This is a genomic window from Paenibacillus sp. J22R232, from assembly GCF_056269165.1.
In genome coordinates, this window is the sequence record NZ_JBWDNK010000001.1 from 401,580 (window position 1) to 459,250 (window position 57,671).

At 49.9% G+C, this 57,671-nt stretch carries 51 protein-coding genes and 1 other annotated feature (2 of these 52 cut by a window edge); of the genes, 41 read left to right on the forward strand and 10 right to left on the reverse strand.

Translation table 11 applies throughout. The annotated features are described in order from the left end of the window. A protein-coding gene (locus AC0YN3_RS01945; RefSeq protein WP_475773465.1) for a 5'-methylthioadenosine/adenosylhomocysteine nucleosidase crosses the window boundary here: on the forward strand, positions 1-541 show its 3' portion. 158 nt of this gene lie to the left of the window's left edge; 541 of the gene's 699 nt are visible here — the last part of the coding sequence; its start codon lies off the left edge, out of view; the stop codon is at positions 539-541. A gap of 79 nt (positions 542-620) precedes the next feature. Here the strand turns inward: AC0YN3_RS01945 and AC0YN3_RS01950 are convergent, their stop codons facing one another. Beyond that, positions 621-1,799, reverse strand: a complete 1,179-nt coding sequence (locus AC0YN3_RS01950) for an acetoin utilization protein AcuC (RefSeq protein ID WP_475773466.1) — start codon at positions 1,797-1,799, stop codon at positions 621-623. Between the two features lie 127 nt (positions 1,800-1,926). Beyond that, the gene (locus AC0YN3_RS01955; RefSeq protein ID WP_475773467.1) at positions 1,927-2,562 is read right to left on the reverse strand and encodes a GNAT family N-acetyltransferase; all 636 of its coding nucleotides are present in this window, start codon (positions 2,560-2,562) and stop codon (positions 1,927-1,929) included. Between the two features lie 241 nt (positions 2,563-2,803). Between AC0YN3_RS01955 and acsA the strand changes: the two genes are divergently transcribed. Further along, complete coding sequence (acsA, locus tag AC0YN3_RS01960) at positions 2,804-4,528, forward strand: acetate--CoA ligase (protein ID WP_475773468.1); 1,725 nt, start codon at positions 2,804-2,806, stop codon at positions 4,526-4,528. A gap of 191 nt (positions 4,529-4,719) precedes the next feature. On the opposite strand, the gene AC0YN3_RS01965 is transcribed toward acsA, so the two are convergent. After that, on the reverse strand, positions 4,720-5,103 hold the full coding sequence (locus AC0YN3_RS01965; protein WP_475773469.1) for a VOC family protein: 384 nt from the start codon (positions 5,101-5,103) through the stop codon (positions 4,720-4,722). Between the two features lie 222 nt (positions 5,104-5,325). Here AC0YN3_RS01965 and AC0YN3_RS01970 point away from each other — a divergent pair, with 222 nt between their 5' ends. Next, entirely contained in the window at positions 5,326-6,285 is a 960-nt protein-coding gene (locus AC0YN3_RS01970; RefSeq protein WP_475773470.1) for an aldo/keto reductase, read from the forward strand. 54 nt (positions 6,286-6,339) lie between these two features. Here AC0YN3_RS01970 and AC0YN3_RS01975 read toward each other — a convergent pair whose 3' ends face one another. Next, on the reverse strand, positions 6,340-9,411 hold the full coding sequence (locus tag AC0YN3_RS01975) for a transglycosylase domain-containing protein (protein ID WP_475773471.1): 3,072 nt from the start codon (positions 9,409-9,411) through the stop codon (positions 6,340-6,342). Positions 9,412-9,533: 122 nt separating this feature from the next. Then, positions 9,534-9,827: a binding site (T-box leader), on the forward strand. Positions 9,828-9,884: 57 nt separating this feature from the next. Between AC0YN3_RS01975 and tyrS the strand changes: the two genes are divergently transcribed. From tyrS to AC0YN3_RS01990, 3 genes are all read left to right on the forward strand, one after another. Further along, complete coding sequence (gene tyrS / locus AC0YN3_RS01980; protein WP_475774263.1) at positions 9,885-11,138, forward strand: tyrosine--tRNA ligase; 1,254 nt, start codon at positions 9,885-9,887, stop codon at positions 11,136-11,138. Between the two features lie 131 nt (positions 11,139-11,269). After that, a complete protein-coding gene (locus AC0YN3_RS01985; RefSeq protein ID WP_475773472.1) occupies positions 11,270-11,800 on the forward strand; it encodes an NfeD family membrane protein in 531 nt (176 codons plus the stop codon). A 24-nt stretch (positions 11,801-11,824) separates the two neighbouring features. Further along, positions 11,825-13,354 (forward strand): flotillin family protein, encoded by a 1,530-nt coding sequence (locus AC0YN3_RS01990; RefSeq protein ID WP_475773473.1) that lies wholly within the window; start codon positions 11,825-11,827, stop codon positions 13,352-13,354. A 42-nt stretch (positions 13,355-13,396) separates the two neighbouring features. Here the strand turns inward: AC0YN3_RS01990 and rpsD are convergent, their stop codons facing one another. Continuing rightward, a complete protein-coding gene (gene rpsD / locus AC0YN3_RS01995; RefSeq protein ID WP_308994735.1) occupies positions 13,397-13,999 on the reverse strand; it encodes a 30S ribosomal protein S4 in 603 nt (200 codons plus the stop codon). Between the two features lie 362 nt (positions 14,000-14,361). On the opposite strand from rpsD, the gene AC0YN3_RS02000 reads away from it, so the two are divergent. The 5 genes from AC0YN3_RS02000 to AC0YN3_RS02020 all read left to right on the forward strand — a co-directional run bounded on the left by AC0YN3_RS02000 (position 14,362) and on the right by AC0YN3_RS02020 (position 19,173). Then, entirely contained in the window at positions 14,362-16,305 is a 1,944-nt protein-coding gene (locus AC0YN3_RS02000; RefSeq protein ID WP_475773474.1) for a sensor domain-containing diguanylate cyclase, read from the forward strand. Positions 16,306-16,467: 162 nt separating this feature from the next. After that, positions 16,468-17,202: a hypothetical protein gene (locus AC0YN3_RS02005; RefSeq protein WP_475773475.1), complete on the forward strand. Its 735-nt coding sequence runs from the start codon at positions 16,468-16,470 to the stop codon at positions 17,200-17,202. Positions 17,203-17,250: 48 nt separating this feature from the next. Continuing rightward, complete coding sequence (locus tag AC0YN3_RS02010) at positions 17,251-18,366, forward strand: aminopeptidase (RefSeq protein WP_475773476.1); 1,116 nt, start codon at positions 17,251-17,253, stop codon at positions 18,364-18,366. Between the two features lie 138 nt (positions 18,367-18,504). Then, positions 18,505-18,747, forward strand: coding sequence for an HPr family phosphocarrier protein (locus AC0YN3_RS02015; protein ID WP_183561958.1), 243 nt, complete (start codon positions 18,505-18,507; stop codon positions 18,745-18,747). Between the two features lie 138 nt (positions 18,748-18,885). Continuing rightward, positions 18,886-19,173 (forward strand): Fpa/YlaN family protein, encoded by a 288-nt coding sequence (locus AC0YN3_RS02020; RefSeq protein ID WP_475773477.1) that lies wholly within the window; start codon positions 18,886-18,888, stop codon positions 19,171-19,173. Positions 19,174-19,223: 50 nt separating this feature from the next. Here the strand turns inward: AC0YN3_RS02020 and cax are convergent, their stop codons facing one another. Beyond that, the gene (gene cax, locus AC0YN3_RS02025; protein WP_475773478.1) at positions 19,224-20,282 is read right to left on the reverse strand and encodes a calcium/proton exchanger; all 1,059 of its coding nucleotides are present in this window, start codon (positions 20,280-20,282) and stop codon (positions 19,224-19,226) included. 205 nt (positions 20,283-20,487) lie between these two features. On the opposite strand from cax, the gene AC0YN3_RS02030 reads away from it, so the two are divergent. Then, positions 20,488-20,871 (forward strand): Asp23/Gls24 family envelope stress response protein, encoded by a 384-nt coding sequence (locus AC0YN3_RS02030; RefSeq protein ID WP_475773479.1) that lies wholly within the window; start codon positions 20,488-20,490, stop codon positions 20,869-20,871. A gap of 36 nt (positions 20,872-20,907) precedes the next feature. On the opposite strand, the gene ftsW is transcribed toward AC0YN3_RS02030, so the two are convergent. Together ftsW and AC0YN3_RS02040 are read right to left on the reverse strand one after the other, a co-directional pair. Then, positions 20,908-22,107 carry a putative lipid II flippase FtsW gene (gene ftsW / locus AC0YN3_RS02035; protein ID WP_475773480.1) on the reverse strand — a complete coding sequence of 400 codons (1,200 nt, stop codon included), beginning with the start codon at positions 22,105-22,107 and terminating at the stop codon, positions 20,908-20,910. Between the two features lie 10 nt (positions 22,108-22,117). After that, a complete protein-coding gene (locus AC0YN3_RS02040) occupies positions 22,118-22,462 on the reverse strand; it encodes a YugN family protein (RefSeq protein WP_183561949.1) in 345 nt (114 codons plus the stop codon). A 341-nt stretch (positions 22,463-22,803) separates the two neighbouring features. Here AC0YN3_RS02040 and AC0YN3_RS02045 point away from each other — a divergent pair, with 341 nt between their 5' ends. Beyond that, a complete protein-coding gene (locus AC0YN3_RS02045; protein WP_475773481.1) occupies positions 22,804-24,000 on the forward strand; it encodes a M20 family metallopeptidase in 1,197 nt (398 codons plus the stop codon). Between the two features lie 172 nt (positions 24,001-24,172). Here the strand turns inward: AC0YN3_RS02045 and AC0YN3_RS02050 are convergent, their stop codons facing one another. Further along, positions 24,173-25,021, reverse strand: coding sequence for a thermonuclease family protein (locus AC0YN3_RS02050; protein WP_475773482.1), 849 nt, complete (start codon positions 25,019-25,021; stop codon positions 24,173-24,175). 168 nt (positions 25,022-25,189) lie between these two features. Here AC0YN3_RS02050 and AC0YN3_RS02055 point away from each other — a divergent pair, with 168 nt between their 5' ends. From AC0YN3_RS02055 to AC0YN3_RS02090, 8 genes are all read left to right on the forward strand, one after another. Further along, the gene (locus tag AC0YN3_RS02055) at positions 25,190-26,893 is read left to right on the forward strand and encodes a DNA repair helicase XPB (RefSeq protein ID WP_475773483.1); all 1,704 of its coding nucleotides are present in this window, start codon (positions 25,190-25,192) and stop codon (positions 26,891-26,893) included. Beyond that, positions 26,890-28,905, forward strand: a complete 2,016-nt coding sequence (locus AC0YN3_RS02060) for a helicase-associated domain-containing protein (RefSeq protein WP_475773484.1) — start codon at positions 26,890-26,892, stop codon at positions 28,903-28,905. Before AC0YN3_RS02055 ends, AC0YN3_RS02060 begins: the two co-directional genes overlap by 4 nt. Before the next feature lie 70 nt (positions 28,906-28,975). Beyond that, on the forward strand, positions 28,976-29,467 hold the full coding sequence (locus AC0YN3_RS02065; RefSeq protein ID WP_475773485.1) for a YlbF/YmcA family competence regulator: 492 nt from the start codon (positions 28,976-28,978) through the stop codon (positions 29,465-29,467). Between the two features lie 76 nt (positions 29,468-29,543). Continuing rightward, on the forward strand, positions 29,544-29,807 hold the full coding sequence (locus AC0YN3_RS02070) for a YlbG family protein (protein WP_138751699.1): 264 nt from the start codon (positions 29,544-29,546) through the stop codon (positions 29,805-29,807). Positions 29,808-30,069: 262 nt separating this feature from the next. Continuing rightward, positions 30,070-30,495, forward strand: coding sequence for a hypothetical protein (locus AC0YN3_RS02075; protein WP_475774264.1), 426 nt, complete (start codon positions 30,070-30,072; stop codon positions 30,493-30,495). A gap of 126 nt (positions 30,496-30,621) precedes the next feature. Continuing rightward, positions 30,622-31,533 carry a selenium metabolism-associated LysR family transcriptional regulator gene (locus tag AC0YN3_RS02080; RefSeq protein WP_183561933.1) on the forward strand — a complete coding sequence of 304 codons (912 nt, stop codon included), beginning with the start codon at positions 30,622-30,624 and terminating at the stop codon, positions 31,531-31,533. Beyond that, positions 31,524-32,411: a PHP domain-containing protein gene (locus tag AC0YN3_RS02085; protein WP_475773486.1), complete on the forward strand. Its 888-nt coding sequence runs from the start codon at positions 31,524-31,526 to the stop codon at positions 32,409-32,411. Before AC0YN3_RS02080 ends, AC0YN3_RS02085 begins: the two co-directional genes overlap by 10 nt. Further along, a complete protein-coding gene (locus AC0YN3_RS02090; RefSeq protein ID WP_475773487.1) occupies positions 32,401-33,372 on the forward strand; it encodes a MerR family transcriptional regulator in 972 nt (323 codons plus the stop codon). Before AC0YN3_RS02085 ends, AC0YN3_RS02090 begins: the two co-directional genes overlap by 11 nt. A gap of 47 nt (positions 33,373-33,419) precedes the next feature. Here AC0YN3_RS02090 and AC0YN3_RS02095 read toward each other — a convergent pair whose 3' ends face one another. Next, positions 33,420-35,171 (reverse strand): Rqc2 family fibronectin-binding protein, encoded by a 1,752-nt coding sequence (locus AC0YN3_RS02095; protein ID WP_475773488.1) that lies wholly within the window; start codon positions 35,169-35,171, stop codon positions 33,420-33,422. A 173-nt stretch (positions 35,172-35,344) separates the two neighbouring features. Between AC0YN3_RS02095 and AC0YN3_RS02100 the strand changes: the two genes are divergently transcribed. From AC0YN3_RS02100 to pknB, 20 genes are all read left to right on the forward strand, one after another. After that, complete coding sequence (locus AC0YN3_RS02100; RefSeq protein WP_475773489.1) at positions 35,345-38,128, forward strand: calcium-translocating P-type ATPase, SERCA-type; 2,784 nt, start codon at positions 35,345-35,347, stop codon at positions 38,126-38,128. Between the two features lie 121 nt (positions 38,129-38,249). Beyond that, complete coding sequence (gene dapF / locus AC0YN3_RS02105) at positions 38,250-39,080, forward strand: diaminopimelate epimerase (protein WP_475773490.1); 831 nt, start codon at positions 38,250-38,252, stop codon at positions 39,078-39,080. Positions 39,081-39,109: 29 nt separating this feature from the next. Further along, a complete protein-coding gene (locus tag AC0YN3_RS02110) occupies positions 39,110-40,984 on the forward strand; it encodes a bifunctional homocysteine S-methyltransferase/methylenetetrahydrofolate reductase (RefSeq protein ID WP_475773491.1) in 1,875 nt (624 codons plus the stop codon). Between the two features lie 341 nt (positions 40,985-41,325). Then, entirely contained in the window at positions 41,326-41,586 is a 261-nt protein-coding gene (remA, locus tag AC0YN3_RS02115; RefSeq protein WP_005548256.1) for an extracellular matrix/biofilm regulator RemA, read from the forward strand. Between the two features lie 13 nt (positions 41,587-41,599). After that, positions 41,600-42,217, forward strand: coding sequence for a guanylate kinase (gene gmk, locus AC0YN3_RS02120; protein ID WP_183561921.1), 618 nt, complete (start codon positions 41,600-41,602; stop codon positions 42,215-42,217). A 16-nt stretch (positions 42,218-42,233) separates the two neighbouring features. Next, entirely contained in the window at positions 42,234-42,443 is a 210-nt protein-coding gene (gene rpoZ, locus AC0YN3_RS02125; protein WP_053375625.1) for a DNA-directed RNA polymerase subunit omega, read from the forward strand. 169 nt (positions 42,444-42,612) lie between these two features. Continuing rightward, complete coding sequence (locus AC0YN3_RS02130; RefSeq protein WP_475773492.1) at positions 42,613-42,795, forward strand: hypothetical protein; 183 nt, start codon at positions 42,613-42,615, stop codon at positions 42,793-42,795. A gap of 37 nt (positions 42,796-42,832) precedes the next feature. Then, entirely contained in the window at positions 42,833-43,018 is a 186-nt protein-coding gene (locus AC0YN3_RS02135) for a hypothetical protein (RefSeq protein WP_475773493.1), read from the forward strand. 178 nt (positions 43,019-43,196) lie between these two features. Beyond that, positions 43,197-44,585: an AraC family transcriptional regulator gene (locus AC0YN3_RS02140; protein WP_475773494.1), complete on the forward strand. Its 1,389-nt coding sequence runs from the start codon at positions 43,197-43,199 to the stop codon at positions 44,583-44,585. Positions 44,586-44,701: 116 nt separating this feature from the next. Further along, a complete protein-coding gene (locus tag AC0YN3_RS02145) occupies positions 44,702-45,709 on the forward strand; it encodes an iron-hydroxamate ABC transporter substrate-binding protein (RefSeq protein ID WP_475773495.1) in 1,008 nt (335 codons plus the stop codon). Positions 45,710-45,891: 182 nt separating this feature from the next. Continuing rightward, positions 45,892-46,425: an NUDIX hydrolase gene (locus AC0YN3_RS02150; protein ID WP_475773496.1), complete on the forward strand. Its 534-nt coding sequence runs from the start codon at positions 45,892-45,894 to the stop codon at positions 46,423-46,425. Between the two features lie 143 nt (positions 46,426-46,568). Then, on the forward strand, positions 46,569-47,093 hold the full coding sequence (locus AC0YN3_RS02155) for a YfiT family bacillithiol transferase (RefSeq protein ID WP_475773497.1): 525 nt from the start codon (positions 46,569-46,571) through the stop codon (positions 47,091-47,093). Between the two features lie 145 nt (positions 47,094-47,238). Further along, positions 47,239-48,453, forward strand: coding sequence for a bifunctional phosphopantothenoylcysteine decarboxylase/phosphopantothenate--cysteine ligase CoaBC (gene coaBC, locus AC0YN3_RS02160; protein WP_475773498.1), 1,215 nt, complete (start codon positions 47,239-47,241; stop codon positions 48,451-48,453). Continuing rightward, positions 48,450-50,936: a primosomal protein N' gene (gene priA / locus AC0YN3_RS02165; protein WP_475773499.1), complete on the forward strand. Its 2,487-nt coding sequence runs from the start codon at positions 48,450-48,452 to the stop codon at positions 50,934-50,936. The genes coaBC and priA overlap by 4 nt, the downstream gene beginning before the upstream one ends. 42 nt (positions 50,937-50,978) lie before the next feature. Beyond that, positions 50,979-51,464: a peptide deformylase gene (gene def, locus AC0YN3_RS02170; protein ID WP_475773500.1), complete on the forward strand. Its 486-nt coding sequence runs from the start codon at positions 50,979-50,981 to the stop codon at positions 51,462-51,464. A 4-nt stretch (positions 51,465-51,468) separates the two neighbouring features. Then, complete coding sequence (gene fmt / locus AC0YN3_RS02175; protein ID WP_475773501.1) at positions 51,469-52,428, forward strand: methionyl-tRNA formyltransferase; 960 nt, start codon at positions 51,469-51,471, stop codon at positions 52,426-52,428. Next, positions 52,418-53,941, forward strand: coding sequence for a 16S rRNA (cytosine(967)-C(5))-methyltransferase RsmB (gene rsmB / locus AC0YN3_RS02180; protein WP_475773502.1), 1,524 nt, complete (start codon positions 52,418-52,420; stop codon positions 53,939-53,941). Before fmt ends, rsmB begins: the two co-directional genes overlap by 11 nt. 99 nt (positions 53,942-54,040) lie before the next feature. Further along, positions 54,041-55,087 carry a dual-specificity RNA methyltransferase RlmN gene (gene rlmN, locus AC0YN3_RS02185; RefSeq protein WP_475773503.1) on the forward strand — a complete coding sequence of 349 codons (1,047 nt, stop codon included), beginning with the start codon at positions 54,041-54,043 and terminating at the stop codon, positions 55,085-55,087. Positions 55,088-55,094: 7 nt separating this feature from the next. Next, a complete protein-coding gene (locus AC0YN3_RS02190; protein ID WP_475773504.1) occupies positions 55,095-55,856 on the forward strand; it encodes a Stp1/IreP family PP2C-type Ser/Thr phosphatase in 762 nt (253 codons plus the stop codon). 5 nt (positions 55,857-55,861) lie between these two features. Beyond that, a protein-coding gene (gene pknB / locus AC0YN3_RS02195) for a Stk1 family PASTA domain-containing Ser/Thr kinase (RefSeq protein ID WP_475773505.1) crosses the window boundary here: on the forward strand, positions 55,862-57,671 show its 5' portion. It continues 317 nt past the right edge of the window; 1,810 of the gene's 2,127 nt are visible here — the first part of the coding sequence; its start codon is at positions 55,862-55,864; its stop codon lies beyond the right edge, outside the window.

Genomic DNA, 57,671 nt, shown 5'->3' on the forward strand with positions numbered 1-57,671 from the left:
TGGAAAAGTTAACGCTGCGGTTTGCACGCAAATTTTGTTGGATCTTGGCGCGGATTGCGTATTGTTCACAGGTGTCGCTGGCGCGGTTGACCCACAATTGAACATCGGCGATATTGTGGTTTCTACCAGCTGTATTCAACATGATATGGATTGCTCGCCGCTAGGTTTTGCCCGCGGAACGATTCCATTCCACCCGAGGTCGGAATTTATCGCGGATGATCGCTTGGTTGAGCTTGCTTCTTCTGCGAGCAATCGCTTATTTTCGGGTCGCAGCCTTCAAGGCGTCGTACTCTCCGGCGACCAGTTCATAGCTAGCCGCGAGACGGTCAAGCTGCTCCATGAGACGCTTCATGGCGCTTGTGCCGAGATGGAAGGCGCTTCAGTCGCACAGGTTTGTGATATGAATGAAACGCCGTTTGTCATCATTCGTTCGATGTCAGACAAAGCAGATGGTTCAGCCCACGTGAATTTCTCGGAGTTTACGGTAACTGCATCGAATCATTCTTATCAGATCATCGACGATATCGTAAAGCATATTTAATAATTACCGTTAACTAATGAAAAGCCGCGACGGCCAGCATCGCGGCTTTTCATTTTTTATATGTACCAAAACGAGCAGGTTAGAGATCCTGTATGACGATGCTTTGAACCGTTCTATTCTTCTCGGCTATTTCCTGGCGTCTAGGCATGGCTTCAATATCGGACAAATGATCCATCCAGTAGGGAGGGAGCTTATGCGGACTCAATAACGACCACCGTTCAAGCCAGCTGTCCGGAAGCTCAACAATTTCACCAGCGGCAATTCGCTGCGCGATCGGATGCTCAATCATCGTAAGCCATACGAGCGCCCAAGCTCTCGGAACGACCCTGAAAATGTCATAACCGCCACCGCCCAGCGCGATCCAACGGCCATCTGTATACGCATGCGCCAATTCATGAATGATAGCGGGAATTTCACTGTAGATACGCATGCTGCAATGAATGTGAGACAGCGGATCATACGCATGAGCATCGCAGCCATGTTGGCTAATTATTACATCCGGCTTGAATGTCTCGATTACCTTTCTCAAAGTGACGTTAAAGCTCTCAAGCCACGATTCATCCTCGGTATATGGCTCCAAAGGCACATTAAAGCAAGCACCGAAACCATGATCTGTGCCTTTTTCATGCACAAAACCCGTTCCAGGGAATAGAAACTTTCCCGTCTCATGAATGGAATAGGTACAAACATCGGGGTCATCATAAAAAACCCATTGCACGCCATCCCCATGATGAACATCCGTATCGATATATAACACGCGTGCGCCAAATGATTGCCGCATATATTTGATCGCAACAGCGGCGTCGTTATATACGCAGAAGCCTGATGCGCGGTCCGGGAACGCGTGATGCAGCCCGCCGGCAAGATGGAAGGCATGTTTCACCCGGCCTGTCATGACGGCCTCTGCAGCAGCCAAAGAGCCTCTAACAATGGTCATAGCCGCTTTATGCATGCCGGGGAAAACTGGAGTATCCTCGGTGTGCAGACCGAACTGCTGAGCGAGGATGCCGCTATCATCCGTTAGCGCGTCTTCGCTCAGCTTTTTGACGGCAGCCAAATAGTCCGTTCGATGTACGAGCGACAAGAGCTCGTCATCGGAATAGGGCGGAGGAGCAGTCAACTGATCCTCCGTCAAGGCTTTCACATCCTTGAGCAGGTCTATCGTGAGCGTTAACCGCAGCGGATCAAAAGGATGATCTTCATCAAATTTATATCCGCTGGAATCCGAATGATGTATGAAAACAGCATCAGCAGCCATTCTAATCCTCCTAAAAGGTTTGCGAAGCAAACCTACTTCGTAAGCATGAGCTAAGGTTTGCTTCGCAAACCTACTTCGTAAGCATGGGCTAAGGTTTGCTTCGCAAACCTACTTCGTAAGCAAATGGTCAATACATGAAGCGCTGCCGGAAACGGACTCGGTCAAAATGCTCGACGGAGCCCAGCGGCACTTCCTTTCCGATACGAACCATTAGGCAGTTCGCGGGATGCGAGCAAATTTCCGGATCATCGGTAGCAAACCAGACCATGCCAACGGACTGCATGAGCTTTTCCATCATTTTTCGATAATCCCATACGTTAAGCTTGGTCCCTTCAAGGTCCCAATGCCAATAATATTCCGTCGTAAAAACGATCATATTTTCCAATTGGTCCTCTGCAAAAGCAAGCTCGATCATTCTTTTGCCCAGGCCGCAGCCACGATAGTCATCCGCGACTTCAATTGCTCCGAGCTCGATTAGATCCGTCATGCCGCCTTCTGACCATCGTTCAAGCTCATCGGCATAGTGAAAGGTTACATAACCGACAATTTTGCTGCCTTCGCGTGCCAATAGGATTCTTCCTTCATCCAGACCAGCGATTTCGATTAATGCCTTATGCTGCTCATTTGGTCTTCGGAATGCATCCAATGCTTCATGCATCGCCATTTCAGCAAGCCGGTTCGGGGGTACGGGTCCTTCCAATATAAGCTCACGGCCTTCGTCTAGAGCGACAGTTTCTCGCTGCAACCGCTTTCGATGCTCCAAGGCATATCCTCCTTTGCTGTGAAAAACGTGCCTTTCCGACATTCTCTATTACTCTTTATAACAAAGATTTAAGCAAATGAAAAGCGTAGTCGAATAGAAAAAAGATATGCTATAATAAGTTTGGCGGTTCAGTTCATAGGAAGCTATAGCAGAGGTCTGCTTGTTTGCCTCAAGCATTGACTCAATCTTGTAAGCGTATTCTTATGTTACAGACTCATAGATTTGATGGGAGAGTGATAGAATGATCAACTTACATCAAGAACGAATTCCAGCAACGGCAACAAATCCGAATCTACAAAACTACGAAGATGCAGTGAGCTCATTTGATTGGAACCAAATTGAAAGTCAGTTCAGCTGGTATGAGACCGGGAAGGTCAATATGGCTTATGAAGCCATTGACCGTCATGTTGAACAAGGCAAAGGGGATAAAGTAGCCCTTTTCTATAGTGACAGTGAACGTGACGAATCGTATACCTTTGAACAGCTGAGCAAGCAATCGAACCGCTTTGCGAATGTATTGAGAAAGCTCGGCATTTCAAAGGGGGAGCGCGTCTTTATCTTCATGCCTAGAACGCCGGAGCTTTATTTCAGCGCGTTAGGGGCTTTGAAAGTAGGAGCCGTGGTAGGACCGCTTTTTGAAGCTTTTATGGAAACGGCAGTGAAGGATAGGCTTCTGGATAGTGAAGCCGTTGCGATTGTAACGACTCCGGCGCTATTGAAGAGAATCAAGAGAGAGGAGCTTCCTGGCCTCAAGCATATTATCGTATTCGGTAAGGATGTGCCACAGGAAGAGGGCATCATTGATTTCTCGGAAGAAATGGCCGCGGTATCCGATGAAGCCGAGATTGAGTGGCTAGAACGCGAGGATGGCCTTATTCTGCACTATACATCAGGTTCGACTGGCAAGCCTAAAGGCGTCTATCATGTTCAAAATGCGATGATTCAACATTTATATACGGGTCAAATCGTACTCGATTTGAAAGAGAATGATATTTATTGGTGCACGGCAGACCCGGGTTGGGTAACAGGCACCTCCTACGGTATTTTTGCTCCATGGCTTAATGGGGCTACAAACGTTATCCGAGGCGGTCGCTTTAGTCCAAGCGATTGGTATAGCGTAATCCAGAAATATGGCGTGACGGTATGGTACAGTGCCCCTACGGCGTTCCGAATGCTAATGGGTGCCGGCGATGATATTTCGAATAGCTTTGATCTAACCAGCTTAAGGCATGTGCTAAGTGTAGGTGAACCTTTGAACCCTGAGGTTGTCCGCTGGGGACTGAAGGTATATGGTCAAAGAATTCATGACACTTGGTGGATGACGGAAACCGGCGGACAGCTTATCTGCAATTATCCAAGCATGGATATTAAACCGGGCTCAATGGGAAAACCTTTGCCAGGCGTCAAAGCAGCGATTATCGATGATAGCGGCAATGAAGTGCCTCCTTACCGAATGGGTAATTTGGCCATTCAGACCGCTTGGCCGTCGATGATGCGCAAGGTTTGGAATAATCCATCCAAATACGAAGAGTATTTCTATCTAAAGGGCTGGTATATTTCCGGGGATTCTGCTTATCGCGATGAGGATGGTTATTTTTGGTTCCAGGGACGTATTGATGACGTAATCAATACAGCGGGAGAGCGCGTAGGTCCGTTCGAGGTTGAGAGCAAGCTCGTTGAGCATCCGGCCGTTGCGGAAGCAGGTGTTATTGGCAAGCCAGATCCTATGCGCGGAGAAATTATCAAAGCCTTTATCGCGCTGCGCGAAGGGTTTGAAGCATCTGATGAGCTGAAACAGGAGATTTCGCAGTTTGTAAAAGTCGGTTTGTCAGCCCATGCTGCGCCAAGGGAAATTGAATTCAAAGATAAGCTTCCCAAAACAAGGAGCGGCAAAATTATGCGCCGAGTGTTAAAGGCTTGGGAGCTAAACCTTCCTACTGGCGATTTATCGACCATTGAAGATTAATAACCAGTGACATAAATAAACAGAAAAGCGGATGCCTGCTCATTGAGCGGGCATCCGCTTTTTTGAAATATAAGACTTTATATGTTTTACGCGATAAAGTATTCTTCTATTTCTACGAGAAACGGATACCAGCCTCTTATAGAGGACGGCGAAGCCGTTTCTTCTTGACGTTTTTTCGATATCGCTAAGTGTTAACGCTGAAAGAGCTCGACCCATTCACCCTCTGGACCGCTAATGAAAAAATATTGATATCCATTAGGCAAGGTTGTAATTTGATTATCAATGAAGTTTACTTCTAGCTGTTTCAATCGGCTGAATTCCGCATGAACATCCTCAACCGCAACGGCAAAATGATGAACCTTGCCTTCTATTGGCAGCTTGTCATTATAGCCTGCTATCAGTTCCAGTTCGGTTTCTTCGGAATGGCCAAAACCTAAAAATGCAAGTTCAATAACGCCGTTCGAATGCGGTACTCGTCCTTTGAGCTCGAATCCGATGATTTCAGTATAAAAACGTATCGCACTCTCCATGTCTTTCACCATAACGCCAATATGGTCGATTCTTTTTTTCGTCATAAGCATGGGTCCCCCTCAAGTGTATTTAGTTAGGAAATCGTTTCAATAATCAAACTAAATCTTAAGGAGCGAGCCAACTATTGTCAAGTAGACTTTATCGGGGACGTGAAACCGTCCAGGAATGAATTTGTAAAAAATGGGTTGACTTTCGGGGGAAGGGAATTATAATTATGATAGTTCCGAGTAAACGGGTAGGAATAATTGTATAAAGGAGGTTGCTTGGTGCAAACGAGAAATTTGGGCAACAGTGATCTAAATCCGTCCATCGTGGGCTTTGGTGCTTGGGCTGCGGGAAGAACAGGCTGGGGTGATGTTGATGATAACGAGACGGAGGCTGCGATCCGACAAGCGTTTGATTTGGGCATAACCTTTTATGATACAGCCCCTGTATACGGTCACGGACACTCGGAAGAGTTGCTTGGTAGAGTGCTTAAACCGATACGGCAGCATATCATTCTAGCAACCAAAACGGGGCTCGTATGGAATGAGCAGGGACAATGGAGCGTTAATGTAACAAAGGCGAATATCATTCGTGAAGCCGAGGAAAGTCTGAAGCGGCTGAACACGGATTATATTGATCTTTATCAGGTTAATTGGCCCGACCCATCTGGTAAAACACCGGTAGAGGAGACCTTTGAAGCTTTGAATCAATTGGTTGCAGACGGGAAAATCAGATACATCGGTGTGTCGAATTTCAGTGTACAGCAGCTTGTAGCCGCACAAACCGTAAGTCCGATTGTGTCGCTGCAGCAGCCTTATAATTTGTTTCAACGGGATGTAGAGCATGCATCGCTGCCTTATGCGAAGCAGCAAAACATTGGCTTTATACCTTACAGCCCGCTCGCGCAAGGGCTATTGGCCGGGAAGTTCAATTATTTAACGAGATTGCCAAAAACGGATGTTCGCGCACAGTTGAATCCCTTATACTCAGAAAAACAATTTATTAAAAACCTCGTGATTATTGAGACTTTTACTGGAATTGCCCGTTCGCTAGGAAAGCCAATAAACGAAGTTGCGATCAACTGGCTATTGTACCGTAAAGAAATATCAAGCGTAATAACAGGTGCGAGAACTCCTAAGCAAATAAAAGAAAATGCCGCTGCAGCGAGATGGTCCTTATCTCGAGAAGACTATGAGCAAATCAGCAGGCTGTTCGATACTGACTCATCTTACGTTATCTAAGTTCACAGTGCCAAATAGATAGAAAAACAGCAGCCAACAAGTGGCTGCTGTTTTCTATTTCACATTTTGATAGCTTGATGGTCCGGACTCGCCTTTTGCGTTCTCTGCAGTGACGAAGAAGGAACCAGTAACTAGCGGTGCGACGTACTCAAAGCTTGTTTCTGACGTAGAGCCGATTCTTGTATACTTACTGTCGCTATTTGGACTATAGTACACATGGTATTGCGTTATTTGATCCGAAACACTGTTAGCTGCCCAGCTTAAGCTGACGCTTAGGTCGGATTTCACAGCCTGGAGTCCCGTCGGAACCGATGGAGCCGCAATGGCATCCGGATCGTTCACGGGAGGCGTTTCCCCGCCAGTGTCTCCGCCAACGGGAGGTGGGGTTACGACTGTGGTGCCATAATTAACTAGCGGACTAGGTGCTGATTCCTTGCCTGCCACGTCAACGGAAGTGACATAGAAGGTATAGCTTTGCGAGCTTGAAGCGTAAAGCTTCATACGCTTCTCGGAGCCTGCAATAATTGAGCTACCTTCCTTCTGGTAAGCACCTTGGTTAACCGATTTGTAAACGCGGTAGCCAACGACATCCTTCGAGCTGCTTTCGCTGAATGTCAGGATAAGTGCTCCATCTGACGATTGCAGCTTGACACTAGAAGGCGGAGATGGAGCCGCACCGTCATCGACCCGTGGATCTGGCTTAGAAGGCGCGTTATTCTCTGCATCAGCAGGTAAATAGACTTCCATCGGCCTTCGGCTCTTTGCAGGCAATTTGGCTTGTGCGGCTCTGATTTCATCCATCAGGGCATCAAGCGGTTTTTTACGTTTAATTACGATTTGTTCTTTCACAAACTCGCTTGGCGTGGCTGGATTAGGTACATAATTAACGCCTTCGTACGTAATATATGCCATTTTCACCAATGCATCATCGGTTTTCTTCGGTATATCCTTCTTATTGAACCAATCGGTTACCAGCATCCCGGCTTCCTTGGTCAATTGGCTAGGGAGCAAGCCGCTTGCACTCGATACCGTTGCTTTGACGATACCTGTCGGACGCTCGAACTTGTCAGTTACGAAAACCTCTGGCTTTTTTTCTGCCATTTCATTCATGATTAACGCCCAAATGGAGCGGGCACGAGCCTTTCCATTCTCGGTCAGAGAGTTGACTTGCTCCTCGTAGCCGGCCCACACCCCTAAAGTGATGTCAGGAGAGAAGCCCATGAACCATACGTCTCCGTAGCTTTGCGTCGATCCGGTTTTACCCGCGATTGGAATTTCGCCATACTTCTTGAACTGCGATTTCAATTTGTTAGCGGAGCCGCTTTTGCTTGAAATAACGGTCGAGAGCATGTCGGTCATCAAAAACGCGCTTTGCTCCGAGAATACACGTTTCGGCTCTTGTTTATGTTCGTATACGATTTTGCCGTTGGCATCCGTAATTCGAGAAATCATATAAGAATCGTTGAATACGCCTTTGTTGGGAATAGAACCGTAAGCGTTCGTAAGTTCTTCGACGGATACCCCGATGCTTAGCCCTCCAATTACGCCTGTCTGTGCGTAGGAATCCTCTGGCTGCAAAGTGGTGATTCCGAGTTTTTTGACAAATGCCCATGCATTTTCGATTTTAACTTCCTCGTTGAAAATCTTCAGCGCCGGCAAATTCAATGAACGGTTCAGCGCGTCGCGCGCAGTGACGAGACCGGCGAACTTGCGGTTAACGTTCATAGGAATATGGAAGCCTTTCTGACCATCCTTAAGGACCAATGGCGCATCGTCAATGATGCTTGCTGGCTGGATGATTCCCATCTCGATGGCTGGCAGGTATGCAGCCAACGTTTTCATGGTAGATCCAGGCTGTCTGGTCATTTGAGTCGCGTAATTCAACTGCTCCTCGTAGAAGTCACGGCCTTCGAGCATGCCGACTATCGCGCCGGTTTTATGGTCCAGCATGACAGCAGCGATCTGCTCCAATCCTTTCTCTTCGCTATAAGGCGTGAAGTTCTCGTCATTCGTGCCTATTTCGCGCATGAGCTGATAAATCTCTTTGTCAATCGTTGTATAGACATGGTACCCGCCGCGCAGCAGATGATCGCGCGCTTCCTCGATGAGCGGTGCGTTTTCTTTTTTGCGCAAGTCCGCTTTCGTTAAAGTAGGATCTTGCTGCATGAGCATCGTTTCGGCAGCTTGCCGCTCAGCTTCGAGCATAAGGTAAGGGTAAGTCGTATAAGCCTTCTCTGACGGCTCGGCTAGCGTTTTCTTAATGTCGAACTTAAGCGCTTCGTCGTATTCCTGCTGGGTAATGCGACCGGTTTCGAACATACGCATCAAAACCGTCTTTTGCCGTCCCAAGGCAAGTTCAAAGCCACCTTGATTGAATTGGCCTTTCCCTGTAAAAGCAGTATAAGCAGAAGGCCTTTGCGGTAGGCCGGCCAAGTAAGCAGATTGCGCGATATTCAATTTGTTTAAATCCGAAATATTGAATATGCCTTTGGCGGCAGCTTTTATCCCGAATAGGTTGTAACCAGTCGAACCGTTGCCGAACGGCACCTTGTTGAGGTAAGCCGCCAATATTTCTTTCTTCGTCAAGTAACGCTCCATGCGCAATGCCAAAAAGATTTCTTTGATTTTGCGGCTGTCCGTTTTGTCCAGGCTTAGGAATACGCGGCGTGCAAGCTGCTGGGTTAGCGTGCTCCCGCCTGTCTGCGTATCCTCGTTGAGGAGCTTCTGTTTCACTGCGCGTCCAAGTCCGTTGATGTCTACGCCTTTGTGCTTCTCGAAATTATTGTCTTCAATACCGAGTACGGCATTGATTACCTGCGGCGGCAAATCATCGTATGTAATAATCATCCGGTCCTCAGACGTTCTTAATTGTCCGACAAGTGATTCATCATTGAAGTAGACGAATCCGGTAATTGCGTTTTCACTCACCTTTTCTTCAATAACAGTACGAGGGCGTACTTCTTCATTTTTCACGAGTGCTGCAACATACCCGGTCAATGCGCCTCCCGCGAGCAAACCAATGAATATTCCGAAATATACGATCCATTTGACTGTTATAAAAGTTACGATTCCGAAAGTACGCCATCCGCTTCTTTTGGTTGGCGTTTGTTGACGATCCTCTTGCATTCTTTTGACTCCTCCTCCAAATAGCACACCTATTATAACATAAATCGCCAAAGTAACGCATTTTTTAACAACATTGACTTCCCGATGTTGCTGTGGTATAAATTCTAATAAAGTTTGATACCAACAAAGCTTTGAAGGGCATGAGTAGACAGCGAACCGTATTTGCAGAGAGCCGGTGGGTGGTGTAAACCGGTATGCGCCGCATGTTGAATTACCGCCTGGAGCAAAGCGAAGGAACCGGAACCGGTGACAAGCAGCGTATAGATCTCCTAGGGATCTTAAACGCAATTGCCCGGCCGCAGTAGTTCGCTTCGGAGACCGTCTCCGTTATCAACAACGAAGTGAGAGTACATCGTTATGAATAATTTGTACTCTAACGAGGGTGGTACCGCGAGCTAATCCTTCTCGTCCCTTGGGGCTGGAAGGATTTTTTATGTCTATATAGACGCATACGAGGGAGGAAAAGTTGTATGGTGAAGTGGGAAAATTTATCGCAGGACCAGCAAGAAGAGGTGGAACGACAGCTTGCCGTAATTGGTCGCGGGGTCGTCGAGATCGTACCGGTAGACGAGTTGAGGAATAAAATAGCGAATGCAGTCGCTACAGGGACGCCTTTGAAAGTGAAGCTGGGCCTTGATCCTTCCGCGCCGGATATTCATATCGGACATACGGTTGTGCTTCACAAGCTGCGGCAGTTTCAGGAATTCGGACATCAGATCCAGCTGTTGATCGGAGATTTCACAGGAAGAATCGGAGACCCAACCGGCAAGTCTGAGACACGGAAGCAGCTTAGCGAGGAGGATGTTAAGCGCAACGCGGAAACGTACCAAAAGCAAATCTACAAAATTTTGGATCCGGAAAAAACGAAGCTTTATTACAATTCGGAATGGCTCTCGCCTTTAAACTTTGCAGATGTGGTGAATTTGGCTGCGAAAGTAACGGTTGCTCGTGTGATGGAACGCGATGATTTCACGAAACGTTACACGACCGGGCAACCGATCAGCATCCATGAATTTTTTTACCCGCTTATGCAGGGCTACGATTCGGTTGCGCTTGAATCCGATGTGGAGCTGGGAGGAACGGATCAGACCTTTAATCTGTTGATGGGCAGAACACTGCAGAAGGAATACAACAAACCGACGCAGGTTGTGATTACGACTCCATTGATAGAGGGGCTAGACGGCGTTAACAAAATGAGCAAAAGCTTAGGCAACTACATCGGTATCGACGAGGAGCCTAATCAAATCTACGGGAAATCGATGTCTATTCCGGATGAGCTCATGTTTAAATACTATGAGCTTGCTACTGATTTATCGAATGGCGATATTGAGTCATTAAAGAATGGCTTGGCTGACGGGACTTTGCATCCTCGCGATTTGAAAATGCGGCTTGCTGCAACCTTTGTAAGCATGTATCACGGTGAGGCAGCCGCGAAAGCAGCAGAAAACCACTTTATTACGGTCTTTCAGCAGCGAGCTCTGCCTGAAGAGATTGAAGAAGCATCACTTTCGAGAGACGAGCTGACTAACGGTCAAATTCGTATCATAAAGCTGTTAACTGTACTTGGGCTGCAGCCTACAAGCAGTGAAGCAAGGCGAAGCGTACAGCAAGGAGCCGTCCGGATAAACGAAGAAAAAGTGACGGATATCTTAACGGATGTAACGCCGAAGGATGGAGATGTGCTCCAAGTAGGAAAGCGTAAATTCATGAAAATTATGTTGTTATAATCGTTCTAATAAAGCTCATTGAATTGATAAAATTCAACAAGCTTTATTTTTTTGGAAACATTTTGGTATTTTTCGCGTAATAAATAACGGAAGCATTAACAGGTTTTGGATGATGGGGGAGGGGGGGGAAGTTGGAGACGCTATTTTTGTCCTGTCTTATCGGAGGAATTCTTTATGCACTCGTGAGCGTTGTATTTGGGGATTGGCTCGGTCAGGCTTTTGACGGTGCGCTCGATTTCTTGTCGCTGGACGGTCATTCATGGCTGTCGCCAACTGCGCTTGTTGGGAGCATTACGGTTTTCGGCGGTGCCGGCCTTATGCTTCAGCGGTATACCGGACTTGGCTCGGCAGCAATCGTAACGGTTGCCATACTTATTGCAATTATCGTAGGAATGGGGATGTTTTTTCTTTACATTAAGCCGATGGAACAAAGTGAAAATTCGATTGCGTTTTCACGAGCTGGAATGTCTGGCATGCTTGGGGAAGTATTGGTTCCGATTCCTGCGAACGGCTACGGAGAGGTTCTCGTCAAGGTAGGCGCAGGCTTCACGAATCAAACCGCTGCGAGTTTTGATGGCGTAGATATTGCAGGCGGTTCCAGGATTGTTGTTGTGGAAGTAAAGGACAGCACTCTTTTTGTATCCGAAATTCATTTGCCATAATTCAAAAAGCAAAGGGGAGATTCTATGCCGGAAGTTTACATTATACCTGTTATTGTAGTTGGAGTACTTGTTGTCTTAGGTCTTGCGTTCTGGGCTCGGTACAAGACGGTAAGCCCGGATGAGGCCATGCTCGTAACCGGTTCGTTTCTTGGGTCGCGCAATGCGAGCACGGATGAGTCGGGCCGGAAAGTGAAAATCATCCGTGGCGGCGGCGCCTTCATACTGCCCATATTTCAAAAGGCTGAATTTTTGTCTCTTTTGTCTCATAAGCTTGACGTATCGACTCCAGAGGTTTACACGGAGCAAGGCGTACCGGTAATGGCTGACGGCGTAGCCATTATAAAAATCGGCGGTGCGGTCGAAGATGTCGCAACTGCGGCGGAGCAGTTCCTTGGTAAACCGACCGAAGCTCTCAAAGGCGAGGCGCAGGAGGTTCTAGAAGGACATTTGCGTGCCATTCTAGGTTCGATGACAGTTGAAGAGGTTTATCGCAACCGCGATAAGTTCGCGCAAGAAGTACAAGGCGTTGCAGCTAAGGATTTAAAGAAAATGGGACTGCAAATCGTCTCCTTCACGATTAAAGATTTGCGGGATAAGCATGGGTACTTAGATGCGTTAGGCAAACCGAGAATTGCTGCAGTCAAGCGTGATGCCGAAATTGCGGAAGCCGAAGCGGTCAGGGATGCAAGAATTCAGAAAGCACTCGCTGCCGAAGCCGGACAGAAGGCTGAACTCGTGCGCGATACCAATATTGCGGAAGCAGAAAAAGAGAAAGAGATGAAGGTCGCTTCCTTTAAAAGGGATCAGGACACTGCGAAGGCTGAGGCGGATCAGGCATATGCGATCCAAGAAGCCCGCGCAAAGCAAAGCGTCGTAGAGGAGCAAATGAAAGTAGAGCTCGTTCGAAAAGAACGGGAGATCGACTTGGAAGGCAAAGAAATTTTACGCCGCGAGAAACAGTACGATGCTGAGGTTAAGAAAAAAGCGGATGCAGACAGATACGCAGTAGAGCAAGCAGCAGAGGCGAATAAAGCAAAGCTGTTACGTGAAGCCGATGCGGTTCAATACCGAATTGAAGCCGAAGCAAAGGCTCATGCAGCTCAGAAGCGGTTGGACGGCTTGGCGGTTGCGGAAGCGGAGAGAGCCAAAGGAACGGCAGAAGCCGACGTTATACGTCTACGCGGTTTAGCGGAGGCGGAGGCGAAGGAGAAGCTGGCAGAAGCCTTCGAGAAGTTCGGAGAGGCTGCCGTGCTTGATATTATCGTAAAAATGCTGCCTGAGCTTGCAGGCAAGGTTGCGGAGCCAATTAGCAATATCGATAAGCTGACCGTAGTCGACACCGGAAACGGTGAAGGTGCGGCAAGGCTTAGCAATTACGTGACTTCATTAATGGCAACGGCGCCAGAAATGCTGAAAAGCGTATCCGGCATTGATGTAAATGCTTTAATAAAAGGCTTAACCTCGAAAGCCGTTCAATCACCAGCAAGCCCAAGTTGGCCTGCAGATATTGCGCCGGCCCAGATAGCTTCGAAGCTGCCAGATCAGTCGATTTAGAAAAAAAACCTTGAACCGGTAGGTTCAAGGTTTTTTTGTTTATTAACGGCTGTAGAATTCGACGATTTGTTTCTCGTCGATATCTTGGGAAAGCTCACCGCGGTCAGGCAGACGAAGGAATTTACCTTCCAATGCTTGATCGTTGAACTCCAAGTAGTTCGGAAGGTGATGACGGCCTTCCATAGCTTCTTTAATTGTTCTAAGGCTGCGGCTGCGCTCACGCAAGCCAATTACATCGCCGAGCGAAACGCTATAAGAAGCGATATCCACTTTCTTGCCGTTTACTGTTACGTGACCGTGGGAAACCAACTGACGAGCTCCTGCGCGGGAGTTGGAAAGGCCAAGACGGTAAACGAGGTTGTCAAGACGGCTTTCAAGGAGGCCCATGAAGTTTTCACCGGCTTTACCTTTCATTTTTGCCGCTTTGTCAAACAAGTTGCGGAATTGTTTTTCGTTCAAGCCGTACATGTGACGAAGCTTTTGTTTCTCTTGCAATTGAACGCCATAACCGCTCATTTTTTTGCGTTGGTTAGGGCCGTGTTGACCTGGTGGAAATGCGCGTTTTGCAAGTTCTTTACCTGTGCCGCTCAAAGAGATTCCAAGGCGACGGCTTAGTTTAAATTTAGGTCCTGTATAACGTGACATACGTAATATTAACTCCTTCATCAAATAAATTTGTGAATGGGGTTGTGTTTCGCCGAATACGTTCATCGTCCGAGCATGCTCGTCCCTGTGAGGCTAGTCAGCCGCTGGCCTACAGTGAACGTATTTCATGAGGGTGACACAAAACCGTACGCCCATCTATTCATCAATAAATAATATATGAAATATATAGGCGTTGTCAAGGTTCGCACATGAATTTTAATGTTGTAAAAAGCATACCAAAAGTCCTATGTTTCAAACTCTTTGTAGTGCAAATTTCTCAAGAATGGAGTATGATGGTTGTATTATGAAGCGAATATGGGAAGCTCATCACCTTGGTTGACTGATGGAAGGGTTGGGGCTGCATGGTTGATCAAATAAATAGCAATTTTGCATATCGCAATATATCAGCAATTGAAGATACGTCTGCGGAAATACAACCAGTCTGGTTTATGCATGAAGATATAAGCGATGCGGACGAGCCTTTATTGGCCCCCTTGTTCAGGGAAAGCTTTGCGCAGTGGCTGGTTGAAGCTGCTGGACAGGCATTGTTCGGAGTGGGACAATTTCTTCTTTTCAATAAAGAGGGAACAATCGTTGCCGGCTCTGGCAAGCAATCGACGGAGCTAACCGAAACGGCGGAGGGCACTCTCGCTTCCATTATACGGGACGCAGTCGGTACAGGAAATGTAACAACGAATGAATCTGAGGTTGGGTATGTGGCGGCAATGCCTTTAACTAGGCGTAAGGATGGCGCTGTTTTTTGTGTTCTTGCTTACCTTTCATCGGATGACATAAAGGAGAAGCTTGAGCTGCTGCATCAGTGCGGTTTGCATTTCCGCAGTTGTTTTTACCATAAGTTTGAGCAAATCTACGTGAAAGATTTGCTTCTTCAGCAGCAGCGTTTGGAGCAGGATGCCAAAAGAAGAGATGCTTTGTTTCAGGCAGCGAAGCGCCTTTACGATCAAATCGATGTGGCATCCGTGCTCTCGGAGCTGCTGCGAAGCTTGGAGCAGCTGTACCCAAACTCCGAGGTGCATTTGTACTTGTCGCAGGACCACTTGAATGGCGATGCTCGTGTTAAGCCGCTCGTCTTCAAAAATGCAGAACATGATCTGGTTGCGAAAGCTTTCCTGAATGGCAAATCAGTCACGGAGCATGACCGTGACGGCACGTTGCGGCTTGCCGTGCCCATGACCGGCAAGCAGGCAGCCTATGGCGTATTGTGCATGTCGATCGGTCCCGGCCTATGGGATGAGGCGGACCTACCTGCATTTTTGCTGCTGGCGGATACTTCCGGATCAGCCTTCGAGAACGCCAAGTTGTACGAGCAGTCAAATTTGCTCATCAATGAGCTTCGGCTCATCAACGAGCTAACGAAGCGTTTAAATCAGTCGTTAAGACTGAAAGAAATATTTCAATTTGCGACTAGCGAGCTTTTGACCATATTCGATGCGGATTATTGCTGCGTGCTGCAGCTGAACAAAGATAAAAATCAGTTTATCGTTATGTCGAGCAATTTCCCGGCACTTACGAGCGAGCAGTTTTCTCCTGATTACGGATTTTGCGGCATGGTATACCGAACGAAGGAGCCCTTGATCATATCCGATTATTGGCATACGCGCGTCGTCACCTCCAAGCTCATGGACAATACGGGCTCAAGGTCGCTAATTGCATCGCCGATAATGGTTGATGGCGAGGTCGTAGGCGTCATCCTGGTGACGCATAAGGCACCAAATTTCTTCTCTTACGACAACTATAAGCTACTTCAAGTAATGAGCACGCACATCGGACTTGCTGTCACGAACGCTTCCTTGCATGCCGAAGTACGCAGGATGGTGATTACCGACAATTTAACAGGTCTTCATGCGCGGCATTACCTCAATGAACAAATTCAGAATAAGCAGCGGAAGGATCCCTTTGGGTCGTTGATTCTGGTGGACATCGATTTGTTCAAGCGAGTCAATGATACTTACGGGCATCAAGTCGGAGATCGAATCCTAATCCAGGTTAGCGATATAATTAGAAGCTCGATAAGGCAAGGCGACATCGCAGCGCGTTGGGGCGGAGAGGAGCTTGCGGTTTATTTGCCGGGCATAAGATCGGAGCAGGCGTACCGTATCGCTGAACGGATCAGGCAGCATGTCGAGCAAGAAACGGATCCCGTCGTAACCGTATCCTGCGGGGTGTCGGAATGGACGTTCGAGGACGAGAAAATCAGCGTCGAATCATTGTTTTACCGTGCGGATATGGCGCTTTACGAAGCGAAGCATAACGGCCGCAACTGTATTTTCGTAGGACAAAGCTAACGAAGCACGCTTTAAAGTTCAATCGAGTGGAGGATGCCGAAGATGGCATCCTCTTTCTTTTTGCCCAATTAGGAATAAGGAGCCTGACGAAAAGGGAGGATATTACCGAATAGCTGGAGCGGGAGGATATTACCGAATAGCTGGAGCGGGAGGTGTTAGTGGATGCAGAAGCAGGCTGTAGGAGCGGCTTTATTATTCTTGTTAAGCGTAAGCGCCATGACGGGCTGCGGCAGTACAGGCAAGCAGAGAACGCCTGAGGAGTGGCTGTCTTTATCCTACTCTGGACTGGCAGCTACCGACCAATACGCATTTACAGGCTCGATGAGCATCAAGACGGACGAGGGAGTCGCGTTCAAACCCGAAATATTCGATGGAAAGGTAGTGGATCACCAACAGCTAACGCTGCAGACGAGCAGTACAGATCCGCTTCATTGGAATCCGGTACAGGTGCTGGAGGCGCTGAATCAAAGCAATGAGGAGGTACGGATAGCGGAGGACAATACTGATCCCGATATGGTGAAGCTCGTCATTAAGGAATCCACGCATCTGTCCAAAGAAAGATGGCAGCAGCGGCTGCTGCAGCAGCTGGATCAGCTTGGCGCGAATCGGCCAGCCAAGGAATTGCCCTATTCTCAGGAATGGTCGAAGGCGCTGAGCAGCTCTCGCGCGGAGCTGGAGGCTATGCTTGCCACGCTGGAGGCGTCCACGGAATATGAGCTGGTCATAGACAGGGATCGGCTGCTGCCGCTTAAGATGGAGGAGGAGACAGTCTTCCGTTACAAGCATAAGGGCAACCCTTTCTCAGAATCCCGCCATACGACCGTTCGTTTTCAATCATTTAACGGGGATTCGAGCGATACTGTTCAGCATAAACGAAAACATGTTACGATGGATTAACTCTGGACAAAGGATTCAGAGGAGAGTATGAAGGAGAGGTAATGCCAAATGCGCGATCCTAGATTGCAAAAGCTTGCTCGGAATTTAGTCGAATATTCCATCGATGTTCAACCAGGAGAGAATGTCCTGCTGGATATGATCGGTACGGACCGGGAGCTTACTAAATGTTTAATCGAAGAAGTGGCGGCGCGGGGCGGCAGGCCGTTTGTTGAGACGAGTGACCGTTCCGTTCTCCGCACTTTGCTAAAGCATGCCACGAAGGAGCAAATGGAGCTGTGGTCCAAGCTGGACGTTGAGCGGATGAAAAATATGCAGGGCTATATCGCGGTACGCGCCGGAGATAATGCAAATGAACTTGCCGATATTCCCGATGCCAATATGCGCCTATATGATCAAATTTATCGCAATCCCGTGCATTCGGAGCAGCGGGTCAAAAAAACGAAATGGGTGGTATTGCGTTATCCCAATCCGTCGATGGCTCAGCTTGCCAATATGAGTACGGAAGCGTTTGAAGATTTTTATTTTGACGTTTGCAATTTGGACTATGCCAATATGGACAAGGCAATGGATCCGCTTAAAGCATTAATGGACAAAACGGACCGTGTTAGAATCGTATCGCCAGGCACGGACCTCAGCTTCTCTATCAAAGGGATCGGCGCCAAAAAATGCTCAGGCCACCGCAATATTCCCGACGGAGAGGTCTTCTCGGCACCGGTACGCGATTCGGTACAAGGCCGGATTACATATAACGCGCCAAGCGTGTATTCCGGCGTGACGTTTCAAAATATTTCCTTCACGTTTGAAGACGGGAAAATCGTAAAAGCAGAAAGCAATGATTCTGTACGTCTGAACGAGATTCTAGACATGGATGAGGGCGCGAGATTCATTGGGGAATTTGCAATCGGTTTTAATCCGCACATCTTGCACCCGATGAACGACATTTTGTTCGACGAGAAAATTGCAGGCAGTCTGCATTTTACGCCGGGACAAGCCTATGAAGAGACAGACAACGGGAATCGCTCTGCTGTCCACTGGGATCTCGTCCTTATTCAACGCCCAGAATATGGGGGTGGGGAAATTTATTTCGATGATGTTCTTATTCGCAAGGACGGAATATTCGTAGTTCCCGAGCTTTTAGGATTAAATGCGGAAAATTTAAAATAAACAGCGGTTCTGTCATCGGTTTCCTATGTAATAAATGGAAAATAAAGCGTTTTTCATTTTACCTCTTGCTGGATACTTCTTTTCGGGTTATCATGGTGTCAAAGGTAAGCTTTACTAATTTAACTGGAGGGATCTCCCATGTCCAACAACGCAGCTATCGTAGAAATTTCCCAAACGGCTAGCCAATTCACTTCATCCATCGTTCTGCAGGCCGAGAGCAAATATATCGATGTAAAAAGCATCCTCGGATTATTCACAACATTAGTAGGCGGCCACGCATACGAATTGCATGTACACGGTCCCGATGCCGAAGAAGCAAAGACAGCAATGGCTAACGTATTTGCCAAGCATAACCTAAACGTGAACGTAATCACGGATTAGTAGGATTATTAAGTTATTGAATAAGCGCCCCTTCACTATTGAAGGGGCGCTTTTCTGTTTTAACCTTGTATAATCCCTCTTTTTCGTCTAATATAAAGGGTATAGAAGACGGCGGATACGCGCATAGGGGGGAAAACGATGTCTTCACCGGAAATTACGGTACAATTGCATGAGAAAGCGCTTCGTCTCCTTCAGGAAGATGCGAGTAAAATAGAAAAGCTAATCGAAGTCCAGATGGAAAATTTGACTACACGTCAATGCCCGCTGTACGAAGAAGTGCTAGATACGCAAATGTATGGATTCTCGCGAGAGGTCGACTTTGCTGTTCGTGCCGGGCTTATTGCAGAGCTGGCCGGCAAAGAAATCGTAAACAGGCTGGAGCGGAATTTGGCCATGTTATACGAAGCATTGGAAAAAAAAGAGTAGCATCCTAGCGGATGCTACTCTTTTTTTATTCTAATCTTTCGAACGTTTGGTTATACGAGGTAAAAGGCGATGCCGAGTATGATGTAAACCATGATGAGCAGCACGCCTTCATACCAGTTCGTCTGGCCGTCGCGCGAGACGGATTTGGCAATGAATACCGATACGCCGATAGCGGTTAATTCAATAGGCGTAAAGACGATATCCATGGTGTTGCCGAACAATGCGCTTATAAGGATGAGCACCGGAGCAACAAACAACGCGATCTGCAAGCTGCTCCCAATGGCAATTTCCACGGCAGCCCCGATCTTGTTTTTCATGGCTAAGATAACAGCTGCGCTATGCTCCGCAGCATTACCGACGATAGCAATGACAAATGCCCCTATAAACAGCTCAGACAGCCCAAATTGCGCGCTGAACGCATCGAGCGTATGTACGAGCCATTCACTCACAAAAGCGACCATAACCGTTGCTAGGAGGAGGAACATTATAGACTTCCCTTTGGACCAAGCCGGCTGCTCGCCATGATCCGCGTTCATAACCTCGTCTGCAAGCATATCCTTGTGCGTAACCATAGAGAATACGAGCCACAGAATATAAGATACGATGAGTATGCCTGCTACAGCTAGGCTTAAGAACTGATCCTTATCGAAGGTGAACTTTTCCGACACGACGAATACGGCAGGTACAAAAAGACCGATGACCGCCATAATCATAAGCGTGGAATTATGGTCCGCAAGACGGCTGTTGAAGCGCTGCTCCTTGTATTTCAACCCGCCAAGCAATATGCTAAGTCCCAGAACGAGCAAGAGGTTGCCGATAATCGCGCCGGTCAAGCTGGCTTTTACCATAGCGAATTGCTGTTCCTTTATTAGAAATATGGCGATGATGAGCTCGGCAGCGTTGCCGAAGGTGGCATTCAAAAACCCGCCAAGCCTCTGGCCCGCATAATGAGCGACACTCTCCGTAGCTTTCCCCAGAAAGCCTGCCACGAAGATAATGGCAATTGCAGAAATGATGAACTGCGCCGTGTTGTTGAAATGGACAAAATGACCAATCGCGCTCAGCAGGAACATCGTAATTAGCCCGGAAAAAAACAATTTTTGATTCAACGCGAACACCTCTTTTTGATATGCTGGAAACCTGATCATACTATAGCGGAAATGATCATTCATGTAAACTTTACCATTTTGCTCGCCTTTTGAAACGACGACCGGACGAAGAGCCGTTTAACAAAAGCTTTTTATGACTCGGCTTTGCTGTGATATTGTCCGTCTGCTATAATAAGCCTATATGGCAAAATGAGGAGTGAGTCACATGACCGAAGAACTTCAAACAGGTCTTATCCGAATTTCTGATGATGTAGTAGCAACGATAGCTGGACTCGCAGCACTTGAAACACCGGGCATAGCGGCTATGTCGGGCGGCATTTCCGAAGGGCTCGCTAAACGCTTGAGCGGCAAAAACGTGCAGAAGGGCGTATCTGTCGAGGTAGGTACGACAGAGGCAGCTATCGATCTTCGTATTATTGTCCATTATGGAATTCCCATTCAAGAGGTTTGTCGTCAGCTTCAGCTGAACGTACGCGAATCGGTTGAGAATATGACAGGACTGCATGTGGTAGAAGTGAATGTGAAAGTAGAAGGCGTGGCCTTCAAAGAGGAAGAGATCGATGAAGTGCAGCAGCAGCGCCTGAGATAGCCCTGTTGTACGTGCAATCCACAACAAAAAGGACCTCTATAACGAAGAGGTCCTTTTTGTTGTGGATTGCGTTCGACGGGTATTGCCCGTACTCGTGCTTTTATTCTCTGCCTTGTTCGATTCCCTGGATACGCTTAGCAATACGCCCATGCTCATGAGGCAAATAAGCAGCGATGAGCCGCCGTAGCTTATGAATGGAAGCGTGACGCCCGTCATGGGTATGGCTTTCGTAACGCCGCCAATATTAATAAAGGCTTGGATTGCGAATAGGCCGACAATTCCGACGCCGACGATCGTGCCATACTGGTCGGGGCAGCGCAACGCGACGATAAGGCCACGCCACAAAAACAATAAATAGAATAGCAGAAACAATGTGCTCCCAATAAAGCCGAATTCTTCGCCGATAATGGAAAAGATGAAATCGTTGTATGCATACTTTAAATAATGCAGCTTCTGGACGCTTTCGCCGAAGCCTGCACCGGTTATGCCGCCATGTCCAAGCGCTTGCAGCGATGCAAGCATTTGCCATCCCGAGCCTAACGGATCGGCAAGCGGGTCGGTATAGGCTGTGAAGCGATCGATCCTGTACTGCCAGCTTTGAGGTTTTATTGCCATCCAGATGCTGACGATAACGGCTCCTATTATGGCTACCACCGTGCCTGTTAAGAAGATATGCTTTAAGTTTGCGCCGCCCGCCAATATCATAATGCCGGCACATGAAGCGATCACTAGGCAAGAGCCTAGGTCCGGCTGCAGCATAATGAGCAGGCATATGAAACCGACAATGACGATGACTGGCAAAAGTCCTTTTTTGAAATCGCGGAACTTTTCATCCTTCTTGGAGATCAATGCGCCCAAATACAGAATGAGCGCGAGCTTAGCGGCCTCAGTCGGTTGAATACCGACTGAACCGATGTTGAACCAGCTGCGCGCGCCATTAACGGATTGACTAAAAGGAACGATCATCAGCAAAATGATGACGGGAATAAACAACAGCATAAACGATTTCTTATAGACCTGATAACGCAGATTCATCATGAAAAGCATCATGAATGTACCGAGGCCAGCCCATATGAACTGGCGCTTAATAAAGTACAGTGAATCATCATAGGATACTTTTGCTACGCCGGAGCTTGCGCTGAACACCATGACAAGCCCGAAGCCAACGAGCAGTAGGGTTAAAATGAGAAGCAGAAAGTCCGGTCTTCCACGGCTACCGTTCTGCGTGGCTTTCATGTGCCCGCCGTTACGCTAGCAGTTGCTTCAATTGCTGAAGTCGTTGAGTTGCCGTATTCATGATCGGCTGAGGCACCGGAGACTCATATTCAAGACCATGCGGGAACGTAGAGCGGCCGATGTAGACGGATTCAATAATCAACACGGCATGGGGCGATTCAAGCTTGCCTTCGATTGCGCGAGTAGTAATTCTCAAGTAATAATCGGAACCGCTAGCGCGATCCTCTAGTTTCAAGTCGTATGTAGCGCGATAATATTCCCACTGCCAACGTACAAAGCCCACCTTTTCAGCGGATTCGTCTAAGTGGTCAAGTTCGCTTTTAACACCGTTTAAGCCGGTATTTTCAATAATCATGGTAGTTCCTCCCAAAGGTTTTGTGAAGCAAAACTGACTTTGCAAGCATATGCTTCCAATTCAAAAGACAGAGTTGTACATTCTTTTCTCATGATAGTATGTTTCCCCAGCAAGCGCAACCCTTACTCCCTCCGCTTCGGCTTGCCAAACGTGACATTTTGAAGAAAAGTAACATTCCTAGTGATTCGGAAGCGCTCATGCTTCCTAATAACGCCGTTCTTCTGGTAAACTAGATGTATGGATATCTTACGCTTGGAAGCACGATCCTTCGAGGAAAGTGACGTAATAGGGCAGAAGCAAGGCAGCAATGCCGTTTCAAAAATGGTAAGGGGGTTTGCGATTTGCAGACAGAGGATATCGTAGATCTAGAGTTAGAGAAGCTGTTGCCTAATATGATCAAATGGCGCAGGCATTTGCATCAATACCCAGAGCTTTCTTTTCATGAGCGAGTAACTTCAAGCTGGATAGCCAGCCAAATGAAAGAGCTTGGCATCGAGGTGCGGACAGGTGTTGGCGGCCATGGCCTTATTGCAGTCATAAAGGGCGACAAGCCAGGACCGGTTATCGCGTTGCGGGCTGATATCGATGCGCTGCCGATACAAGACGAGAAGAAGTGCGAATATGCTTCAAAGGTGCCAAACGTGATGCATGCGTGCGGTCATGACGCGCATACCGCCACGATGCTGGCCATCGCGACTTATTTTGCGTCTAATCGTTCCAATATTATCGGGGAGCGCAGGCTGCTGTTCCAGCCAGCCGAAGAGGTAACGCCTGGCGGTGCAAAACCAATGATCGAGGATGGCGCGCTGGACGGCGCAGATGTGATTTATGGCGTTCATCTGTGGACGCCGCTTGCACATGGCTTAATTGCGTCCAAGCCGGGTCCTTTTATGGCTGCTGCCGATGAGTTCGTTATCGATATTATCGGACAAGGCGGTCATGGCGGCCTGCCCCATCAAGCTGTAGACGCCATTCTGATTGGGTCAAGCCTTGTTCAAGCGGTACAATCGATCGTCAGCCGTAACGTTAATCCACTTCATCCGGCCGTCGTGACTATCGGTTCCTTTCAAGCGGGCTCGACGAACAATGTCATTGCGGAGCGCTGCAAGCTCAAAGGAACGGTTCGGTCCTTCGATGAGAAGACAAGATGGATGATTCATGACCGGCTTGAATCGCTCGTTACGCATGTCTGCCAAATGCATGGCGCGGAATATGAGTATCATATGCGAATAGGGTACCCGCCTGTTGTCAATGACGACGGGGAGGCTGAGCGCTTCTTCAAGGTAGGAGAGCGGTTGTTTGGCGAAGCGGCGGTCGTTCGTTCCGAGGCGATCACGGTTGCGGAGGATTTCTCCTATTACCTTGAGAAAATACCGGGATGCTTTATGTTCGTAGGGGCGGGCAACGAGAGCTGCGGCGCTACTTATGCCCATCACCATCCAAAGTTCGATATCGACGAGAGGGCAATGAAGCGTGCAGCTAGATTGCTGATCGGTTTGGCCGAGGACTACGCAAACAGTAAGGATATGAAGGTTTAATCAAATAAAAAGGCTGCCGGAGGCGTGATCACACACCATTCGGCAGCCTTTTTGTACATATAAGCATTTATATGTTTTCACATCTAAATGTGCTTATATATCTACGCGAAACGACTGCTTTTGCCACAGAGGATGGCGACAACCGTTTCACCTTGTTGGTTATGCTAAGAAGCTAATTATCCTCCCATACGGATACGAGCTCGTTGTATTGATTGTACAGCTCCGCAGGATCGGATTGCTTATTGTTCCATATGTTTGTGGCTCCCCACTGAAGCAGGTCGTATTCGGATGGGCTTGAAACGTCAGCAGAGGTAATGACAACGGTCTGTTTCGCTTCTAGTAAATAATCACCGAAGGGATATGTTTGGTTGCCGCGCACACTGACGAGCTTCCATCCGTTCATTTGGATATTATCGCTGGTTGTATTGGTTATGGTAACAAGTTCGGCTTGTTTGTCCACCTCGACAATGACTCCGGTTCTTGCTGCCTTTTTGACAGGGAATTCTGTATGTGCGATCTCGGATGAGCTGCTCCAAATTCCCTTCTTGTTTTGCTTGGCTTGCTGTTCCAGCTGTTTGTATGCGTTTTCCATCTTGACATTAGGTTCAACGATGAGGACCTTTGCGAGCCCGCTTTCCAGCAACAGTTCATTTAGAATGCGGCCGTCCTTTAGCTCAACAACTGCAAGCGTGCGTTCGAAGCGGTCCTGCTGCTCTTTGTCGAAGCTTAGCTTAACCTCCTGCGATTCGGATAGGAGCTCCTTCGTAAACGCTGAAGCCTCAAGGCCAAAATCTTCAGGCTCGTTGTTCGGCGTATGTGTTTCCGGTGTATCCACATACAGCAATCGAATCGTCGTTTCTTCGGAGCCTGCTTGGATCTTGAAGGTATCACCATCTATATAGTCAGTTACTTGATACCAATGATTCACTTGAACAGCATTCGAGGAAATGTCGGAAATGGCCGAACAGCCGGCTAGCGGCATGCAAATGAGCATGAGGAGAATGATTATAATTCTTTTCATAGATGTTTACCTCCAGCCCAATTTGCGGTCAATATAAGAACTTCTTATTTACTATAACACATTTCGCCGTATAATATAGCGCTCACGGGGCAGCGAAACGGGCATAAAAAAGTGTTAATTTTTGCATACTAGAATGAGGAGAGCTATGTTCAGAGGAGGAAGGTTAGGATGCAGGAATCTAACGGTAAGCCGTTAATTGTCCAATCGGATCTCATGGTGCTGCTCGATGAGCGGAAACCCGATGCCCAAAAAGCCAGAGAAAAGCTCGTTCTTTTTACGGATGCTGTTCGCAGGTCTGGCGATATTCATACGTATCAAATGACCCCATTAACGCTTTGGAATGCAGCGTCTGCCGGAATGGAAGCCGAGGGCATCGTAAGTATTCTCGTGGCTTACGGCAGATACGGGGTGCCTTATCAAGCGGAATCATTGATTCGGCGGCTGATGGGCAGGTACGGCAAGCTTTGGTTGTCTAACGATTCTGGCAAGCTCGTGCTGCAAGGCGATATGGCGATTATGGATGAGCTGTCCCAGCATAACTCTATCGTGCCGCTTGTTAAGGAGCATTTGACTGATGGCCGGTGGCTGCTAGTTGAGCATTGCCGGGGAACGCTGAAGCAGGAGCTGACGCGCCTTGGGTACCCGGTCATTGATTTGGCAGGTTATCATGCCGGTGAGCAGCTCGTGGTTCAGCTAAGGGAGCGCACGCTTGGGGATAGGCGGTTTGATATAAGGGACTACCAGCAGGCTGCCGTAGAACAGTTCTACAAAGAAGGGACCGTTCAGGGCGGGAGCGGGGTAATTGTTCTTCCCTGCGGGGCTGGCAAAACGATAGTTGGAATTGCAGCTCTGGCCCGCTTAGGGAGAGCGACGCTCATTCTTACTTCCAATTCGACTTCGGTGAAACAGTGGAAGGACGAGCTGCTGGACAAAACGTCCTTGCAGGATGCTGAGGTAGGTCAATATGGAGGAACATTGAAACAGGTTCGGCCGGTTACCATTGCCACTTATCAAATATTGACGCACCGCAAATCAAAGGAAATGCCCTTTACCCATATGAAGCTGTTCACCGAACGCGATTGGGGGCTCATTATTTATGACGAAGTACATCTGCTTCCGGCACCCGTGTTTCGCATGACAGCGGATATTCAAGCGACCAGGAGGCTTGGGCTGACCGCAACGCTTGTCCGCGAGGACGGTTGCGCGGAGGATGTTTATTCTCTTATTGGGCCCAAACAATATGATATGCAATGGAAAACGGCTGAAGCAGCGTCTCACATCGCTGCAGTGACATGTACGGAAATAAGGGTGCCTTTGCACAGGAAATCCGCGGCAGCATATGGACAAGCAAGCGCGAGGCCCAAGCTGCGTCTTGCGGCCGAGAATCCGGCTAAATTTCCGATTGTTGAGCAGCTGCTCAAGGAGCATGCGGGTAAACCTACCCTTATCATTGGGCAATACTTGACTCAGCTTCATGCGTTATCAGCGAAGCTGGGTGTTCCTTTGCTTACCGGCGAAGTCCCGCAACAGGAGCGCCAACTGCTCTACGACCGATTCAGGGCGGGGGAGCTTTCGGTGCTTATCGTGTCTAAGATCGCTAACTTTGCCGTGGATTTGCCCGATGCTTCCGTTGCTATTCAGCTTTCGGGAAGTTTTGGCTCAAGGCAGGAGGAAGCACAAAGGATCGGAAGGCTGCTTCGTCCAAAAGCGCCAATAAATAAAGCATGGTTTTTCACGCTTGTAACAGACGAGACGAAAGAGATGGAATTCGCCATGAAACGGCAGCTGTTTATGCTGGAGCAGGGCTATCCCTACGAAAGACTGCTCTATCCGGAAAGAAAAGATGCGCATGAGGAGGCAGCCGCCCAATGAGGATGAAGCAGCTATTATCCAAGCTCTCCCCTGATCGGCTGGAAGGATATCTTCAAACGCCGGCGTGGACCGAAGCTAGGCATAAGGGCATCGGATGGCAGAAAGCAGCGGTTAGTCATGAAGCCATTCAAGAAGCATCTGAAAAGCTGACAGATTACGGGTTAGCTGTCATCAAGCTATTTGTCCGCCAATTTGCAGCCGTTCCCGTCGAACGGGAGCAGCTCGTCAAAACGCTGCGCGCAGGCACCTCGTTATCCGGTGCGGAATGCCAGCTGGGCATTAGCGAGCTTGAGGAAGCGGGCATCCTGTTGTCCGTTAAGAAAGTATGGGGTGAGAGCCACTATTTCATGGCGGCAGAATGTTTCAGTGTCTGGCAGTCGGTTTTATTTCCTTATAAGCCTGATCCGCTTAACACCGAGGACAAGGAGCGATTAGCTAACGGAAGCATGAATCCTTATCAACGGCCATTCAGCAGGCAGCTTCTTAGTGCTTTCGCTGAGCTTGGCAGGAGCGGTTTAGGACTAACAGCACATGGCGTGCTGCCGAAGAAGACAGTGGCTAAGCTGGAGCAGACCGTATCAATCGAAGAACGCGTTCTTGCAGCTTTTCAGCTGAAACGGGCACATCCGGATGCTTATCCGCTTCCTGTTGCCTTCATTCTGCAGGTAGGTGCCGAGTTGGGATTGTTATCGATCGAAAGCGGCAGCATGAATTGGAATACGGCTAAGCTTGGGCAATGGCTTGGGCTGAGCAGGACATCTCGCGAAGGGCAGCTCCTAAATTGGTGCATGGAGCTGCTTCTCCCTGCAGGAGGTGGAAGCGCTAATTGCGCGGCAGCCATGCTGGATTTGCAGCCAGGGATATGGTACTCGAATTTAAGCTTGGACAGATGGCTTGCAGGCAGCGAGTTTGCGCCAGCGTCGGAAGAATGGTGCAAGCTATGGCAGAGCATGGGGTGGCTTGACGTTGTGGAAAGCCGGAGAGCGAACGGCACCGAACTGTTTTTCCGCTGGAAGGAAGAAGCACCTTTGCGATTTCCCCAATTGGAGCAAACTTTAGAAGGAGCTTACTTGTCCGTACTGCCGAGCGGTGAAATCATAGCTGACCCAGAATGCTTATTCACGGTCAGGTGGGAGCTTGAACTCATCGCCGAAAAAAAATCGGAGGAGCAGGCAGCGGTTTACCGGCTTGAAGCCGCATCCATTGCGCGAGCAGTAGAGCGAGGCAGGACGCGCGCGTCCATGCAACGTTTTCTTGAAGCAGCTTCAGGCGGCGAAAAACTTCCTCCTACCGTTGAAGCATTGCTGGAAACCTGGTCTAGCAGAGCAGGCCGTACCGGTTTCGCCGAGGTTTTGCTGCTTCGATGCGAGGACGAGCAGGTTGCGGCTATCCTTTCAAATGATAGGCAATTGGCTCCATTCCTAAAGCAAAAGCTTGGATTAACGGATTTCATCGTGGAGCGATCACAAACGAGCGAGCTCAGGCGTTTGCTTCAGAAGGCGGGTTACCCGGCGCGCAAAGCATTGATGTCCGAGAAGGATCAAGAAGAGGGAATGCAAGCTTACCCTGCTTTTATGGAAGAGCTGGAGCATGAGCTTGAGCCGGATGGTAGCTCTTCTTTAGCAGGAGAACGATACGATGAAGCACCGTTATTTATATATGAGCCGTATCCGCTTCATCATTTTGAGCTTAACGCTCATATGGAGAAAGAGTCGCTGCATGCTTGGTCACAGCTGGACCGAGTCCCCGCCATGTGGACGAAACAGCTGCGCGCATATCATCACTCTACTAGAAGGGAGCTCATTGAACAGGCGCTGCAATGGCAAACGCCGATCCAACTGCGCATGGACCGAGGACTGTGTGCCTTTGTCCCTGAGAAGCTTGAACAGCAGGGCAACGGTTGGGCAGTCATTGGCTTGCTGAGAGACGAACCAAGGCAGTCTATCCGTCTGACACCGGACATGTGGGGAGAAATGAGGCTGCTTATTCCCGGTCAGGAAAACCCAATATAATTCCTATCTATTGGTTAAGAGGTTATGATATGATAGTGTAGAATGTAGTGAAATGAAATGAGGTGGACGAATGCCAACTGCTGAAGGTTTAACGGCTATTCAGTTGGAGCAACCGCAAGGCGGCGTTACTTCTCTCGATATGGCATCGCTGCTGCTTTGCGCCTATGAGCTTGGAGATTGGATCAATCAATCGGCGGAAGTGGCCGAATATTTATATTGGAAGACAGCTGTTAACGAAGACGAGCAAGTCAAGCAGGTTACGAGACGCTTCGCGAAAGCGAAAGAACTCTTTGTCGAGTGCGAGCGTTTTGGTCGCTTTCATCCTGATTATAACGAAGCCAAGGATAAAGTGAAGCTAATTGAACGCGAGCTCAGCGAGATTGAGAGCGTTCGCCGCTTCAAAGCTGCCGAGCAGGTCGTAGATGAAATGCTGTATGAGGTTTCCCGTACGATCGCCGGGTCGGTGTCGGACAATATAAAGGTCCCTGGCAATGAGAAAGCTGGCGGCGGAAGCTGCGGCAGCGGCGGTTCTTGCAGCTGCGGCAGTGGCGGCTGCGGCTAATGCCAAGCTTCTTATTCATAAGGGGCAAACGCGATTGATGCAGGTTTGCGATGCAAACCTTTTTAGGAGGGAAAGGATGCTACCGGAACGAACGGGTTACATTGTATGGGTAAGCGATTTGAAAGCAGCCAGATCGTTAGAGAGATTCGGTACGGTCCACTATATGTCTCGCAAGATGCATTACGTTGTGATGTACATGAACGCCGAACGATCGGAAGAGGCTGTGCGGCAGATGGGCAAGCTTTCTTACGTAAGAAAGATCGAACGCTCCTACCGCAACGAGATCAAAACCGAATACAGCAAGGACAGCGAAGACAAAACGAGGTTCTATAGCCTCTAAATAACAGTGCCTGCATGCCGCAGCATTCAGAGCGGTCATGCAATAATGGTAAATATTTTATTCATCGTTAAAAAAGACGCTTCTCCGTGTTCATAAACGCCGAGAAGCGTCTTTTTTATAAGATTTAAACCAAAAATTGTAAAAAATGGTCGGACTTTAATTTATTGTTGAAATCTCGGACAATCATGATAGAATGGAATTAAATTCATGGTATAAAAGACCTGGGTCCTGGGAAGGAGTGCGATGCGTAGTGAAAGATAGAATGACGAGAAGATGGAGTACGTATGAGTCGTTTTATATTGATCTTGGTGATAAGAAAGTAGCAGATATCGTCATCACGAACCACGCGAAGAGCCGCTGGCTGGATCGGATCGAAAGCGAGAAAACCGGCTTTGAAGATATTGCCGAGTTTTTGTGGGAATGCTTGAAGCAAGGTCGTATCGAATCGTATTACCGCAACGAGCAGGATGTTTATTTAATTGACGATGACCTCGTATTCGTTGCTGAATTCGCGGAATCGATGACGGAAACGGACATTACCGGCACTCCCTTACATAAGATGATCATCGTAACTTTCCTGGGACGAATGTCTGAAACCATTGAGCTTAGAGATCTGAGATCGTACTACTCGTGGCTCCGCCACTCTCGGCGCATGACGCTTGTAAAGAGCAGCAGAAAACGCAAATAACGAAGGCTAATGCTATCATATCCAAGCATGCAATCACAAAAAGATTGCATGCTTTTTTGTTGATCTTGGCAGATTGTGTACAAGGTTTGTAGTATAATAAGCACCATAAGAAAGGATGATCGACACATGGCGCTTAATTTTCATCAGCTGCACATATTTTGCACGGTTGCAGAACGCGGCAGTTTTTCGGCTGCGGCTCAATCTTTACATATGACTCAGCCGGCAGTTACAATGCAGGTGCAGTCGCTGGAGGATTATTTCGGCACCAAGCTGCTTCAACGCTCGACGAAACGAATCGACCTTACTGAAGCGGGACGGGCACTCATGCCTTATGCGCAGCGAAGCATCGATCTGATAAGGGATACGGATCAAGCGATGTCTGCATTTACGAAACAATTGAAGGGCAGGCTTCAGCTTGGATCAAGCCTGACAATTGGCGAATATATATTACCAAGGCTGCTCGGGCCTTTCGGACAGGAATATCCGCATATTTCAATTAGCATGAAGGTGATGAATACCTCGCAAATTATGGAGGATATACTAAGTCATCAGCTTAACTTTGGCCTTATCGAAGCGCCGATTAACCATCCTGATATGCATATGGAAGCTGTGATGAGCGATGAGCTGCGACTGATCGTGTCCAAGTCTCATCCGCTGTCGGAACGGGAATCGGTTACATTAGAGGAGGCGATGGCTTACCCCTTCGTTCTCCGCGAGCAGGGCTCTGGAACTAGGCTTGTCATGGAGGAGCAATTAAGAAATAAAAATATCGATCCGGCGTCGATGAAAATCGTAATGGAGCTTGGCAGTACGGGAGCCGTGAAGTCGGCGGTTGAGGCTGGCCTAGGCATTTCGATTATTTCTTCCTCATCGGTCAAGCATGAGGTCGCACTCGATTTAATTCGGATGATTAAAGTGTCGGACTCGAAATTCCAAAGGCAATTTTATTCCATTTATTTGAAATCCGCCATATTGCCGATATCGGCCGTAACGTTTTTATCCTTTTTGAGAGAGAGGGATCTTCAACAATGGCTATAGCGGAGGGACTTGCCGATTTGCATACCCATACGACAGCGTCGGACGGCATGCAGGCCCCAGCCGCGAACGTGCAGCTGGCAAAGGAAGCTGGGCTTACAGCGATTGCAATTACCGACCACGATACGGTTGCTGGCGTAGAGGAAGCTGTCGCGGAAGGCGAAAGGCTTGGCATCACCGTTGTTCCGGGCGTAGAGGTGAGCACGGTTGCCGCAGGCGTTGATATTCATATATTGGGTTATTATACGAATAATGAAGATCAAACCTGGCTTTCGCGGCTCGCGAGCTTGCGTGGTCTGAGAGACCGTCGGAATGAAATGATTGTGGATAGGCTAAGAGAGCTCGGTATTGCCGTTACTATGGAGGATGTAATAATTGCTGCGCACGGTGACCGGACGAGAAGCGAGCTGCAATCCGCCGCAGTCAGCATTGGCCGTCCGCATATCGCGGCAGCGCTTATCGCCAAAGGAGCCGTATCGAATATGAGAGAAGCATTCGATCGCTTTTTGGCCGCTGGGGCCGCTGCTTACGTCAATCCGCCGAGACTGCAACCTTTCGAGGCTATCGATTGGATACGAGAGGCAGGCGGCACGAGCGTCATTGCACATCCGGGCTTGTATGGAAACGATGCATTGGTCGAGGAGATCATACGGTATGGGGCTCAGGGCATTGAGGTATATCACTCAGACCATGGACCACAGGATGAGCGCCGATATGCGGAGCTAGCAAACCGCTATCGGCTAATCGTCACGGGCGGATCAGACTTTCATGGTTCCCGTGAAGGTGTCATTTTTCATGGTGCAGTAGGCAGCCGTACAGTAAGCGCAGATGTGCTTAGGCAGCTACAGCCTTCATGGAGGAGAGAGCGGGATGACGTCTAGGCTTTATACGATAAAAGAAGCTTCCATGCGCACGGGCGTGTCTACCCAGCTCATCCGCAAATGGGAGGAACGCTATGAAGCCGTTAAGCCTGAACGGATGAGCAACGGCTATCGCGGCTATTCCAAGCAGGATATCCACATCTTGCAATGGCTGAAAACCCAAGTAGACGAAGGCGTTCCGATCGGAATGGCTGTGCTTGAATGGCAGCATGACCACGAAGCGGGCAAGCCCGAGGATGGGAATGGCGAAGGTAGCGCTTCGTCCGTGCAGCGGACGGGGCAGCCAAATGTGCCAAATGTGCCAACATCGGCGGACTGGCATAATCCGGTTGAGCATCTTCTTCAATGCTTCATTCAATTGGATATCAATAACGCGCAGCGATTCTACGAGCAGCTGCTTGGCGTTCACCATATTGAGCATTTGCTGCTGCAGATTTTGGAACCCGCGCTTGTTGAGCTTGGCGATCGCTGGGAACGTGGTGAAATATCCGAATACCAAGAGCATTTCGGGAGCCATTTCATCCGGGATAAAATTTTGGGGATCCATAGTTTGTTTCGTCCGAATGATGACAGCCCGCTGCTTGTAACGGCTTGCGGCCCTGGGGAGCGCCATGAGCTCGGCATTTTGTTTTTTGGCTATTTTGCTCAGCAAGAGGGCTTTCGCGTTGTCTATCTGGGGAGCTCTCCTTCCAAGAAAGGGATCTTTGATTGTTTGGCGGAAGTGCAGCCAACGGCCTTTACGCTCAGCTTCTCCATCACAGAGAGCCTTGAGCGCGCAGCTTCGTTCTTGCTGCAGCTGGATCGGATGATTGAGGAGGGGAAATACGCTACCAAAGTCTTTATAGGCGGCAAGGCGGTTCACGAAGATGGTCATTTTCTCGGCGCTGAGCATGTGTACCTGATTGCAGGAGACGGAAAAAGCTGCATCGAAAAAATAAAAACACGGCTGCATATTCCATGAGAATAGGCTGCCGTGTTTTTGCTTTGTATAGGGGAAATAAAAGGGTGCTACTTCAATACGCAAGGGAGCGATTTAATGCGCCGCTCATCGGGTGTAACGAATAAGGTTTTCTGGTTGTCGTAAATCACAAAGCCCGGCTTTGCTCCGTTTGGCTTGCGCACATGCCGAATCGTTGTGTAATCGACCGGTATTGAGCTGGAATCACGTGCTTGGCTGTAATGCGCGGAAAGCATGGCGGCTTCCTCGAGAGTAGCGTTGCCGAAGTCGCCGCCTCTAATGACCACATGCGATCCTGGAATATCCTTCGTATGCAGCCATGTGTCAGAAGGGGAAGCGAACCGGTTGGTCAAATATTCGTTTTGGGTGTTGTTCTTGCCCACAAATATAGCGGCACCTTCGGAGGACGTGAAGCATAACAAAGTTGGCTTAAGCACTTTTTTCTTCTTTGGCCCGCGCCGTCCGCGCTCTTTCATGTAGCCCTGCTCTACAAGCTCGTCCCGAATTTCACCGATATCGCCAAGCGAAGCGTTATCGACCTGCTGAAGCAGCGATTCGAAATAGGCAATTTCGGTGCGTGCAAGCTCCATTTGTTCGGCTACGATAGATAAGCTGTTTTTGTGCTTGGTATATCGGCGAAAATAACGCTGTGCATTATCCGATGGGGTAAGCTGCGGATCAAGATCAATCTTTACGACTGCCTGCTCTTCGTCATAGAAATTGATCAGCTCGATGAAGGTATCCCCCCGTTTGATTTGATGCATGTAGGCAGTAAGGAGCTCGCCAAGCACTCTGAATTTCTCGGCATCCTTTGCCTCTACAAGCGTATCCTCAAGCTTCTTGATTTTGGTGATGTTTTTTGCTTTCTCATTCTGGACGAAGCGAATAAGATCCGCTGCCCGCTGCTTAACCGTATCGCGCTCGGCTTTGTTGCCATAGAAGCCTTCAAGACAGGCGCTGATATCCGGGAATAGCTCGGCTTCACCCTTTATATGTGTCAGCTCCGTTATGGAGAAAAATGATTTTCCCGTATCCGAATTAGTCTTAATAGTCGGCGTGAATTGGTTGCTCTTCACTTGCCGAATGAATTGATTGTAGCTGTTCCACAATTCGCTAAGCTTATGCGGAGCTTCTTCATCTTGATCGGCATGCGCGCGATGCACAAGCTCCTTTGCCAGCAAGGGGCTGAAGCCGCTAAGCTTTTCTACCATCCTTTTGTACAACGGGGATTCCTCGTCACTATCGCTCAGCGCATCCAGAAAGGCCTGCTCCGTCTCAATTGCCAGCGGATCGATCTTTCCTTGCTCCGGCGGAGAAGTATAGGTGCTGCCTGGCAATACGATCCGATGGCTGCTGATGGCTGGCGTTACGTGGTGGATCCCGTCATGAATCATGCCCGTAGCCGGATCCATTAGGATAATGTTGCTGTGACGCCCCATAATCTCGACAATAATCGTTTTGTTCGATAAATCGCCGAGCTCATCCCGATGCTTGACCTCAATGTGAATAATACGTTCCCGACCCACTTGCCGAATCGATTCAATGAGTCCGCCCTCGCAGTGCTTTCGGAGCAGCATGCAGAACATAGGCGCTTCCATCGGGTTGACATACGTGCCTGTCGTCCAGTGTACGCGGGGATAAGTAGGGTTGGCAGAAAGCAGAAGCTTGCCCTGCATGCCTGCTCCGCGAATGCTGAATACGAGCTCGTGATTGGTAGGCTGGTGGATTTTATGTATACGCGCGCCAACGCAGCGCTGCAGGTCCTGCGTAATGGCATGGGTGACGATGCCGTCTAAAGCCATGGTGTAAGTTCCTCGCTTCCTTGGTAAGTCTTTCTCTATCATGCCATAGTTGAGCCAAAAACTTAAGTCTTTTCAGGGATATTTTATAGGCTGTCCGAATACATTTACCCTAGAAGGCTGTCCGATGGGCTCTTGTCCGCTTGGCTCGGCATATTACGGGAGGGAGTTATTCCATGGAACAAATGAAATGGCATCAGATGGGAACAAGTGAGCTGATTGATGTGTTAGTCAGCTCACCGAATCAGGGGCTGACGACGTCGGAAGCGGCGCAGCGGCTGGAGAAAAATGGACATAATGAATTGACGGAGGGCAAGCGGGTTTCCCCTATCCTGCTTTTCCTCAATCAATTTAAAGATTTCATGGTGCTCGTGCTGATGGGCGCTACTTTAATTTCAGGGCTGCTCGGCGAGTACCTGGACGCCATCACGATCGTAGCCATAATCGCTCTCAATGCGGTGCTGGGCTTCGTGCAAGAATTTAGGGCAGAACGTTCCCTGCGAGCGCTCAAGGAGCTATCGGCGCCGACAGCGAAGGTATTCAGAAGCGGGGAGCTGCAGTCGGTACCTGCCAAGGAGCTTGTCGCGGGCGACCTCATTTATTTGGAAAGCGGGGACCGGATTCCTGCAGATGTGCGGCTTCTCGAAGCGAATAGCTGCTATGTGGAGGAGTCGGCCTTGACGGGGGAATCGGTTCCGGTTGGCAAACATTCCGCAGCGATTGCGGACGATGACCTGCCGCTTGGCGACCAGCGAAATATGGGCTTCATGGGTACGATGATTACGAGGGGAACGGCAAAGGCCGTTGTCATTCGGACAGGCATGGAAACCGAAATGGGCAAGATCGCCGGACTTATCCAGCAGACAGAGTCGATGGAGACGCCGCTTCAGCATCGCTTGGAACAGCTTGGCAAAATATTGATAGTCGTGGCGATCGGCTTGACCATCATGGTCGTCGTTGCGGGCATTCTTCATGGCCAGCCGGCTTATGGCATGTTCCTTGCCGGCGTCAGCTTGGCCGTGGCTGCTATCCCCGAAGGCCTTCCGGCAATCGTTACGATCGCGCTTGCGCTTGGCGTTCAGCGAATGATTAAACGGAAGGCGATCGTGCGCAAGCTGCCCTCGGTGGAGACGCTAGGCTGTGCTTCGGTTATTTGTTCGGACAAAACCGGCACCCTGACGCAAAATAAAATGACCGTCACGCATGTGTGGCTCGGAGGCAGGCAGCTTGAGGTAAGCGGAGAAGGTTATGATCCGACTGGTGCTATCTATGAAGCGGGCAATGCGCTCGACATCAAGCATGATCAATCGATTAAACGCCTTCTTCAAGTAAGCGCGCTTTGCAACAACGCCCAAATCGTCAAGGTAGAGGCGGTTGAAACAGGCAAGCGCAAGAGCAAGGAGATCCAAGAGGAATGGATACTTAAAGGCGATCCGACAGAGGGTGCATTGGCGGTGCTTTCCGCTAAGCTTGGCTCCTCGGCAAAGTCGCTTGAGCAGCTGTATAAACGGGAGAAGGAGTTTCCTTTCGATTCCGAAAGAAAAAGAATGTCCGTCGTTGTATCGCACCAAGGCGGCCGGCTCATCTGCACGAAAGGCGCTCCCGACCTGCTGATGGATCATTGCGCATATGTGCTGTGGGAAGGGAAGGTCGTTCCGTTTACCCCTACGCTGAAACGGAAATGCGCCGAGGCCGGCGAACAGATGGCACAGTCAGCGCTTCGTGTTCTGGGGCTTGCCTACCGTGATTTACGGGCGGGCGATGCTTGCGAGACGGAAGCGGATGCGGAATGCCAGCTCGTATTCGTCGGCTTGACCGGAATGATCGACCCTCCGCGCCGCGAGGTAAAGGAAGCGATCGCGACCTGCAGACGAGCCGGGATCAAAACGGTGATGATCACGGGAGACCACCAATTGACGGCAGAAGCAATCGCAGGGCAGCTCGGCATTATGCCTCGCGGGGGCATTGCCATGAGCGGCCGGCAGCTTGAAGCGATGGACGATGAGCAGCTTGATCGTTTAGTCGACAATATTTATGTCTACGCGAGAGTTTCTCCCGAGCATAAATTGCGGATTGTCAAAGCGCTTCAGCGCCAAGGCCATGTCGTTGCGATGACCGGGGACGGCGTGAATGACGCGCCAGCCATCAAAGCGGCGGATATTGGGATCGCTATGGGGATCACGGGCACGGACGTTACGAAGGAGGCTTCATCGCTCGTGCTGAGCGACGACAACTTCTCAACGATTGTTGCGGCAATTGAAGAGGGGCGGGGAATCTATGAGAATATCCGTAAATTCATTCGTTACTTGCTGGCTTCTAATGTTGGGGAAATTCTCGTCATGTTCCTTGCGATGATGGCAGGGCTTCCGCTTCCGCTGGTCCCGATCCAAATTTTGTGGGTGAACCTCGTCACGGATGGCTTACCGGCGATGGCGCTCGGCGTCGATCAGGCAGAGAAGGATCTTATGCAGCAAAAGCCCCGCTCGGCTAAAGAAAGCATTTTCTCCCGCAGATTGGGATGGAAAATCATTAGCCGCGGCATTCTCATCGGTGTCTGCACGCTTGGCGCTTTTTGGATTACGCTGCATGATGCGCCTGGCAGCGCCGCTCAGCTTATGAAAGCACAGACCGTCGCATTCGCAACGTTAGTCATGGCACAGCTTATACATGTGTTCGACTGCCGGAGCTCACGCTCGATTTTTCACCGGAACCCGTTTCAAAACAAATATTTGGTGCTGGCCGTGCTGTCCTCGCTGCTTCTTATGATCGGGGTCCTTTATATCGAAGCTCTGCAGCCCATATTCAAAACGGTTCCGCTTAACTTCCGTGAATGGTGTCTCGTATTTGTCGCAGCAGGAATTCCGACGTTCCTAATGGGAATTGGCAGCGTGCTTGGAACTTCAAGCAAAAAGAAGAACAAAACGAAATGGCCGATCGGGCCGCAAACCGCGGCAAGATAGCAAATAAATACAAATCATTAAACAAATTATGAATAGCCTTTCTCCTTGCTTTGCGGTATGCTATGAAGAATAAATCATAGCAATAACATACCAAGAGATGCGGCAAGGAGAGGGCAATCATATGAATTTCACAAAAATGAACGGTTTAGGAAACGACTTCGTAGTCATCGCAGGCGAACAGCAGCTGCCAGCGGATGTAGCCGATTTGGCTGTTAGGCTTTGCAACCGGTTTTTCGGTATCGGGGCAGACGGCCTTGTTTATATCCTTCCTTCGGAGATCGCGGATTTCCGGATGCGCATTATTAATTCCGACGGCTCCGAAGCTGAGCAATGCGGCAATGCCATTCGATGCGTAGCCAAATATGTGTACGATAATGGATTAACCGATAAAAAAGAGATTACGATCGAAACGTTGGGAGCGGGCGCCCAGAAGGTGCAGCTTACCGTTGATAACGGCGAGGTTGCCTCTGTCCGCGTCGATATGGGAGAGCCTATTCTGAACGGGCTTCAAGTCCCGACAACGATTGACGCCGAACGCGTAATCGAGCATCCAATCGAAGTAGACGGGCGCGAATTCCGATTCACTGCGGTGTCCATGGGCAATCCCCATTGTGTCATTTATGTGGAAGATGCAGCTAGCTTCGATCTGAATACATGGGGTCCCAAACTTGAGACGCATCCGTTATTCCCGCGCAAAATCAATGTTGAATTCGTAACGGTTAATTCCCGTACGCATACGGATATGCGCGTATGGGAGCGCGGAGCAGGCCCGACGCTTGCTTGCGGCACAGGCGCTTGCGCAACGGTTGTGGCTTCAGTGTTGAATGGCTCGACAGATCGTACCGCTACGGTTTCCCTTAAAGGCGGCGATCTTCTGATCGAGTGGAATGAATCGGATAACCATGTTTATATGTCTGGCCCTGCGGCCGTATCATACCGCGGTAATATCTAAGAGCAACGTAAGATGGGTGGAATGAATAAATGAAACCGGATTTAAGGGAAGCGCTCCAGCAGCGTATCTTGACCGGGGACGGCGCGATGGGAACCTATCTGTATCAGATGGGGTTCCCTGTCGGCGTTTCTTATGAAGAATTCAATACGATTCGTCCGGATGTGATTGAGAATATCCACCGCCGTTACTATGAGGCCGGTGCGCGCGTTATCGAGACGAATACGTTTTCAGCTAATAATGAGAAGCTTTCGAAGTATGGCTTGGAGCACGAGATGGATGCCATCAATCGCGCCGGCGTGCGTGCTGCGCGCGCTGCGATTGGCAAGGATGCCTACGTCGTTGGCGCCGTCGGCTCCATTCGCGACGGGAAGCTTAAAAACCTTCGTACCGCAAAAGTAATCGAAGCTTATCAGCGCCAAATGCACGCATTGCTTGAAGAAGGCGTTGACGGCTTGCTGCTCGAAACGTTCTATGACCTTGATGAGATGCTGCTTGCGCTTCGCATCGCAAGAGCGGCCTCGAACGTGCCTGTCATTTGCCAATTTGCCGTGGAAGACGTTGGGCGTACACAGGAAGGAAATGGCATGAAGAGCGCTTTCGACCAATTGCAGGAGGAAGGCGCCGATGTCGTTGGCTTTAACTGCCGAAGCGGCCCCAACGGTATTATGCGGGCGATCGATTCGATAACGGGCCCTATAGGCTTGCCACTGTCCGTCTATCCGAATGCGGGCATTCCGGATTACATTGACGGCAAATATACGTATTCCGCCGGTCCGGAATATTTCGCGGAATCTGCTATGCGTTTTGCCGATCGCGGCGCACGATTGATTGGGGGCTGCTGCGGAACAACGCCGGAGCATATCCAAGCGATTGCCGCAGCGCTTGAGAACTACGTGCCTCAAATCGGACAATCCGCGGCTGCGTTGCCAATGATTGAAAAGATTATCGTAAAGCCTGCCGAGAAGCTGGCCGAACAAGGCAGCCTCTCTGCCAAACAAGCGGTTCAGGAGCCTTCCATCGTAGATCTCGTAAGCAAGCGCCATACCGTAATCGTAGAGCTTGATCCGCCACGGGACTTGGATATTCGCAAGTTTATGGATGGAGCAGCCGCGCTTAAGGAAGCGAAGGCGGATGCGGTCACGATGGCCGATAATTCGCTTGCCGTTACGCGAATGAGCAATATCGCGCTTGCCGCGCTTTTGCAGGAGAAGGTTGGCATTAGGCCGCTCGTTCATATCGCTTGCCGCGACCGGAACTTGATCGGAACGCAGTCCCATATGATGGGCCTGGACGCACTTGATATCGATCACGTGCTCGCGGTCACCGGCGATCCTGCCCGATTTGGGGATCTGCCGGATTCAAGCTCCGTGTATGATTTGACCTCCTTCGAGATGATTCGGATGATCAAACAGTTGAACGACGGAACGGCTTTCTCCGGAAAACCGTTGAAACAGAAAGCTAAATTCGTCGTTGGTGCTGCTTTCAATCCAAATGTGAAGCACTTGGATAAGGCCGTTCAGCGGCTTGAGCGCAAAATCAAATCGGGTGCGGACTATATAATGACGCAGCCCGTATATGATCCTGCGCTCATCGAACGAATCGCGGAATCAACGAAGCATTTGTCCGTTCCGGTATTTATCGGCATTATGCCGCTTGCCAGCGGGCGCAATGCCGAGTACCTTCACAACGAGGTGCCGGGAATCCAACTGTCTGACGAGGTCCGTGCTAGAATGGCAGGACTTGAAGGAGAAGCGGGAAGGGCGGAAGGCGTTCAGATTGCGAAGGAACTGCTCGATGCTGCCCTGCCGCATTTCAAAGGCATTTATTTAATTACTCCGTTTATGTTTTATGATATGGGCGTTCAGCTCACTCAGTACGTTTGGCAGAAAACAGAGCGTATGTAGCTAAATTGTGAAGAATCGATGCGGAAACGAGCCTTTTTTGCTTGTTTTCGCATTTTCGCTTGTTCGTTGACGAAAAATCAATTAAAATAAATCAAGGATACAGTTGCCACACTTTCATAGCATGGCAAGGACAGGCCGTTTACAAACGGCAGCGGTAGTTGCATTCGTCTAAGCGGGGAAGTATGCAAGGCGCTTTTTTCGTCAACAATAGTGCAGTAGTTCTGTCGGTATTTGGCAAGAACGCAAACTTGTCGTATTCACATTATCTAAATATATACTAGTCATTACACACTTGCAGACAGATGCACAGGGTAGACCGTAGGCGGGGGAGGAAACCAGGCTTGGCTATTAAACTCATTAATATCGGATTCGGCAATATTGTATCTGCAAACCGCATTATTTCAATCGTAAGCCCGGAATCGGCTCCGATTAAACGAATCATTCAAGAAGCCCGCGACCGCCATATGCTTATTGATGCTACATATGGACGACGCACGCGCGCTGTTATTATTACGGATAGCGATCATGTGATATTGTCGGCTGTTCAGCCCGAAACGGTTGCGCACCGCTTATCCACTAAGGACGACGATAACGACGAATAGTACGGGGAGTAATATGGATAAGGGATTGTTAATTGTACTGTCAGGCCCTTCTGGGGTCGGCAAAGGGACGGTTTGTTCCGTTCTTCGTAATAAAGTTCCTGAGCTGGTGTATTCGGTGTCGGCGACGACCAGGCTGCCGCGTCAGGGTGAAGTGGATGGAGTTAACTATTTTTTCAAAAGCCGTGAGCAGTTTCAAGATATGATTGCGCGTGACGCACTTCTTGAGCATGCTGAATATGTTGGTAATTACTACGGTACGCCGCGGGATTTCGTGGAGCGTACGCTAGCAAGCGGCAAGGATGTCATTCTGGAAATCGAAGTTCAAGGTGCGCTGAAGGTGAAGCAAAAGTTCCCCGAGGGCATTTTCGTATTTCTATTGCCTCCGTCCTTGGATGAGCTGAAGCAGCGTATAACGGGCCGTGGTACCGAATCTTTGGATACGATCAATAATCGCATGTCTGTAGCGGTCGATGAAATGAACTTACTTGGCCACTATGATTATGCGGTATTGAATGATGAGATAGATGCTGCATGCGATCGTATTCGCAGCATCATGATAGCCGAGCATTGCCGAAGAGAAAGATATTTGCCTTACGTTTCGGGTATGGTCGCCGCAATTGAGAAAGCATGAGTGAGGAGAATGAACGATGTTATATCCGTCCATTGACGAAATGGTGAAAAAAGTCGACAGTAAATACACGCTAGTCGTAGCAGCTTCCAGACGTGCTCGCATGCTCCGTAACGGAGACAAGTCGGAATTGAAAAACCCGCGGTCCCGCAAGTATGTTGGTGTTGCGCTAGAAGAAATTTACGGGGACATTCTCCAAGTGGAAAACCTCGCTACAAAAGAGGACTAAAGAGCAGTTTTCAAATAATCTTTATTTAAGGCGGAGCGCTTACTGGTGACAGTAAGCGCTCCGTTTCTGTTCATAAGCGCGATAACCTTCTCGTATTCAATGACTTTTGATAAAATATTGGAAAGCGTTTCACTTCTGTTCGCCAAAAAATGAAACATTGGAGGTATATATGGACCCCTTGCTAATGGCTATTATTTTTTTGATCGTGTCCATGTTGCTGTTGTCCGTTGTTATTCGTGGAGCGATTGATTCTTCCAAACTAACCAAACAAATGGTGGAGCTTAACGAGGAAATGAGGCTGCTCAGAAAAGATATACAAGATAGCAAGCATATCGTGGACAAACGGGTTTAGTTTTATATAGCTCTTAGTGGAATAGGAGGAATGCGGAGTGGCGAGCGAAAAGGAAATTCAAGAAATGAAGCGATCCTTGGAGAAGCTTGAGGAGCAGGTAGAGCAGCTAAAATCACAACCCAAGGGCAGTCGTTCTGGCATGGCAAGTTTCGGGATTGCATTTGTCATTGTGTTTGTAGGTATCCTCCTATTTATTGGCATATTTCAGTTTATTAGTCATTAATTCCCGAATAATAAATGCTGCTTCCCCGCAGCGGCGTCTTGCTTTATAATTGATAATGGTTATCAATGATAAAGAGGTTTCATAACAGTTCCAAGGATGGCATGTATGGCGGGGACGATAGTTAGGCTGGGTCTTGGCAACTTGGCAAGTCTGTAGTCCTATCAGAGGAGGGCGAATCTTGTTTTTGAAAAAAGTCCCGTTAAAGCGGAAAAATAGTATGCAGCAGCATTACTACTATAAAATTGTTGAATCCTACCGCGATGAGAACGGCAAACCGAAGCATCGATTGATTGCGAATATCGGGGAATTGACGCCGGAAGCAGCCGATCATTGCAGAAAGCAGCTGCGTGCTGGAATCATGCCTGAATCGCTGCGCTTCTTAAACGAGGACCGAAGCACGAGCCAACGGCAGGCAATGCCACATTCACGGACAGAGAAACAGGCTGCAGGGTCGGAATGGATAGAAAAGTCGCTGGACTATATTAAAAAGAATTACGCTGGAGAGATGACTAGGTCTGCGGAAGCGAAGCGTGCGTGTGTCAGTCCGGAGCATTTCTCGCGGGTGTTCAAGCGCCATACCGGGAAGACGTTTAAAGCGTATGTAACCGAGCTCCGAATCCGTGCCGCTCAGGAGCAGCTGTTCACATCCAAAAAGGATCTGTATGAGACTGCGCTGAGCGTGGGATACAAGGATGGCTTCTATTTGAGTCGCCGCTTTAAGCAGATAACGGGAGACGCTCCGACTATATATTTGAAACGTCCCAAGCGAATCGCCACGTTATCCTATAACTATTCGGCTAGTCTGCTAACGCTTGGCGTCATGCCTTCTCTAGCCGTAATCTCTAATTGGACGTTAAACCTTTACGGACAGGAAACCGCAAGAAGCAAGATTCATTTGTTCCAAAATGTACCGAAAGATTTGTATGCGGCGATTAAACCGACATCTCCCGATTTGATTCTGAATTATGTCTCGAACGAGGAGAGCTCCGAGGAGCTGCGCCGTATCTCTCCGCTAGTGTCGCTGCCATTCGAACAAATGAAATGGGACGAGCAGTTTATGCGCGTAGCTGAGATTGTTGATCGTTCGCCCGCAGCCAAGGATTGCATTATGCGGCTGGAAGAGCTTGCGGGCCAAGCCAGTCGCGAATTGGATCATTGCTTAGGCAAACGCGGCACGGCGGTCGTCATCGAGCTTGGAGCCGAAACCAGCTACGTGTTTGGGGATAAGTGGGGAAGGGCGTCCCATCTTCTATATGATGCTTTGCAGTTTGCGCCGCCGCTTAGCATGATGAAGAACGGCACACACCGAATTGGGTACGTTGAGGTACCAACGGAAGAGGTTCACGCCTATGCAGCCGATCATATGTTCATTGTCCTGCCTAAGAATCAGAAGGAACGGCGCAAGGTACAGAGCATCTTAAGCCGAGTTTGCTGGCAGCTGCTGCCCGCTTTTCAAAACAATCGCATCTACAGCATTGACGGGCATGCCTTTTATGGCTTTGATCCAGCTTCAACGGAAAAGCAGCTTAAGGATATCGTCCATTATATTTCAACGAGGACTTCGTAGAGGAGGGAGAACATCACATTTAGCTATGGACGCGTAACTTCGCTAGCTGTTACTGTTATTTCATGAGAATGGTAATCATTCGCATCAAAATAACAGATGGAAAGAGGAACTGAAAGATGCAAAGCTTGAGAAAGAGACTGGGACTGGGGACGATTGTACTTTCATTGATTACTTTACTGGCGGCCTGCGGCGGAAATAATGCGGGTACAAACGAGGCGGCAACCCAAACGAACAATACTGCCGTATCGCCATCGCCTTCCGCTAGCCCAACAGAGGTTGTGGATGAGAATGCTACACGGATATACAAATCGATTAACGGTGACGTGGAAATACCGGCCAACCCTAAGCGAATCGTAGCGGATCAGTATTTGCAGACGATGCTCGCGCTTGGCGTCAAGCCAGTCGGTGCGGACCAATATTACATAGATAATCCTTACACGAAGGACTTGGCTGCAGGAATTGAAGGAATCGGCGAAAGAAGCGCTATTAACCTGGAGAAAGTCGTATCGCTTGAGCCGGACCTTATTATAACCGCGACAGAGGATGCGAATGTCTACGACCAGCTTTCCAAAATCGCGCCAACGGTCGCTATTCCATTCGGCACGAATGCCACGTTCAAAGGCGTGCATGCCGAGATGCGAGGGATTGCTGAGCTGCTTGGCAAACAAGCCGAAGCAGAAGCCTGGTTAACGGCTTACGATGGGAAGATAGAGGAGCTTAGAGGCAAACTTTCCGGGAAAGTGAGCAAGGATGAAACCTTCTCTATTTTTGAGTCAGGCGGGAAAACGACGTATACGTTTGGTGATAACTTTGGCAGAGGCGGCCAGGCCATCTACGGTGCCTTGCAGCTTCAGCCGACTGAACGAATCCGCAGTGAGCTGTTCGGCGATACGCAGTGGAAAGAGCTTTCGCTCGAATTGCTTCCTGATTATGCAGGCGACCATATTCTGCTGTTCTCAGAGACCGGCAATGAAGAGTTCAAGAAAACAGAAATATGGAATTCGCTGGCTGCGGTAAAGAACAACCGCGTTCACGAGCTGGCCGCAGACCGTTTCTGGTATTTTGATCCTGTATCCATTCTAGCGCAAGCAGAGGAAATTACCGCAATGCTTATTGGAGAATAAACATTCGCACAACGAAAGATCTGCTCGGCAATGACCGCCGAGCAGATCTTTTTTTGTTTTTCATTTATATAAGTATGAATATCGGTATTAGATTTGATAAACTAAGGGAATGTCATAATCAGAATAGCTATATTCAGCAGCGGTATTGGAAGCTGTATTTTGAAAAAAGGAAGTTGAGATACGTGAATAAACATGCAGCTATAGAAAATTTCCCTGCCTTATCCAAAGGCATCGTTTGGGGAGCGGTAGAAAACCGTTTTTCGCAAAATTACGAGGTGGACGTTGCGCTGGTCAGCAATATTAGCATCATTCCAACGGTTGGGGATGGATATGTCGTTATGCAGCTCGAGGACGGACGCTGGGAGCTTGTAGGGGGAACGCTCGAGCCGGGCGAGCATCATAACGATGCTTTGGCGAGAGAGGTGCTGGAGGAGCTCGGAGCAGAGCTGACGGATTATACGCTGTTTGGATGCTTCAATTGCCGCTCCTCGGCAAGCGAGCCTTACCGTCCGCATATTCCGCATCCGAATTTCGTTAGGCTGGTTGGGTATGGCGAGGTCAAGCTAATAGGAAAGCCGCTAAACCCGCCGGATGGCGAGCAGGTTGCGTTAGTAGAAGTGGTGTCGATCGACGAAGCGGTGAGAAGGTTTGAGGAAATCGGGCGTTATGATATTGCTGAGCTTTATGCGATGGCGCATCGGTTGAAGCATGCATAGGAGGGGGACCGCTGTTTTGGAACGCAGAGCCTCCTGCTTTTTTTATTCGAAAACGATAGGGTCTGGTTAGATTTTGATGCTGCATATGTTATGATAGTGGATGGGAATCGCGTTTCATGGACGAATGAACAGGAGGGAACGGAATGGACAAATTACGTTATCCGATTGGCAGGTACTCGTTCGAGGGAATGACCAATAAACATCGTGAACAGTGGATTATCGACATCGAGAGACTGCCTGGTCAGCTCAGCGCTGCTTTAGCGGAATTGGACGATGAACAGCTGGATACTTCTTACCGAAGCGGCAGCTGGAGCGTTCGGCAGGTCGCCCATCATCTTGCGGATGCATCGATGAATTATTTTTCACGCTTCAAGCTCGCTCTTACGGAGAATAATCCGACTATCAAGCCCTTTAATGAAGAGCGCTGGGCCGAAACCGCCGACAGCCTACAAGCGTCAGCTGCAATCAGCCTGTCAATCGTCGAAGGCATTCATGCACGCTTGGTGCTTTTGCTGCGTTCGATGGAGACGGACGACTTTGATAAAATGTTTTACCACCCCGAGAAGGGAAGCCAGATCGGCTTAGCTTACTTCTTAGGGTACGTAGCTTGGCACGGAAAGCATCACGTTGCGCAAATCACGGGCTTGAGGGAGCGCAAGGATTGGTGAGCTTTGCCGCTTTGCTAAGACGAACTTGCCCTTTTAAAATAACAAATGATAAGCCAGCTTGCTAGCGGGCTCGTCAGCTTAATGCGGAACGGACTTATGTATTCAATGTGGCTTTTAGCCGTTTACGCTTGATAGGAGATACACCATGCTAAAAGGAAAAACGATTATACTTGGCATCACAGGCGGAATTGCGGCATATAAGGGAGCGGCGCTCTGCAGCAAGCTGGTTCAGGCAGGCGCAACCGTGCATGTCATTATGACCGAATCAGCAACGAAGTTCATCACGCCGCTTACTTTGCAAACGTTGTCTCGCAATCCCGTCCATATCGATACGTTTGACGAGCGTGACCCTGCTGTCGTCTCGCATATTCATTTGGCTGACCACGCGGATTTAATCGTGATTGCTCCGGCTACTGCCAATGCCATTGCCAAGCTAGCCGGAGGCCATGCCGATGATATGCTGAGCACGACGCTGCTGGCAGCAACAAGCCCGATACTTATTGCTCCGGCCATGAACGTACATATGTATGAGCATCCTGCGGTAGTCAGCAACTTAGAGCTGCTAGCATCACGCGGGGTGATGTTTGTTGAGCCGGGAACTGGCCAGCTCGCATGCGGCTATGTAGCCAAAGGCAGGCTTGCAGAGCCCGAGGATATCGTGGCAGCAATCGGATCGTGGTTCCGAATAGGAGCCAAGCTGAAAGGCAAACGCGTACTCGTTACAGCTGGCGGAACGATGGAGAGACTGGATCCTGTCCGGTTTCTGACCAACGATTCGTCGGGCAAGATGGGATTTGCGATTGCGGAAGCAGCGCAGCTGATGGGAGCGGATGTGACGCTAATTGCAGGAAGAACTACGGCTCCTGTTCCCTCAGGCATTAAGGCAATACGGGTAGAATCGGCGCAGGAGATGCTGGAGGCAGTGACTGGCAGGTATGCGGATATGGATATCGTGATCAAAGCTGCGGCGGTTGCGGATTACAGGGCTGCTCAGGTTAGCGGACATAAGCTGAAAAAAACGGGAGAAAAGCTTGTCCTGGAGCTTGAGCGAACGGTAGACATTCTTGAAACGCTTGGACAGCGTAAGCAGCATCAATTTTTAGTCGGCTTTGCCGCCGAAACGGATCAGGTGGAGCAGTATGCAATGGACAAGCTTCGGCGTAAGAATTGCGACCTTATCGTAGCCAATGACGTAGGCAAGGAAGGGGCAGGCTTCAACGGGGATACGAATATCGTTCAAGTATTCGGCCCGGAGGGGTTAGTGAATTCAATGCCGCTGCTTTCGAAGCGAGAGGTTGCGACCCGCTTGCTTGAGCTGATCGAAGCTCGTATGGACGCTGCTGGAAGGAGCGGCAAATGATTGCCAAAGTCATTGTAGACGTGCCGAGCCGCCAGACGGATCGGCCGTTTGATTATGAAGTGCCTGCTGCATTTGCCGACTGGATCGAGGTAGGCAGCCGTGTCGGCGTACCTTTCGGAGGGCGCGTGCTGCAAGGATTCGTGACTGAGCTGGCCGATACGTCGGATTTCGATTCGAAGCGCCTGAAGGCGATTGCCGAGCTGCTCGATCATGTCCCCCCATTGCTTCCTGACTTGATCGAGTTGGCGAAATGGATGAGTGAGAAATACTGCTGTTCCTGGACAACGGCGCTGCAGGCAATGATACCGGGAGCCTTGAAGGGCAAGGCGGAAAGACTCGTCTGCATTCAAGACGCGGAATCGGCTAGCGAGGATTTGCCGCTTGCCATGACTGAATGGATGGGCAGCCAGCTGGTTAAGCTCGATGTGCTGCTTGAGCGTTTCCCCGAGTACGCAAAGTCGGTGAAGTCCGCGCTGCGGGAAGGGGTTCTGGTCGAGCATACGAAGGTGCGGGACCGGCTGGCTATTCGCAAGGTGCTCACCGTGTATGTGCCCGATGACGTAGAGATGGTCCGTACTCAATTCGAGGCTTTGCCATCGCGTGCGGGCAAACAGCGCGAAGTTCTGGCTTTCATGCTGGAGCGAGGAGACCCAATGGCGCTTCAGCAGCTTCTTGCTGAAGCGGGAGGCTCGGCTGCAAGCGTCCGCTCACTGGCCGAGAAAGGTCTGCTTGAGCTGAGAGAGGTCGAGCAGCAGCGCGATCCTTACGCAGGCAGGGAATTTGAGCGAACGGTGCCGCTTGCATTGACCGAGGGACAGAACGAGGTATATGACCGAATTATAAGAGCCGTTGATGCGGGCGAGCCGAGGACGATGCTGCTGCATGGCGTAACGGGGAGCGGGAAGACAGAGGTTTATCTGCAGTCCATCCAGTTTTGTTTGGAGCAGGAAAAGCAAGCGATCGTATTGGTTCCGGAAATCTCCTTGACCCCCCAGATGGTGGAGCGTTTCAAGGGACGTTTCGGCGATGCCGTAGCCGTTCTCCACAGCAGGCTCTCTAACGGGGAGCGTTATGACGAGTGGCGCAAAATCCGCAGCCGTCAGGTACAGGTCGCGATTGGCGCAAGATCGGCTATATTTGCACCCTTTGAGCGCATTGGGCTTATTATAATTGACGAGGAGCATGAATCTTCTTACAAGCAGGAGGAGAGTCCGAAATATCACGCACGCGACGTAGCCGTTCGCAGGGCAAGGCAGCATGGGGCTGCGGTAGTACTAGGCTCCGCGACGCCTTCTCTGGAGTCCTTCGCCGCGGCAAGCAGGCCGTTGGCGGCTAAGGATGAAGGACGTGAGCCTGCTCTGCTTCCTATGCCCGTGCGCGTGGGCGGGAGGCCGCTGCCGCCTGTCTCCGTCATCGATATGCGCGAGGAGCTTAAGGAAGGCAATCGATCCATGTTCAGCCGCTTGCTTCACAGCTCGCTTGCCGATAGGCTGGAGCGCGGAGAGCAATCGGTGCTTCTGCTTAATCGAAGAGGGTATTCGACCTTTGTCATGTGCCGCTCTTGCGGCTACACAGCAGCCTGTCCGCATTGCGATATTTCGCTAACCTATCATCAGAAATCGCGGGCGCTGCGCTGCCACTATTGCGGCCATGCAGAGCAGGCACCGGCTACTTGCCCATCCTGCCAAAGCGAGCATATCCGTTATTTCGGGACCGGAACCCAGCGGGTAGAGGAGGAGCTCTCCAAGCTTTTTCCCGGCATTAGGGTCATTCGGATGGATGTGGATACCACGACCGAAAAAAATTCGCATGAGAAGCTGCTGAAGCAGTTCGGCGACCGGAAGGCAGATGTATTGCTTGGAACGCAAATGGTGGCAAAAGGGCTTGATTTCCCTTTCGTCACGCTAGTCGGCGTTATCGCAGCGGATACCTCTCTTAATCTGCCTGATTTCCGCGCGGCCGAGCGCACGTTTCAATTGCTCACCCAAGTCGCCGGACGTGCGGGGAGGCATCATTTGCCAGGCGAGGTCGTTATTCAAACATACGTGCCGGAGCATTATGCCGTCGTTACGGCGCAGCAGCATGACTATGCAGCGTTCGTAAGCGAGGAGCTTCGCCATCGCAGCGCAATGGGATATCCGCCATACTGTAGGCTGATTCTTGTCACGATGTCGCATGAGCAGCTGCCGCTGCTGTCTACCGTCAGCGAAGGCTTTGTCGCGGAGCTGCGCGAGATTGCCGAGAATGAAGGGGTCTTGATTTCGCTTAGCAGCGGCTTTGGGAGAGCGCTTGAAGTGCTTGGCCCCGTTGCTTCGCCGATTTCAAGAATCAAAGATCGCTACCGTTTTCAATGTGTGATAAAATATCGGGGGAGCATCGATGCTTCCGCGTTAGTTCGGAAAGCGCTCCTGCCATTCACGAGCGGACCGCCGCAGCGCCTTGTGCAATTCAGTATTGACGTGGATCCACAAGTTATATTATAAATAGCTATTACTATTTTAATGATCGTAAAGGAAGGGAATACAATGAGTATCCGTATAATTGTGAAAGAGCCGGACCCGGTTTTGCGGGAAGTGGCAAAGGAAGTAACGAAGTTCAACGCGAATTTGCAAAAGTTGCTTAAAGATATGGCAGAGACGATGTATGACGCAGAGGGAGTGGGCCTTGCGGCGCCACAGATTGGCATCTCGAAGCGGGTTATCGTGGTCGATGTCGGCGATGAGAATGGATTGGTGGAAATGGTCAATCCTGTTATTGTGGAGCAGGAAGGCGAACAGCTTGGCCCCGAAGGCTGCTTGAGCATTCCGAATCTTAACGGCGACGTATTGCGCGCGGACCGTATCGTAGTCACAGGTCAAGACAGCAGCGGTCAGACGTTTACGGTCGAGGCACAAGGCTATTTTGCGCGTGCTTTCCAGCATGAGGTCGACCATTTGAACGGCATTTTGTTTACCGATTTGGCGGAGAGCATCTACGACATTTCGGAAAGAGCTAGAAAAGGCGGCGAATAGCTTCATGCGTATCGTATTTATGGGAACGCCGGATTTTGCCGTTCCCTCTTTAAAGCTGCTCCTTGAGCAGCAGTACAATGTCGTTGCCGTTGTCACACAGCCTGATCGGCCGAAGGGCCGCAAAAAAACGCTGACGCCGCCGCCTGTAAAGGAAGCGGCGTTGTCGTTCAATCTGCCTGTGCTGCAGCCGGAGCGGATGCGCAATGCGGATGCCGTTGCAGCGATCGCGGAGCTGAAGCCGGATTTAATCGTAACGGCGGCTTACGGTCAAATTTTACCGAAGGCGCTGCTGGATATCCCGCGGCTTGGCTGCATTAACGTGCACGGCTCCTTGCTGCCGAAATATCGCGGCGGAGCTCCTATCCAGAGATCCATTATTAATGGAGAAAGCTCAACTGGCGTTACGATCATGTACATGGCCGAGGGTCTGGATACCGGCGATATGATTAGCGTCGTGGAGCTGCCGATTACGGATGAGGATACATCCGGCACGATGTTCGATAAGCTGAGTCTCGCAGGCGCGGAGCTGCTGAGAGAAACGCTGCCGTCTATCCTTTCGGGAGAGGCAAAGGCTATCCCGCAGCAGGATGACCTGGCCACCTACGCACCAAACTTATCGCGTGAGGACGAGCTTATCCATTGGTCCAAAACAGCGCGTGAAATTTTCAACCAGGTCCGCGGCTTGTCGCCAATGGCAGGCGCCTTCACTTATTTGAACGGCGAGGTATTCAAAATATGGTCGTGCGCCGAATCGGAGTCTCAGACTTCGAATCGACCCGCGGCACCCGGAGCTGTGCTTGCAGCAGACAGCCAAGGCATTCACGTCCAGACTGGCGATGGCGTTCTTTTATTGAAGGAGATTCAGCCGGCAGGCAAGCGAGCGATGAATGCTGCGGAGTGGCTGAAGGGCGCGCGTCTTGAAACGGGTACTTTGCTAGGCGCGGAGGTGCGGAATGACGGATAGCGGAACACATAAAAACAACGTGAGCCTCCAAGGCGGCCAACCTGCAAAGGCAAAGCCGAAAGGGAAAAACGGACAAAAGCGTCCTAACTCCGGGAACAAGCCGGCTCAGGCCGTTCAAGCTTCGCAGCAGGCGGGAAGCCGCAAGGCGAAGTCACCGCGCGAGCTGGCTATGGATACGCTGGTCAAGGTTGCGCAGACAGGCGCCTACAGCAATCTGCAGTTGAACCGGACCCTCCAGGATGCGGGCTTGCAGCGAGCGGATGCCGGGCTTGTCACAGAGCTCGTATATGGAACAATCCAGCGTCAAGCCACACTCGATTACTGGCTTGGCCGCTTTGTTTCCAAAGGTTTGAACAAGCTTGAGCCTTGGGTTCACCAGCTGCTCAGAATGAGTGCTTATCAGCTGCTGTATTTGGACAGGATTCCTGCGCATGCCGCGGTTAACGAGGCGGTTACGATTGCGAAGAAGCGCGGCCACTCTGGGATTTCCGGCATGGTAAATGGCGTGCTTCGCAGCATTGACCGGGGCCGGGACGAGCTTCAGGCGTCTGCAATCAAGCACGATGACCCAATCGTCCAAATCGCACTGCGCCATTCCTATCCCGAATGGCTGGTAAGCCGCTGGGTATCCGCATACGGTGCAGACCAAGCCGAACAGATTTGCGCTGCAGGCAATGCGCATCCCCACTCAAGCGTGCGGGTCAATGCGCTAAAGGGAAGCCGGGAGGACGCGATTGCGCTTCTGACGGAAGCCGGTTACGATGCGAAGCCGTCGGCTGTCGCGCCCGCGGGCATTGCGGTTGAACGTGGCGGCAACCTCGCGGATACGGCCGGATTCCGCGACGGGCTATGGTCCGTGCAGGATGAAAGCTCGATGCTAGTAGCGGAGGTTGTTGCTCCGAAAGCGGGCATGCAGGTGCTGGATTGCTGTGCCGCGCCAGGCGGCAAGAGCACGCACTTGGCAGAGCTGATGGAGGGGAAAGGCAAGGTATGGGCGAATGATTTGCATGCCCACAAACGAGATTTGATCGTCACGCAATCCGAGCGTCTCAAGCTGCGCAACGTGGAGGCGATTACCGAGGACGCGCTGAAGCTTGCGGACCGCTTCAAGCCGAACTCGATGGACGCCGTGCTTTTGGACGCGCCTTGCTCAGGCTTTGGTGTCATTAAACGAAAGCCCGAAATCAAATGGACCAAAACGCTAGGCGATGTATCGGATATTGCTGCGGTCCAACAACGACTGCTAAATGCGGTATGCGATTTAGTGCGGCCAGGCGGCGTACTCGTGTACAGCACCTGTACGATTGAGAGAGACGAGAACGAGAAGCAGATTGCACACTTTCTTCAGGAGCATTCCGAATTTGAATTAGATCCGAGCTGGCCGGAACCGATCTTGGACCAGCTTAGGAAGGCCGGCGTGATCGATGAGCATTTCGAAGGTCAAGCACAGCTGCTTCCGCAGCATTTTGACAGTGACGGCTTTTACATTGCAAGGATGGTAAAACGCTCTTAAGCGGCGCTTATGGCTGAACATGGGCGTTTGTGGTAAAATAAATCGATGGCGGCATTCAGAACATTAGGCCGCCCTACTATAAGGTACAGGTGTGATGAAATGAAACCATGCATATATGACTACACGCTCGAACAGCTTCAACAATGGATGAAAGACAACGGAGAGCCCGCATTTCGAGGCGGACAGTTGTTTGATTGGCTTTATGTGAAGCGGGTAAAGAGCTTTGAAGATATGTCCAACCTATCCAAGACGCTGCGCGACAAGCTTGAAGAGAGCTTTCAGTTTGTCACGCTCAGCGAAATTACGAAGTTCGAATCGAAGGATGGAACGGTTAAGTTTTTGTTTGGCCTTCACGATGCGCATGCGATTGAAACGGTTATTATGCGCCACAACTATGGCAACAGCATTTGCGTGACGACTCAGGTCGGCTGCCGAATCGGCTGCACGTTCTGTGCATCGACGCTCGGCGGATTGAAACGGAATCTGACCGCGGGCGAAATCGTGGCGCAGGTGGTAACGGCTCAACAGATGCTTGACGCTACCGGAGAGCGCGTATCGAGCATCGTTATTATGGGCTCGGGCGAACCGTTCGAGAACTATGACGCCACGATGGCGTTTCTGCGCATCATGATTCACGAGAAGGGCCTCAATATTGGCCAGCGCCATATTACGGTATCGACGAGCGGTATCGTGCCGAGCATGTACAAATTCGCGGAGGAAAATACGCAAATTAACCTTGCCCTGTCGATTCATGCGCCGAATGACGCGCTGCGCTCGAAGCTTATGCCGGTTAACCGTCGTTTCCCGTTCGATGACGTGATGGCTGCCTGCCACAACTATATCGCCAAAACAGGTCGGAGAATCACGTTCGAGTATGCCTTGATCGGCGGCGTAAACGACCGCGCAGAGCATGCTCAGGAGCTGGCGGACGTATTGCAGGGTATGTTGTGTCATGTCAACTTGATTCCAGTTAACCATGTTCCTGAACGGAACTACGTTCGGACGCCGCGCGAGGACATCTTTGAATTCCAACGCGTATTGGAACGGAATAAAGTGAGCGTTACGATTCGTAGGGAGCAAGGACATGATATTGCGGCTGCATGCGGCCAGTTAAGAGCGAAACATATGGAGTCTCAGGCGAGGTGATGAATGATTGTTAACGGCAAACCGCAGTGATATCGGACGGGTTCGTCATGTGAATGAAGATCAATCATGGGTTAGTCAATTGAATAATGGAATTACGCTTGCCATCGTAGCGGATGGCATGGGTGGCCATCAAGCCGGAGACGTCGCCAGCCAAAAGGCCGTAGACGCTTTCCGCAGCATGCTGGAGCAAAGCGCTGCGAAAGCCGACTTGTCTTTGCAGGAGGGGAAAATGCTTATTCGCCAAGCGATTTCGCAAGCGAATGAAGCCGTTTTCGAGATGGCCTCGCGCAATGAGCGCTACCATAACATGGGTACGACCATCGTCGCCGCGCTCGTCAAACAGGATAACGCTATTATTGGACATGTTGGCGACAGCCGCGCATACAAGATTAAAGAAGGCGTGATCACGCAAATTACGAATGACCATACGCTGGTTAACGAATTGGTCAAATCCGGCCAGCTGAGCGCCGAAGAAGCTGCCCATCATCCGCGCCGCAATGTGCTTACACGCGCAGTCGGAACGGATTCGCAAGTCGAGATCGAAGTGCAATCGGTAGAATGGTCGCCGGAAGACGTTCTTTTGCTTTGCAGCGACGGATTATCGAATCTGGTGAGCGAGCAGCAGATGCTGCAAACGGTCACGACAGAGCAGCTGGAGCTGGAAGCCAAAGCTGATCATCTCATTCAGCTTGCACTGCATGCTGGCGGGGACGACAACATTACTGTCGTTCTTCTGCAAGAAGCGGGCAGCACGAATCGAGGGGAGTGACTAGGATGATCGGACAGGATTTAGGCGGACGTTATGAAATATTGACGCGTATCGGCGGAGGCGGAATGGCGCTTGTCTATAAAGCGCATGACGTGCTGCTGAATCGCAAGGTCGCGGTAAAGGTGCTGCGGCAGCAATTTGTGCATGACGAGGAGTTTATTCGAAGGTTTCGCCGCGAGGCACAATCGGCGGCTGCGCTGTCTCATCCGAACGTCGTCAGCATCTATGACGTAGGACAAGAAGAAGACACGCATTATATCGTCATGGAGTATATTGAAGGCCACAACTTAAATGAAATTATACAAGAACGTGCGCCGTTGCAGCCTGATGAAGCGGTGCGCATTGCCATGCAAATCGCTGATGCTCTCGATCATGCGCATCAGAATCATATTATCCACCGCGATATTAAGCCTCATAATATTTTAATCGGAAAAAACGGACGAGTGAAGGTAACGGATTTCGGGATTGCCCGTGCGGTTACCTCCTCGACGATCACGCAGACTGGCTCCGTCATCGGATCCGTCCACTATTTCTCCCCCGAGCATGCGAAGGGGGTTAATACCGGAGAGAAGTCTGACCTATATTCACTTGGTATTGTGCTCTACCAGATGCTGACCGCGAAGCTGCCGTTTCTTGGCGAGAGCCCGATTAGTGTTGCGCTTAAGCATTTGCAGGAAAATTTCGAGGATCCTCGCATTGTAAATCCTCATATTCCGCAAAGCGTAGAGAACGTAATCCTCAAAGCGATGCGGAAAAATCCGAGTGAACGTTACGCCTCTGCCCATGAAATGCTGGCAGATCTGGATACATGTCTTCGTCCCGATCGGCTAAAGGAGCCGAAGATCACTTTCGTTCATGTCAATGATATGGAAGAGACGCGAGTGATGCCGGCTATCCGCGGCGATATTAGAGAGGTAGACACGGTCGAGAGAGATCGTCCCATTGCTACAGCGGCTGCATCCGGGGATAAAGCCTTCAAAGATGAAGAAGCGGCTGCGGCGAAGCCTAAAGGCTGGAAGAAGCCGTTAACGGTCGTTGGCGTTACGCTTGTCATATTAGGACTGTTCATCGGCGGCTTTATTTGGCTGCTTGGCGTTCTGGATGTGGCAGAGGTTGACGTGCCTTATGTGGTTGGCAAGACGGAAACCGAAGCCAGACAAATGATTGAGGCTGCTGGCCTCAAAGTAGAGGATCCTGTTGTCCATGAGCACAATAAGGAAATTCCGAAGGATCAGGTGCTTAGTCAGTCGAAGAAGAATATGAGGGTCAAGGAAGGCTCGCTTATTCAAATTACGGTTAGTGACGGTCCTGAGCTGGAAGAGCTCGGCAATTATGTAGGGAAAGCGCTGCAGACCGCAATCGATGAGCTTGGGGCGTTAGGCATTGCTGAGGATCAGATTATTATTGATCCCGTGTTCAGCGAGGAGGCTCCCGACACGATTATTCAGCAGTCTCCAAAGCCAGGCGAGGAGTATAATCCGGAATCGGTGGAGTTCACCTTCATGGTCAGCAAAGGCCGCGAGACCGTTCCTATGCCGAACCTGATCGGTAAAAGCTTGGATGAAGCAAAGGATCTTATCAAGGCTAACGAGTTGACGCTCGATGACGCAGATATTTTGTATGAGCCGAGCTACTTGCATCAGAAAAACTATGTCATCAGCCAAGATCCATATAAACCGAAGGACCAAGTGTCTAAAGGCGCTAAACTGTCCATTAGAGTAAGCTCGGGACCGCCTGCCGACGCGAAGGAGCATCAATTCAACATTACGATCTCACCTGCTGAGGCCGGCAAGACGAGCGAAATACGAATCGTGT

Coding starts and splice junctions, on each gene's coding strand:
- rpsD (WP_308994735.1), bottom strand. CDS start 13,999: ATGTCACGTTATACAGGACCTAAATTTAAACTAAGCCGTCGCCTTGGA.
- AC0YN3_RS02060 (WP_475773484.1), top strand. CDS start 26,890: ATGAGGATGAAGCAGCTATTATCCAAGCTCTCCCCTGATCGGCTGGAA.
- AC0YN3_RS02040 (WP_183561949.1), bottom strand. CDS start 22,462: ATGATTATTGAAAATACCGGCTTAAACGGTGTTAAAAGCGAACTTGAC.
- priA (WP_475773499.1), top strand. CDS start 48,450: ATGATTGCCAAAGTCATTGTAGACGTGCCGAGCCGCCAGACGGATCGG.
- AC0YN3_RS02130 (WP_475773492.1), top strand. CDS start 42,613: ATGGACCCCTTGCTAATGGCTATTATTTTTTTGATCGTGTCCATGTTG.
- fmt (WP_475773501.1), top strand. CDS start 51,469: ATGCGTATCGTATTTATGGGAACGCCGGATTTTGCCGTTCCCTCTTTA.
- dapF (WP_475773490.1), top strand. CDS start 38,250: ATGAATTTCACAAAAATGAACGGTTTAGGAAACGACTTCGTAGTCATC.
- AC0YN3_RS02055 (WP_475773483.1), top strand. CDS start 25,190: ATGCAGGAATCTAACGGTAAGCCGTTAATTGTCCAATCGGATCTCATG.
- AC0YN3_RS02090 (WP_475773487.1), top strand. CDS start 32,401: ATGACGTCTAGGCTTTATACGATAAAAGAAGCTTCCATGCGCACGGGC.
- AC0YN3_RS02065 (WP_475773485.1), top strand. CDS start 28,976: ATGCCAACTGCTGAAGGTTTAACGGCTATTCAGTTGGAGCAACCGCAA.
- rpoZ (WP_053375625.1), top strand. CDS start 42,234: ATGTTATATCCGTCCATTGACGAAATGGTGAAAAAAGTCGACAGTAAA.
- acsA (WP_475773468.1), top strand. CDS start 2,804: ATGATCAACTTACATCAAGAACGAATTCCAGCAACGGCAACAAATCCG.
- rlmN (WP_475773503.1), top strand. CDS start 54,041: ATGAAACCATGCATATATGACTACACGCTCGAACAGCTTCAACAATGG.
- AC0YN3_RS02080 (WP_183561933.1), top strand. CDS start 30,622: ATGGCGCTTAATTTTCATCAGCTGCACATATTTTGCACGGTTGCAGAA.
- ftsW (WP_475773480.1), bottom strand. CDS start 22,107: ATGAAAGCCACGCAGAACGGTAGCCGTGGAAGACCGGACTTTCTGCTT.
- AC0YN3_RS01975 (WP_475773471.1), bottom strand. CDS start 9,411: ATGCAAGAGGATCGTCAACAAACGCCAACCAAAAGAAGCGGATGGCGT.
- coaBC (WP_475773498.1), top strand. CDS start 47,239: ATGCTAAAAGGAAAAACGATTATACTTGGCATCACAGGCGGAATTGCG.
- AC0YN3_RS01950 (WP_475773466.1), bottom strand. CDS start 1,799: ATGGCTGCTGATGCTGTTTTCATACATCATTCGGATTCCAGCGGATAT.
- AC0YN3_RS02095 (WP_475773488.1), bottom strand. CDS start 35,171: ATGGCTTTAGACGGCATCGTCACCCATGCCATTACGCAGGACCTGCAG.
- AC0YN3_RS02010 (WP_475773476.1), top strand. CDS start 17,251: ATGCGCGATCCTAGATTGCAAAAGCTTGCTCGGAATTTAGTCGAATAT.
- AC0YN3_RS02110 (WP_475773491.1), top strand. CDS start 39,110: ATGAAACCGGATTTAAGGGAAGCGCTCCAGCAGCGTATCTTGACCGGG.
- AC0YN3_RS02015 (WP_183561958.1), top strand. CDS start 18,505: ATGTCCAACAACGCAGCTATCGTAGAAATTTCCCAAACGGCTAGCCAA.
- AC0YN3_RS02085 (WP_475773486.1), top strand. CDS start 31,524: ATGGCTATAGCGGAGGGACTTGCCGATTTGCATACCCATACGACAGCG.
- AC0YN3_RS02070 (WP_138751699.1), top strand. CDS start 29,544: ATGCTACCGGAACGAACGGGTTACATTGTATGGGTAAGCGATTTGAAA.
- AC0YN3_RS02075 (WP_475774264.1), top strand. CDS start 30,070: ATGACGAGAAGATGGAGTACGTATGAGTCGTTTTATATTGATCTTGGT.
- AC0YN3_RS01965 (WP_475773469.1), bottom strand. CDS start 5,103: ATGACGAAAAAAAGAATCGACCATATTGGCGTTATGGTGAAAGACATG.
- AC0YN3_RS02030 (WP_475773479.1), top strand. CDS start 20,488: ATGACCGAAGAACTTCAAACAGGTCTTATCCGAATTTCTGATGATGTA.
- def (WP_475773500.1), top strand. CDS start 50,979: ATGAGTATCCGTATAATTGTGAAAGAGCCGGACCCGGTTTTGCGGGAA.
- AC0YN3_RS02145 (WP_475773495.1), top strand. CDS start 44,702: ATGCAAAGCTTGAGAAAGAGACTGGGACTGGGGACGATTGTACTTTCA.
- AC0YN3_RS01990 (WP_475773473.1), top strand. CDS start 11,825: ATGCCGGAAGTTTACATTATACCTGTTATTGTAGTTGGAGTACTTGTT.
- AC0YN3_RS02100 (WP_475773489.1), top strand. CDS start 35,345: ATGGAACAAATGAAATGGCATCAGATGGGAACAAGTGAGCTGATTGAT.
- AC0YN3_RS02155 (WP_475773497.1), top strand. CDS start 46,569: ATGGACAAATTACGTTATCCGATTGGCAGGTACTCGTTCGAGGGAATG.
- AC0YN3_RS02005 (WP_475773475.1), top strand. CDS start 16,468: ATGCAGAAGCAGGCTGTAGGAGCGGCTTTATTATTCTTGTTAAGCGTA.
- AC0YN3_RS02020 (WP_475773477.1), top strand. CDS start 18,886: ATGTCTTCACCGGAAATTACGGTACAATTGCATGAGAAAGCGCTTCGT.
- rsmB (WP_475773502.1), top strand. CDS start 52,418: ATGACGGATAGCGGAACACATAAAAACAACGTGAGCCTCCAAGGCGGC.
- AC0YN3_RS02000 (WP_475773474.1), top strand. CDS start 14,362: ATGGTTGATCAAATAAATAGCAATTTTGCATATCGCAATATATCAGCA.
- gmk (WP_183561921.1), top strand. CDS start 41,600: ATGGATAAGGGATTGTTAATTGTACTGTCAGGCCCTTCTGGGGTCGGC.
- AC0YN3_RS02050 (WP_475773482.1), bottom strand. CDS start 25,021: ATGAAAAGAATTATAATCATTCTCCTCATGCTCATTTGCATGCCGCTA.